General features: G+C 53.1%; 41 protein-coding genes and 2 pseudogenes (1 of these 43 only partly in view). 21 read left to right on the forward strand and 22 right to left on the reverse strand.

From position 1 onward, the window contains the following. Window positions 1-412 precede the first annotated feature (412 nt). Complete coding sequence (locus AC3Z8Y_RS18230) at window positions 413-835, reverse strand: hypothetical protein (protein WP_490087003.1); 423 nt, start codon at window positions 833-835, stop codon at window positions 413-415. Between the two features lie 2608 nt (window positions 836-3443). On the opposite strand from AC3Z8Y_RS18230, the gene AC3Z8Y_RS18235 reads away from it, so the two are divergent. Beyond that, window positions 3444-4157 carry a hypothetical protein gene (locus AC3Z8Y_RS18235; RefSeq protein ID WP_490087004.1) on the forward strand — a complete coding sequence of 238 codons (714 nt, stop codon included), beginning with the start codon at window positions 3444-3446 and terminating at the stop codon, window positions 4155-4157. Window positions 4158-5785: 1628 nt separating this feature from the next. Here the strand turns inward: AC3Z8Y_RS18235 and AC3Z8Y_RS18240 are convergent. The 5 genes from AC3Z8Y_RS18240 to AC3Z8Y_RS18260 form a co-directional block, all read right to left on the reverse strand. After that, window positions 5786-6292 (reverse strand): YciE/YciF ferroxidase family protein, encoded by a 507-nt coding sequence (locus tag AC3Z8Y_RS18240; RefSeq protein WP_490087005.1) that lies wholly within the window; start codon window positions 6290-6292, stop codon window positions 5786-5788. A 623-nt stretch (window positions 6293-6915) separates the two neighbouring features. Further along, entirely contained in the window at window positions 6916-7755 is an 840-nt protein-coding gene (locus AC3Z8Y_RS18245) for a sensor histidine kinase (RefSeq protein ID WP_490087006.1), read from the reverse strand. A 406-nt stretch (window positions 7756-8161) separates the two neighbouring features. Then, window positions 8162-8419, reverse strand: coding sequence for a hypothetical protein (locus tag AC3Z8Y_RS18250; RefSeq protein ID WP_490087007.1), 258 nt, complete (start codon window positions 8417-8419; stop codon window positions 8162-8164). A gap of 19 nt (window positions 8420-8438) precedes the next feature. Further along, a complete protein-coding gene (locus AC3Z8Y_RS18255) occupies window positions 8439-10487 on the reverse strand; it encodes a hybrid sensor histidine kinase/response regulator (RefSeq protein WP_490087008.1) in 2049 nt (682 codons plus the stop codon). Between the two features lie 581 nt (window positions 10488-11068). Beyond that, window positions 11069-11596, reverse strand: coding sequence for a response regulator (locus AC3Z8Y_RS18260; RefSeq protein ID WP_490090035.1), 528 nt, complete (start codon window positions 11594-11596; stop codon window positions 11069-11071). Window positions 11597-11769: 173 nt separating this feature from the next. On the opposite strand from AC3Z8Y_RS18260, the gene AC3Z8Y_RS18265 reads away from it, so the two are divergent. Beyond that, entirely contained in the window at window positions 11770-13710 is a 1941-nt protein-coding gene (locus tag AC3Z8Y_RS18265; protein WP_490087009.1) for a hybrid sensor histidine kinase/response regulator, read from the forward strand. A gap of 107 nt (window positions 13711-13817) precedes the next feature. Here AC3Z8Y_RS18265 and AC3Z8Y_RS18270 read toward each other — a convergent pair whose 3' ends face one another. Then, window positions 13818-14093 carry a hypothetical protein gene (locus AC3Z8Y_RS18270; RefSeq protein ID WP_490087010.1) on the reverse strand — a complete coding sequence of 92 codons (276 nt, stop codon included), beginning with the start codon at window positions 14091-14093 and terminating at the stop codon, window positions 13818-13820. A gap of 155 nt (window positions 14094-14248) precedes the next feature. On the opposite strand from AC3Z8Y_RS18270, the gene AC3Z8Y_RS18275 reads away from it, so the two are divergent. The 5 genes and pseudogenes from AC3Z8Y_RS18275 to AC3Z8Y_RS18295 all read left to right on the forward strand — a co-directional run bounded on the left by AC3Z8Y_RS18275 (window position 14249) and on the right by AC3Z8Y_RS18295 (window position 21272). Then, a complete protein-coding gene (locus AC3Z8Y_RS18275) occupies window positions 14249-14821 on the forward strand; it encodes a PAS domain-containing protein (RefSeq protein ID WP_490087011.1) in 573 nt (190 codons plus the stop codon). A 289-nt stretch (window positions 14822-15110) separates the two neighbouring features. Further along, a pseudogene (locus tag AC3Z8Y_RS18280) lies at window positions 15111-15486 on the forward strand (methyl-accepting chemotaxis protein); the annotation flags it as partial. A 135-nt stretch (window positions 15487-15621) separates the two neighbouring features. Beyond that, complete coding sequence (locus AC3Z8Y_RS18285; protein WP_490087012.1) at window positions 15622-15813, forward strand: hypothetical protein; 192 nt, start codon at window positions 15622-15624, stop codon at window positions 15811-15813. 4470 nt (window positions 15814-20283) lie between these two features. Next, window positions 20284-20571: a hypothetical protein gene (locus AC3Z8Y_RS18290; RefSeq protein WP_490087013.1), complete on the forward strand. Its 288-nt coding sequence runs from the start codon at window positions 20284-20286 to the stop codon at window positions 20569-20571. A gap of 254 nt (window positions 20572-20825) precedes the next feature. Beyond that, window positions 20826-21272, forward strand: coding sequence for a hypothetical protein (locus AC3Z8Y_RS18295; RefSeq protein WP_490087014.1), 447 nt, complete (start codon window positions 20826-20828; stop codon window positions 21270-21272). A 126-nt stretch (window positions 21273-21398) separates the two neighbouring features. Here AC3Z8Y_RS18295 and AC3Z8Y_RS18300 read toward each other — a convergent pair whose 3' ends face one another. Beyond that, window positions 21399-22115: a hypothetical protein gene (locus tag AC3Z8Y_RS18300; protein WP_490087015.1), complete on the reverse strand. Its 717-nt coding sequence runs from the start codon at window positions 22113-22115 to the stop codon at window positions 21399-21401. 452 nt (window positions 22116-22567) lie between these two features. Here AC3Z8Y_RS18300 and AC3Z8Y_RS18305 point away from each other — a divergent pair, with 452 nt between their 5' ends. The 7 genes from AC3Z8Y_RS18305 (at window position 22568) to AC3Z8Y_RS18335 (ending at window position 30470) form a co-directional block, all read left to right on the forward strand. After that, complete coding sequence (locus AC3Z8Y_RS18305) at window positions 22568-22948, forward strand: hypothetical protein (protein WP_490087016.1); 381 nt, start codon at window positions 22568-22570, stop codon at window positions 22946-22948. A 155-nt stretch (window positions 22949-23103) separates the two neighbouring features. Continuing rightward, the gene (locus AC3Z8Y_RS18310) at window positions 23104-24567 is read left to right on the forward strand and encodes a relaxase/mobilization nuclease domain-containing protein (protein WP_490087017.1); all 1464 of its coding nucleotides are present in this window, start codon (window positions 23104-23106) and stop codon (window positions 24565-24567) included. Window positions 24568-25497: 930 nt separating this feature from the next. Next, window positions 25498-26460 carry a hypothetical protein gene (locus tag AC3Z8Y_RS18315; protein WP_490087018.1) on the forward strand — a complete coding sequence of 321 codons (963 nt, stop codon included), beginning with the start codon at window positions 25498-25500 and terminating at the stop codon, window positions 26458-26460. A 10-nt stretch (window positions 26461-26470) separates the two neighbouring features. Beyond that, window positions 26471-26815: an STAS-like domain-containing protein gene (locus tag AC3Z8Y_RS18320; RefSeq protein ID WP_490087019.1), complete on the forward strand. Its 345-nt coding sequence runs from the start codon at window positions 26471-26473 to the stop codon at window positions 26813-26815. Window position 26816: 1 nt separating this feature from the next. Continuing rightward, window positions 26817-27377 (forward strand): type II toxin-antitoxin system VapC family toxin, encoded by a 561-nt coding sequence (locus AC3Z8Y_RS18325; RefSeq protein WP_490087020.1) that lies wholly within the window; start codon window positions 26817-26819, stop codon window positions 27375-27377. Window positions 27378-28011: 634 nt separating this feature from the next. Then, a complete protein-coding gene (locus AC3Z8Y_RS18330) occupies window positions 28012-28293 on the forward strand; it encodes a hypothetical protein (RefSeq protein ID WP_490087021.1) in 282 nt (93 codons plus the stop codon). A gap of 341 nt (window positions 28294-28634) precedes the next feature. Then, entirely contained in the window at window positions 28635-30470 is a 1836-nt protein-coding gene (locus AC3Z8Y_RS18335) for a sensor domain-containing diguanylate cyclase (protein ID WP_490087022.1), read from the forward strand. A 55-nt stretch (window positions 30471-30525) separates the two neighbouring features. Here the strand turns inward: AC3Z8Y_RS18335 and AC3Z8Y_RS18340 are convergent, their stop codons facing one another. Beyond that, window positions 30526-30969: a globin domain-containing protein gene (locus tag AC3Z8Y_RS18340; RefSeq protein ID WP_490087023.1), complete on the reverse strand. Its 444-nt coding sequence runs from the start codon at window positions 30967-30969 to the stop codon at window positions 30526-30528. A 198-nt stretch (window positions 30970-31167) separates the two neighbouring features. On the opposite strand from AC3Z8Y_RS18340, the gene AC3Z8Y_RS18345 reads away from it, so the two are divergent. Then, a complete protein-coding gene (locus AC3Z8Y_RS18345; RefSeq protein WP_490087024.1) occupies window positions 31168-31638 on the forward strand; it encodes a hypothetical protein in 471 nt (156 codons plus the stop codon). A gap of 803 nt (window positions 31639-32441) precedes the next feature. Here AC3Z8Y_RS18345 and AC3Z8Y_RS18350 read toward each other — a convergent pair. The 4 genes and pseudogenes from AC3Z8Y_RS18350 to AC3Z8Y_RS18365 form a co-directional block, all read right to left on the reverse strand. Beyond that, on the reverse strand, window positions 32442-34655 hold the full coding sequence (locus AC3Z8Y_RS18350) for a putative bifunctional diguanylate cyclase/phosphodiesterase (RefSeq protein ID WP_490087025.1): 2214 nt from the start codon (window positions 34653-34655) through the stop codon (window positions 32442-32444). A gap of 178 nt (window positions 34656-34833) precedes the next feature. Next, window positions 34834-35054, reverse strand: a pseudogene (locus AC3Z8Y_RS18355) (DUF4113 domain-containing protein); the annotation flags it as partial. 599 nt (window positions 35055-35653) lie between these two features. Beyond that, window positions 35654-36058 carry a nuclear transport factor 2 family protein gene (locus AC3Z8Y_RS18360; protein ID WP_490087026.1) on the reverse strand — a complete coding sequence of 135 codons (405 nt, stop codon included), beginning with the start codon at window positions 36056-36058 and terminating at the stop codon, window positions 35654-35656. 134 nt (window positions 36059-36192) lie between these two features. Beyond that, a complete protein-coding gene (locus tag AC3Z8Y_RS18365; RefSeq protein WP_490087027.1) occupies window positions 36193-37107 on the reverse strand; it encodes a LysR family transcriptional regulator in 915 nt (304 codons plus the stop codon). A 119-nt stretch (window positions 37108-37226) separates the two neighbouring features. On the opposite strand from AC3Z8Y_RS18365, the gene AC3Z8Y_RS18370 reads away from it, so the two are divergent. Together AC3Z8Y_RS18370 and AC3Z8Y_RS18375 are read left to right on the forward strand one after the other, a co-directional pair. Continuing rightward, window positions 37227-37979 (forward strand): SDR family NAD(P)-dependent oxidoreductase, encoded by a 753-nt coding sequence (locus AC3Z8Y_RS18370; RefSeq protein ID WP_490087028.1) that lies wholly within the window; start codon window positions 37227-37229, stop codon window positions 37977-37979. An 82-nt stretch (window positions 37980-38061) separates the two neighbouring features. Beyond that, window positions 38062-39267, forward strand: a complete 1206-nt coding sequence (locus tag AC3Z8Y_RS18375) for an MFS transporter (protein ID WP_490087029.1) — start codon at window positions 38062-38064, stop codon at window positions 39265-39267. Window positions 39268-39663: 396 nt separating this feature from the next. On the opposite strand, the gene AC3Z8Y_RS18380 is transcribed toward AC3Z8Y_RS18375, so the two are convergent. The 5 genes from AC3Z8Y_RS18380 to AC3Z8Y_RS18400 all read right to left on the reverse strand — a co-directional run bounded on the left by AC3Z8Y_RS18380 (window position 39664) and on the right by AC3Z8Y_RS18400 (window position 44979). Beyond that, window positions 39664-40494 carry an alpha/beta fold hydrolase gene (locus AC3Z8Y_RS18380; protein WP_490090036.1) on the reverse strand — a complete coding sequence of 277 codons (831 nt, stop codon included), beginning with the start codon at window positions 40492-40494 and terminating at the stop codon, window positions 39664-39666. Window positions 40495-40732: 238 nt separating this feature from the next. Further along, window positions 40733-42193 (reverse strand): YncE family protein, encoded by a 1461-nt coding sequence (locus AC3Z8Y_RS18385; RefSeq protein WP_490087030.1) that lies wholly within the window; start codon window positions 42191-42193, stop codon window positions 40733-40735. Between the two features lie 19 nt (window positions 42194-42212). Then, complete coding sequence (locus AC3Z8Y_RS18390) at window positions 42213-42647, reverse strand: DUF305 domain-containing protein (protein WP_490087031.1); 435 nt, start codon at window positions 42645-42647, stop codon at window positions 42213-42215. Window positions 42648-42790: 143 nt separating this feature from the next. Continuing rightward, complete coding sequence (locus AC3Z8Y_RS18395; RefSeq protein WP_490087032.1) at window positions 42791-44113, reverse strand: epoxide hydrolase family protein; 1323 nt, start codon at window positions 44111-44113, stop codon at window positions 42791-42793. Between the two features lie 113 nt (window positions 44114-44226). Beyond that, the gene (locus AC3Z8Y_RS18400; RefSeq protein ID WP_490087033.1) at window positions 44227-44979 is read right to left on the reverse strand and encodes an SDR family NAD(P)-dependent oxidoreductase; all 753 of its coding nucleotides are present in this window, start codon (window positions 44977-44979) and stop codon (window positions 44227-44229) included. Window positions 44980-45733: 754 nt separating this feature from the next. Here AC3Z8Y_RS18400 and AC3Z8Y_RS18405 point away from each other — a divergent pair. Continuing rightward, window positions 45734-47305: a winged helix-turn-helix domain-containing protein gene (locus AC3Z8Y_RS18405; RefSeq protein WP_490087034.1), complete on the forward strand. Its 1572-nt coding sequence runs from the start codon at window positions 45734-45736 to the stop codon at window positions 47303-47305. Window positions 47306-47725: 420 nt separating this feature from the next. Here the strand turns inward: AC3Z8Y_RS18405 and AC3Z8Y_RS18410 are convergent, their stop codons facing one another. The 4 genes from AC3Z8Y_RS18410 to AC3Z8Y_RS18425 all read right to left on the reverse strand — a co-directional run bounded on the left by AC3Z8Y_RS18410 (window position 47726) and on the right by AC3Z8Y_RS18425 (window position 50905). Continuing rightward, the gene (locus AC3Z8Y_RS18410; RefSeq protein WP_490087035.1) at window positions 47726-48400 is read right to left on the reverse strand and encodes a DUF421 domain-containing protein; all 675 of its coding nucleotides are present in this window, start codon (window positions 48398-48400) and stop codon (window positions 47726-47728) included. Beyond that, the gene (locus AC3Z8Y_RS18415; RefSeq protein WP_490087036.1) at window positions 48397-48591 is read right to left on the reverse strand and encodes a hypothetical protein; all 195 of its coding nucleotides are present in this window, start codon (window positions 48589-48591) and stop codon (window positions 48397-48399) included. The genes AC3Z8Y_RS18410 and AC3Z8Y_RS18415 overlap by 4 nt, the downstream gene beginning before the upstream one ends. A 27-nt stretch (window positions 48592-48618) precedes the next feature. Then, window positions 48619-49065: a DUF421 domain-containing protein gene (locus AC3Z8Y_RS18420; protein WP_490087037.1), complete on the reverse strand. Its 447-nt coding sequence runs from the start codon at window positions 49063-49065 to the stop codon at window positions 48619-48621. Between the two features lie 859 nt (window positions 49066-49924). Next, window positions 49925-50905 (reverse strand): aldo/keto reductase, encoded by a 981-nt coding sequence (locus AC3Z8Y_RS18425; protein WP_490087038.1) that lies wholly within the window; start codon window positions 50903-50905, stop codon window positions 49925-49927. A gap of 132 nt (window positions 50906-51037) precedes the next feature. Between AC3Z8Y_RS18425 and AC3Z8Y_RS18430 the strand changes: the two genes are divergently transcribed. From AC3Z8Y_RS18430 to eruA, 3 genes are all read left to right on the forward strand, one after another. Continuing rightward, a complete protein-coding gene (locus AC3Z8Y_RS18430; protein ID WP_490087039.1) occupies window positions 51038-51931 on the forward strand; it encodes a LysR family transcriptional regulator in 894 nt (297 codons plus the stop codon). 369 nt (window positions 51932-52300) lie between these two features. Further along, window positions 52301-53821: a calcium-binding protein gene (locus AC3Z8Y_RS18435; protein ID WP_490087040.1), complete on the forward strand. Its 1521-nt coding sequence runs from the start codon at window positions 52301-52303 to the stop codon at window positions 53819-53821. A 420-nt stretch (window positions 53822-54241) separates the two neighbouring features. Then, window positions 54242-57671, forward strand: partial view of an NACHT domain-containing antiphage protein EruA gene (eruA, locus tag AC3Z8Y_RS18440; protein ID WP_490087041.1) — the 5' portion only. It continues 584 nt past the right edge of the window; only the first 3430 of its 4014 coding nucleotides appear in the window; its start codon is at window positions 54242-54244; the stop codon falls past the right edge of the window.

A 57671-nucleotide genomic window follows, 5' to 3' on the forward strand; every position in this document is an offset into this window, starting at 1 on the left:
GTTTCCAGTATCGCCCCCCAACCTGGCCCGCATTCGGCGACAAGCCGGTTTCGATCCCCGCTTTCAAAGACAGACGGGTATTTATCGATGAGATGTTGAGACAGACGTGAGTCAATACGGTGCACTAGTTTACCTCCTAATAGCGTTGATCGCGCCCCAGCAGCAACGGGTCTACCGCTCAGCTTCACCCACTCTCGCAAGTGATACATCTAGATCTTCCGGAGCGCCTGCCAAGTGTTCCATCCCTGCTGCAACGCCCGAAGAGACGCCTGTTAGCATCCCGTGCTTCTTCATTAACGCCATAGATCGATTGGAATGCTCATGAATTTGGCGGGGATAGTCCCGATGAGCTGGAGGGCGGAAAGGATGGCGGCTACTATCGCCTCGTTTAAGTCTGCCTTCCGGTCACGGTTCAAGTCGCTTCAACATTTTCTGCACTGCGCCCTGCCCTAGGCTCTTTTCGTAAGGGCGGCGTATACGAAGGATCTGCATGATCGACAACGAGCGGCGCAAGCGGGGTGTCAGAAGTCTCGTGCATCTGTTCGCTGAACCACCGCCACCCCATGGGCGCAAAGGAAAGAATCCCATAGTAGCTTCCAGTCTCGGTGACGACCCAGAGACTGTCCCCGGCAATATGAATCTCAGCAACATATGAGGTATGGATACGGTGACCGTCTGCAAACCGACCTGAAGGCTCCGCTCTGGCGTGTTGCCAGATCTGCCCCTCAACCACAGGGGGCCGATTCATGCGTGCATTGGTGATGAACCCGGTGAAAGCAAGGCCGCCCGAGTCTTCGATCAGCTTTGCCTTTGCTCTCTCAAAATCCTGTGTCATGGTTAACTCCGGGGCACCTGTGTAGATAGTGGGTCTTTCACGCCGGCGTGGTTTGGCTCTCGCCAGGGCTTAAGCGCCTACGGCTCTAGCCCTTCGATCGACGAAAGTGAGAAGCTCACCGCTGTACAAACGCCGAAACCCGATCCTGTCCCGCTCGGTCCAGCCAAGCGCATCAGCAGCCTGCGGTTCCAACTCAAGAAACAGCCGTCCCTCGAAAGATTGGCAAACGTGTCCGACCCATGTCGGAGAGGTACTGTCGTCCAGCGATCTGCGCATCACCGCGACGTCGTCAGCAGCAGCATTTGGGCGGTGCTCTGGGCTAAGCACGAAATACGCTGCGCGCCGAGCGACTTTCGCGGACTCTGATGAAGAGATGTCCTCGATGTCGATGTGCAGCCCCCCGGCCCCGGAAACACGTAGCTTGCCGGGCTGGAGGCATTTCGTCCGGAAGTAGCGGTCGATGCGTTCTCTTATCCGTAGCCATTTAGTGAGTAGTATCAATGCGCACTCTTCCCGTTTGGGCTATTGCCAATTCCCTTGGTGCAGCAGCGCTTTGCGCTAGAGGTTCCCATGGGGTAAGTATGTTGTCTCGTAGCTAAACCAAGCTGCAAGGACTGAGAAAAGCATAAACGGAAGTCTGCAAGCGGCCGTCAGGTTTTGGCGAAGACCAAGCTATCCCAAGAACAAAGTAGATGGCCGTGGCGACTACGTTCAAAACAGCAATCATTCCACGAGAATTTCAGACTTCTCTCTTGAACGGCCAAAAAGGTTAAGGATGCTTGGAAACATCAAAGAAGATGTCGTCATCACGAGTGTAATTCACCTTCGTAGTGTGGTCCACTCTAATGCGCTAAGCATTAGGCTCAATGAACATTCTGACCTGACCAAACGAATACCCAAGCATACAGTTTCTCCGAGATCCCAAACAACTATAAAGATGACGAATTCAATAGTACGCCACAAGAAATGCAAGTCAAGTCCCTGGAGTGATATTTTTTCAAACGATATAATATCAACTAAATGATAACAACCCCGCTACAACCTCCTAAGATTGTCAGCTCAACTGACGCTTAAAGCGTCAACCATATTGACACCATCCCACACAGGAACTATCTAAGTATGTCGGAGAGCCGTTTACCTACCAAACGTTTTTTTCATATCGCCCGTAATACCAATCGTGCCCATGAAATCTCTCATATCTTCGCAAGGTTCAGACTTGCAGCACTCAGCACGTCTATCATCCAGAATGGCTTGAAGACTAGGATGCTAAACAACACATAAATTTATAGGCCGCGCTTCCAATGATAGGCATGAAAAAAGTCAATAATGCAAACAACTCAACCGACTACACTACACAAACCGCAAAATTTCGTACCAAAAAGCGCCATCCACAGCGTAATCTGTAATTTTAGTGGCTCTACTTTTGCCGCCAAGACCAACAATCATGACCTGCTCGCACCTACGCTCAAAACACCTTTTGTCTACCCCATGAGCCTAAGCGAGAGGCCATCATTGATGGCAATGAAGGCCAGGTTAATCGGGTCGATACGATCGTGTAAAATGCCGAAATCTTAGATGCGATCGCAGCTGGCGTGGGTCGCAGTTCGTAGCTGTCGTTGGACCGCGAGTTGTTTTTCCGTACTGCTTGACCGGGAAACCCTCGGCCTGCGGATTTAACCTGCCTTAACGGGTCAGAGTGTTGCAGCCGAGAAAGGCATAGGTTATTGGAACAAGCGTTTATACAGCTAACAGTTTTCCTTGTTATGTGTCGGTTCTGTCGTGCATACAAAACACTATGGACTACACAGAAAGCACGACCTTTGAGTGAAATCGTTTATTTAGAAAATATTTCCAACCGCCACGGCAAAAAGATTCCCTACAGAAGTAAATCTATAGATCTAAAAAAATGAGAACTGCGTTGCAAAGCATATAACTCCAGCATAATTTGCTTGACAATAATTTTTTTCAAAAATAAAATACTTATTGTTGTTTCCAAACAACCCTGCTGCGCAGGAAGCTGGCCAGTAGGCCGGCGACTGACACACCGCATACTCCCTGATAACACGGATATAAACTATTAATATGTATAATATTATGTATACGCGCACGTGCGCGCGAAATATCATGATGAATTACAACATTATCTTAAGAATTACAAACCAGAAAACCAGAAAATTGGACTAGCATCCAATCCTCTCCCTGGCGAATTACAGCCTAACCCCTACCCAAGCCTCAAAGATTCCACTAAAGCCTCTTAGAGAGCATTATAGAGGCTTATAGACCCATCCATGGGTCTTCTCATAACCGCCAAAGCCCCTGAATCCGGGTCTATCAACACAAGGCATCATTGGAACAACCTATGTTCTATGGACGCGGCCCTAGCTGTACCCTGAATTGTCGATAGCAGGCAGAGTTTTGCAAAGCCTATAACAAATCGATCAATGCTGCTTTATGGGTTTAGACAATTGCTAGTCGCCAGCCAAACAAAAACAGTGCTGAATCACCAATCCAAGCTAGCAACAAAATCTTAGAAAATACTTGCGCCATTATAAGTCTGCATAGTAGATTATAAACAGACCTCAATTAGGGGGTCGTATAAGAATAAATTATGTCAGCAATTAAATACCATATCGCCGGAAGCGAAATCGAAGTATCTGTTCCCTTCTCATTGAAAAACGTATTCAAGGGAGTTTTTAAAACAGCAACCTGGAACGGTTTCAAAAAAGTTTGGATAGTCAAGCATTCTACAATATCCCTCAATAAACTGGAAAAGTTTTCCCTAGCCTCCGACAGCCTTAACGTTGATGAGTTGATCGAAAGAGGCGATAGCGAAAAGGAGCTAGCGGCTATTGAAAAAGAAGTTACAGAGGCAGTAGAAGAGATTCAAAAGGAAATCAGTAAACTCTCCTCAATCATGGTAATTCGTGAAAATCTATCAAAAGCAAAAATCGAATTTTGTGAAAAAAGACAGGAAGCCTCTTGCTTACGGTCGAAACGACTCAAAGTTGAAAAAGAAATAAAAACCGAGCTTGACGGTATCATGGACAACTATGATACGAAAGATAAAATATTCAAGCTAATTACGCTTAGAAAAGCCAAGCCAACTTCGTCAAATGGGTCAATGGCGCGCGGTATTCAGTCGGAGTTACGAGAAATCTATTATGACATCGAAAAAAATTACGGAATCAAAATCTATACCTTGATGGGATTAAGCCATGTGAACTGGAACAGGCCTGATCGCGATAGCGTCGTCGATACCGCACAAGGTCTCTATTCAAACATTGGCAGAGTGAATCTTGATCTAGCAGAGCAGGATTCATAGGGCTTTTGGCTCTGTTCCCCAAGCTCACTTGGCGCTGGCGTCCAACGTCAGTACGCATTTGGCGCCGCTCCAGATTCGAGGGGCGTCGCTCATAGGTTTTACTTGGTCTACCGTTGGTGAAGATTCTAACCCACGCATCGAACCATGCAATTTTCCTTGTTCGAAGACGAACCCGCACCGTTCAGCGGCGCCCTCCCCACCCAATCAAGGATGCCTCTTAAGGTTGGCGGCAGGCACGTTAGACCAATTCTGTTCCACGACCTGTGCAACGAATAATGCACAGATAGGAACTGGCTACAGTAGCCTAGAACAGTTCATTCGCCTGATTACGACCCTTGGCAGTGCAAGCATGCCCTTGCGCTTATTGCTTGGCTTCGATCCTTCTCAGGCCCAAAATCCTAAACGCAGCCATAATGCCGTATGGATTCCCAGTTGATGCAGGAAACTATCGGCTGCAACGAGGCGTCTCGATCACTCTCAGTGGACAGGAACCGCATTGCCTCGTTGATACGTAACGGCCATTTGGAGATCCACTATCCGGCAGGTAGCCACAGGATGCACGCTAAGATCTACCGCACGCGGGCGCAACGATTATTGGTTTTAGCAACTTAACAAGACTCCTTTGAAGACAATTACGCCGAAGAATTTCGCTGTGTTTAGCGATGCAGTCTAATAGGAAAACGCTATAGACGCTTATACAGCGAACAACGTCCTCCGATCTCGGTGAACGCAGTCGGGCACACAAAAATATTTGCCGTGCAGAAGAATCGATCTTCGTGAAATCGTTTATATAGCAAACATTTCAAACAGCGCAGCGGAAAGATTTTTTATGCAGGTTAATTTCCAGATCTTAAAGCGCCTCAAAAATGAGACCTAAAAATGAGACCTATGTCGCAAAACACATAGCTCAAGCATATTTCGCTTGACAGGATTTTTTTTCAAAATAAAATGCTTATTGTTGCTTCCAAATAACCCTGCTACGCAGGAAGCTGGCCAGCAGGCCGGCGACTGACACACCGCTTTCTTCCTATGAGTAATATATAAACCTATAAATATGTATAACATTGTGTATACGCGCACGCGCACGCGCTACACGTAGAGATGGATTGCAACATCGTCTTAAGAATTAAAAACTGGAAAACTAGATTTAGAAACTGGAAAACGTAAAACCAACCAAGCATCTAATGCTCTCCAAGGCGAATTACCGCCTTCCCCCTACCTGAGCCTCCAAGATCCAGTTAAAACCTCTCAGGGGGCGTTATAGAGGCTTAGAGACCCGTCTATGGAACTTTCCACAGCCACCAAAGTTCCTGACGCCGGCTCTATCAACACCAGGTATCTAAAAACAGCCGCTCAAACGATCCATTATCTATGGACGCGACGCTAACCACACTGTGAATTGTCGATCGCAAAGTGGCGACCAACAAAAGCTTTGCAGAAGTATGCCATTAGGGAAAAGGACAGGAATTTCTTCCAAGGGCGCAATCGGCCAGTAACCCCACTGGCGCCTTCCGCGTAGCGGCTATCAAATTTATTAGCCCCGCTGCACTTGAGTAGCCGTTGCCGCGTCAAAAATGTTTGCTTCGAAAAAAGCTAAGGTAGGGCGGTCAGAGACCGCCCTGTTCGTCTTATTTTTTCTTTTTCTCTAGAGTTGCCGCCTGGTTACCGCCTTGTTCTGCGATTGCTGACAGCTTTTCGTCGGCGCCCTTTTCTTCGGCGAGGGTCTCGCTCAGAAGTGATGCGGCTTCGGTAAGCCCCAGATGCTTGGCTAAGGCAACCAAGGTGCCATACGCGGCGATTTCGTAGTGCTCGATCTTCTGGCAGGCGCCGATCAAGGCTGCGTCAAGTACTGGCCCTTTCTCGATCTCTTCAAGCAGCTCTTTACCTTCCTCGATTAGACCCTCAGTCGCCACACACTTCATGCGTTTGAGCTTGAATCCAGTGACTTCTACGACTTGGTCGATCCGCTCGATTTGCCCTTGGGTTTCCTCAAGGTGCGTGGTAAATGCTTCAGCGAGTAAAGGATTGGTCGAAGCGCGAGCCATCCGCGGCAGCGCCTTGGTGATCTGCTTTTCGGCGCTGTAAACATCAGAAAGCTCGTGGATGAACAGATCTTCTACGGTTGTACGGGCCATGGTGATACCTCATCGTCGTTGATCGGAGCTGGGCATACCGCTTCTGCTGGGTAACCGGAGCGCGTGCTGTCGCAGCAAAAGCGCTTCGCTACCGCCCTGGGAGCTTATAGGGTCGAGCAGTACCTGTTCATCAGAGAATCTTGCGTACGATTTGTGCTGCGCGCTTCGCTTTTCTCAGATAAGCGGTACCGCAATATAGAGCCCTCCCACCAATTCGTGCCCTGCCTACAAACGTGGGCACGACAGGAATGCTTTGCAGTTCGGGAAGCGCGACAGCTACGAGCTAGAAAGCGATGGATTCGCAGGGACGAGGGGTGAGGAAGAACTAAATGCAGCGCTCATTCACGATGACGCATGCAGCCCTCTGTTCGCTGTCAAAGTCTTTCGTTGTTAGCCTAAGCCAGCGTTCGCGTTGGAAGCAGCGCGGTTATCACCCTGTTTCCTCGCGTGCGCCGCTACGCTAGGGTCCGCTGCCAACTGCGCACACAGCGCCATGTAAGGGAGGCTACGGATTTAGTTTGATGGGTGTCTCGGATGTCCGGGTACCACCTCAATATCGCTTTATGGCGCGCGCTACGTACCGTCATTCCCAATCAGTGTCCTTGAAGCCCAGCTTTTCGACGCTAGGACTTCGACTGGCTAGGGAAGGCCAACCGGACATGCGCACCGCCTCCGTTGTACCGCTCGATGGTAGCCTTCAGACGTCTTGCCAACGCATCGATGATACCCGTCCCTTGGGTGGCCTCGGATCGCGCGGACAGGACATTTTCGGGAAAGCCGTGGCCGCTGTCCGAAACAGTCAGTACCACATTTTGGTCAAGATCGGCCCGAAGGACTAATTTGGTGGGAAATGCAGATGGCCCACCGGGCTTGATCGAGTTCGTGATGAGTTCGTTGAGTACCAGGCCAAGATTAGTGGCCAATTGAAACGAAACCCAGACGCTGTCCATCTCCACGTCCAGCCTGGGGGCATCGCCGCCGCTTTCCGCAGACACTACAGCTTCCGCCAGGCTGGGCAGGTATTCTGCGAGGTCCACCTGTCCCGTTTTGCTTCGGTGAAGGTACTCCTGAACCAGGCCGACTCCCAGAATACGAGTGATCGTTGCTTCGACGAGATCACGGGCTTCTTGAGCTGCGACACGCCCGCCAGCCAGCTGCAAGAAGGCGATGACAAGCTGTAAGTTATTCTTGACGCGATGGTTTAATTCCGCCAGCAGCACCTGCTGGTGCTCCTGTAGATCCCGCTGTTCGGTAATGTCGATACAGCTCCCGAAATAACCGGCGAAGCGGCCATTACGGTAATAAGGGGCACCATTGTCGAGGAACCAGCGGTACACGCCGTCTTTCCTGCGCAGCCGATAGGGCATGGTAAACGACTCTCGTGCATCAAAGGCTGTAACGTAGATATTAACGCAGCGGTCATAGTCGTCCGGGTGGACATCCTCCGCCCAGCCAAAGCCCAACAATGCTCCATGGTACGGCCAGCAAAGTCAATCCACGGCTTGTTAAACCAATCGCATTGCCGGTCGGTGTCTGATCGCCAGATCATGACCGGTGCGTTATCAGCAAGCTCGCGGAATTCCTGCTCGCCCATGTCCGGTACAGACAGATTATGTGGGTTCGAATGGCTCATGGATCATTCTACCGGGGAGTGAGCGAGGAGGGTCAAAGCGGGAGGTAGGCTTTGAGTTGGTAGTGAGGCCGTATTCGCAGACGTGATCGCTATCATGGCTCTGAGCAAATCCGCAGGAGGAAACGGTTTCTTCATCCAGCCCAGTGCAAGGCTCGAATGACGTTGCACTGCCGCTACTTGGCCGCTTACGAACAGTGAAGGGATATCGAAGCGGGTGCGTAACTGGCGGGCAACCTCTATACCTTCATCGCCGCCTTCCAGATTGACATCGACCAGGGCAAGCTCATGCTCGGCTCGGCCAATACAACCTGATAAGCCTCTTCAGCGGTATAGGCTGTCCCCACAACGCTGTGCCCACCTTGGGTTAGCGTTGCAGCAAAGGTAAGGGCCAGGATAGGGTCGTCTTCGATTAAAAGGATGCGCATGGGACTCAGCAAAAAGGAGGAAATTTGCAGCTTCAGGGCGGCATGGTGGCAGAAGGTCATCTGCTGCACAAATACGCCGCAGTGCCAGTCAGCCGGTAACCAGTTCTGACAACCGCTGGGTGAGTACCTCCAGCGCAAACGGTTTGGTCAAAATGAGCATGTTTCTTTCAAGCCGGCCCGATAGGGCAGCAGGGTCGTCCGCGTAGCCGGTAACGAACAGGACCTTCAAATCAGGCCGCCGGGGCTGGCATTGATTGACCATTTCAAAACCATTTTGGCCGCCTGGAAGGCCCACGTCGGTAATCAGCAGATCAATCGTTACGTCCGACTCAAGGATGCGTTTACCTGCGACGCTATCGGTGGCTTCTATAACGGTGTAACCCATATCCTGGACCACGTCAGCAAGCAGCATACGTACCGCGGCGTCGTCTTCGACAATCAACACCGTCAGGTTCTCGGCACTTGGATTGATAGCCGCATGGATAGAGGAAGCTTTCTCCTCGGGCGCAATGTCTGCTTTGGATCGTGGCAGATACAGGGTTACGGTGGTGCCGCAGCCCGGCCTGGAGGTTAGGTAGACCTGTCCCCCGGATTGCCGGGCGAATCCATATACCATTGAAAGGCCCAGACCCGTTCCCTCCCCGACGGGCTTCGTTGTGAAGAAAGGCTCAAAAGCCTTGCTGATAACCGAGGCGGGCATTCCAACCCCGGTGTCTGTAATACTCATGCGCAGGTATTGTCCCGCCGGTAGGTCCAGCTGGCTTGCCCTAAATCGACTGACCAACTTGTTGGCGGTCTGGATTGCGATTTTCCCACCTCCAGGCATGGCATCGCGGGCATTGATGCACAAGTTCAGCAAGGAATTTTCGAGTTGCCCAGGGTCGATAAGCGCAGGCCATGGGTCCTGAGCCTGTTGGATAGCGAGCTGGATCGAGGGCCCTACCGCACGCTCGATCAGCTCTTTCATGCCTGTAATCAGCGTATTGACATTTGTGGGCTTGGGCGCCAACACCTGCTGTCGGGAGAATGCCAGCAGCCGGTGGGTCAATGCCGCCCCCCGTTGTACTGCGGCATGGGCTACTGTCACATAACGGCCCAGATCATTGAACCGCCCTTGGTTCATCCTGGCCTGTATCATTTCAAGGCAGCCCGATATGCCGCCAAGCAGGTTGTTGAAGTCGTGAGCAATTCCACCGGTAAGCTGCCCGACCGCTTCCATTTTTTGCGATTGGCGCAGCTGTTCCTGAGCCATCTCGCGCTCCTGAACCGCATGGCGGACCCTGTCCTCCAGAGTGGTATTGAGCTGGAGAATAGCTGCTTCGGCGTTCTTACGATCTGTGACGTCCACCGATGAACCGATGAGGCCGATGACGTCTCCGGAATCATTGAACAATGGCTCTTTGGTAGACAGCCAGACGCTGACCTGCCCGTTGGGCAGGCTTACTTCTTCCTCAATGGTTTCGCCTATACCGGACGACATAATTCGCTGATCGGTCTCGGTGATGATGCGCGATTGCTCGGCATCCTCAAGAAACTCGGCGTCGGTCTTGCCCAAATATTCTTCAGGTGGCTTGCCGATCAATTCGGTGGTACCTCGGTTCGCCACCAGCATGCGGCCCTGACGGTCCTTGGCGTACACCACACCGGGGACGGCTTCGGTGAACATACGCAGCAGTGCAGTTGCACGGTCACGCTCGGCTTCGGCCGCGCGCCTGGCATCGATGTCCAGCAGGATGCCGGGAAAACGGATAGGTGTGCCGTCGGTATCGGTATCTACACGGCCCGAGGCCTCAATCCAGCGGTACTTGCCGTCCAGCCCCTTGATCCGATACTCGCACCGGTACAAGCCTCGCTGTCCCAAGGCACCCTCAATGGCTTTCTCGACCCGAGGAAGATCGTCGGGGTGGATTGATCCAAACGCATCGGACAGCGAAATGCCTGCTTGGCAGTCCTCGGCTGAGATGCCAAACGATCGGGCAAATCGCTCATCAGCGGTGACCCGATCCCGCTCGATTTCCCAAATCCAAGTACCAATGATGGCACCGGCATCGAGTGCAAGCCGTAGCCTTTCGAAGGCCTGACTCGTAGAGGCTTCGTGAAGTTCGTCCGAAGTCACGGCTGGGGGGAAGGTGTGCATTCTACCTACTGCCGAAGCTGGCTACAGATGTGTTGATTATGGCCACAGATAACAGGTCCAACAAAAAAAGCAATGGCAATGAGCCACTTATCGGGACAAGACGCAACCCTATGGTTTCCGCCCCTCGGTTGTAGCAACCTAGTGGCAGGACGGATCAACAGCTACGCAGGAGCGCTCTCAATCCCGACCCGAACCGCCCCGGTTCAGATCGTTAGTCATAGTGAGGAAGAGCATGAACAGCCTCCAGTTGACCTACGTAACGCTCATAAGCACCGTCGGCGTCGGGCTGGACATTTCAGTGTCCGTTTTTTTTGGCCTGCTTTAAAGGTGCAAGGCGCCAGTGTGGCCCGGCGCAAACGGACCAGAAAAGCCAGCAATCGGCTCCAGATTCTGTCCGAATCGGGCGAGGGCGAGTTTGGCGGACTTCTCGCTCATAGCCCCGGAACCCTGTCAGCGCAAACGGCGGAAAATTTACATCGGGCCAGGGCACTTGTATAGGCTTTGCATCGACCTTTTATCTAACTTATGCGAGGCTGGGCTACCGTTTTTCGGTGCTTTGCATCAGAGCCGCTTCGATTGAGTCACTTCACCGAACGGAGCCGGTCTTGTGCCAATTGGCAAATAGCTGCTAAGGACCATGGTTTAGCAACAAAACATACAGTGGGCGGAAAAGAAGACGGTATTTCGGGGGAAAATCCGCTTGTAATGATGATCGGCAGTTCCGGAGACCGATGATACACGGCGGCAGCAAGGTCAAAGCCGTTAAGGTGCCCAGGTGTCCGGACGTCAGTGATTAGGAGGTCTACGGAGTCACGACCTTCCACAGCGGCTAGCCCTGCATCGGCTGTCTCCACCGCATGCACACCCACCCCCATGTCTAATAAAGCGTCCACCAACAGCTCACGCAGAAGTTCCTCGTCTTCAACGACGAGTACCAAGGGACGTGGGCGATGTGATTTCGGACAAAGGTTCATACCTCTGAGACAGAACGTATCAATTTTCGCTCTGAAAGGAAGACCAACGGACCGTTTTGTATAGGATTTTACAGGAAACTCTACAAAACGGAAAAAGCCGCTTGAAAGCTCGGATGCCGTAAAAATCCGCCGCATACCGGGGTGACGTAGGACCGCGGCCGTCTTATTACCACCGGTTGGCAGGAACGTGCAGAGCCACACTGCGAAACTTTCGTGATTGGTACCAAAGTCCTGGCTTGTCTGCGCTGTCAAAGTGCTTTCACCCCGTATTAAAATCACGCTTAACCGATATCTCCCCAGAGTTTCAGATGAAGCACAGCCCTTCCCTCCCCGTCCCCGCCGCTCAAGACCGCTACCGTCTTCTAGTGGACGCCGTCACGGACTACGCCATTTACATGCTCGGGCCTACGGGGCATGTCGCGAGTTGGAACCCCGGCGCCAAACGCTTCAAGGGCTATGCCGAGGATGAAATTCTCGGTGAGCACTTCTCCCGCTTTTACACCGAGGAAGACCGTGCTACCGGGCTACCGGAGCGGGCGCTGGCCACCGCGGCCAGTGAGGGACGGTTTGAAAGCGAAGGCTGGCGGGTCCGCAAGGACGGTTCACGGTTCTGGTGTCATGTGGTTATCGATCCCATCGTTTCACCTCAGGGTGAGATTCTTGGCTTTGCCAAGGTGACCCGCGACCTCACTGAACAGCGGGCCGCGCGTGAGTCACTGCGCCAATCGGAAGAGCAGTTCCGCCTGCTGGTCCAGGGGGTCACTGATTACGCCATCTACATGATCAGCCCTAAAGGGCTCATCACTAACTGGAACTCGGGGGCAGAACGGATCAAGGGCTACTTCCCCGAAGAGGTAATCGGCAAGCATTTCTCCCTATTCTTCGAGGAAGCGGAGCGCGTCAAGGGATCGCCGGAGCACAGCCTGCGCATGGCCCTGGCCGAGGGGCGTTTCGAGAGCAAAGGCTGGCGGGTACGCAAGGACGGCACGCGGTTTTTTGCCAATATTGTGCTTGATCCGATATATGCCAACGATGGTCAGCATTTGGGCTTTGCCAAGATCACCCGCGATATTACCGAACAGGTGGAAACGCAGCGCGCCCTGGATGAGGCCAAAGAAGCATTGTTTCAATCGCAGAAAGTGGAATCTCTGGGCCAGCTCACCGGCGGCATCGCCCATGACTTCAATAACCTACTCATGGTGGTCCTCGGCAGTCTGGAGGTCGTGCGCAAGCGTTTGCCAGACGATCCGCGCATCACCCCCTTGCTGAACAATGCCATCCAGGGAGCCCAGCGGGGTGCCTCACTGACCCGGCGAATGTTGGCCTACGCCCGCCGGCAGCAGCTCGTGCTTGAGCCCCTGGAGCTGAGTTCGATGCTTCGAGGCATGTTCGAACTGCTGCAAAGCTCGCTCGGGCCCCGTATCCAGATCGAGACACGCTTCCCGCTGTTTTTGCGACCGGTGCGGGCCGATAACAATCAGCTGGAGCTGGCCGTGCTCAACTTGGCGGTAAATGCCCGGGATGCCATGTCTGAGGGCGGAACACTGACGATCGAGGCGAAAGAGCATAGGGTTACTCACTCCCCGACGGGCCTTAAACCGGGTGCTTATGTGTGCCTTTCACTAACCGACTCGGGTACGGGCATGGATGCTGCCACTTTGGCTAGGGCCACCGAGCCCTTCTTCACAACCAAAGGTGTAGGCAAAGGCACCGGGCTGGGCCTTTCCATGGTTCACGGCCTGGCTGAGCAGATTGGCGGCAAACTCGTCCTGCAAAGCACCCAGCCGGGCGGGACCACGGCCAGTCTATGGATTCCAGTGGCGGTCAGTGACAGTGAGACCTCGACCGAAGACGCTGCTGAGAACTCGATTTCACCCAGCAAGACACAGACCGTGCTGACCGTAGACGACGACCCGCTGATCTTGGTCAGTACCGCCGCCATGCTTGAGGACCTGGGGTATGGGGTACTGACGGCAGCCTCCGGTGAGCAGGCCCTGACATTGCTCGCGCAGTTCGGGGACACGGTGGATATTCTCATCAGTGACCATTTGATGCCGGGGATGAGCGGGCCGGAGCTGCTTGAGGCGGTGTCAGTCCAGCACCCACACATCGCCTCGCTATTGGTCAGCGGCTATGGCGAGTTGGACGGTGCGTGCACCCTTGCACGGCTCGGCAAACCGTTCGATCAGCCTGCCCTGGCAATGGCAATCACCCAATTGATGACGGGCGTCGGCTACCAAGCCCGATGAGCCCACGTCACTTCGTACCTTCACCCGGTATCGGTCAGAGGAAGTCAGCGCAACCTCCCTATATGGGTAGTACCCACTAACCTACGGTAAGGCTTACGACAAACCATTCAGAGGGGCGTATCGGTCGACCGTCGCCGATGAAGACAAGGCCCGTTCTGCGCCTGCATGGATTGCTCGCGCAGGTCTGACAGGTACTGCATGCCGCGCGGGGTGAGGATAAGGTGCGTCTTGCCCTTGTTTGACGCAGGAACTAACCCAGCCGTAACGTAGCCGGCATGCACCAGCGACTTGAGCAGAACAAGGTCTTCAGCGGCACGACTTGTCCCTCCCTCGTCGCGGATCAGCAATAAGATACGCTCATGGTTATCATAGGCTCTGGGCATATTGGATCCTCGGATACCCTTCACGCTAGCGAAACGGCTTTGCCAAGGCAATAGCTACCCGACGGATAGTGGCCCTGGGCTATAGAATAAGCGGCGATCAAGCGTGGATCGTGGTGGCCGATAGGTGCTAAGGCACAGCACTGAGCGAGACGTTCATGCGTAAAAACCTATCTGTTACCAACCGGGAACGTACGTTTTCTCCCGAACAACGGCTTATTTCCGCAACGGATCTCGACAGCCGGATCACCTATTGCAATGACGCCTTTGCGAAACTTAGTGGCTTCACCCGCGAAGAGCTGATTGGCCAACTTCATAATGTCGTCCGCCATCCCGAGATGCCCGCGAGTGTGTTTGTCCATATGTGGGAAACCCTCAAACAGGGCCAGCCTTGGATGGGAGTCGTGAAAAACCGGGCTAAGAACGGTGATTTCTACTGGGTCAGTGCCTATGTCACGCCGATCTACGAAGGCAGACGAATTTCGGGACACGAGTCGGTGCGTACGACCCCTGGCCGCGAGGACATTCGCCGTGCCGAAACGCTCTATTCCAGACTGTCGGCAGGTAAAGCGGCGCTGCCGTTGAGCCGCACGCTTAGCAGAGTATTGCAGCGGGCTTGGCCCTTCATGTTGGCATGCGCGGCTGAGATCATTGGGTGGTACTGGTTACCCAAACCGGCGGAGCCTGCCCTGACGGTGGTGATGTTCGCCGGGGGCTTACCTATTAAGTGAATACCAGCAAGCCAGGGCGATTCAGAAAACCTTGGCGCAGCACCCTAAAGCCTTCACCAGCCCTTTGGTGGCGATGACCTACAGCGCGCACTATGGCATTCAGTCCCAACTTGATCTGGCCATGATCAGCCAGGAAGCACGGTTGCAGACGGCCCTTACGCGACTGGTGGATACCGGGTTCCAGGTACGCCGCAAGGCGGGTCAAGCGTCTGGCGTGTCCGATAGCCAGGCGCATGCGCTCGATCAGCAGCGAAGCGAGACCGAGCAAGCGGCCACGGCTGTGGCGGAGATGTCCGCCGCCATCGGGGAAGTTGCATCCAATGCCCAAGTCAGCGCCTTGGCTGCCGTGCAGGCGAACACCTTGGCCAGTGAAGGCGAAGCATTGGCCGAACAGAGCCTAAGGGCCATGGATGAAATGGCTCATGCAGTTGCAGAAATTGGTAGCGCTGTGGACGTCCTGGCCAGGGAAACGCAGTCCATTGGCAGCGTAGCGGACGTGATTACAGCGATTGCTGACCAAACGAATTTGCTGGCCTTGAATGCGGCCATTGAGGCGGCTCGCGCAGGCGAACAGGGCAGAGGATTTGCGGTCGTGGCCGATGAAGTTCGCTCAATGGCCACACGCACCCGCCACTCGACGGAGCAGATCCACGGCATCATTGCTGCCCTGCAAGCCAGTGCCCAACACGCGTGGCCAAAGCCGCTCGCGGCGGCGAAATTTCCCAGAGCAGCATCGACAGTGTGAAGGCGGTAAAAGAAGCCTTGCTGGTATCACGGTGGCGGTCGATAAGATCTCCAGCATGAGCAGTCAGATGGCTTCGGCATCGGAAGAACAGAGCCAAGTGGTGGAGGATATCAATCGTCAAGTAACGCGAATTGCCTCGTTGTGCGATGAGAGCGCAGAGCAGGCCCGTCAAGGAGCAGGCATCGGGCGTGAACTCCAAGGGCTTGCTGATTACCTCTACGGCCTAGCTGAACGGTTCAGCCGCTGACCTCGAAGGGGTTGCACTTCCTGCGAAGTGGGGTACGCGTAGTATGGTCGACTGTACGCAATGAGCCATCCGTCTCCAGCAGGACCTGAGATTCTCTGGAGGTAGCACGGCCCCCTATCGTAAGGATCATGAGCGCTTATTAGCGTCGGTCCACCAGGCTCGCTGGGCTGATCTCAGCGATGCGATGCTTTTGCGATCCTTCGGATACGCCGGGCGTATGGCGGCGCGCCCGGCAGCAGAGTTTCTAGAAAAACATTGCTTGCGCTTACAGAGCGAGAGGATGCATATCTCTGGGAGCTTCAATCCACCGAGTCGTGGGAAGAGCTGTAAGTCTATCTAGAGGTCTATAACATTCAGACGCCGTATTCCCATCTGCTTCCGCGGTTGCAGCAGAGCTAAGCAGCTGGATAGCGCGACGAGCCAATGTTTACGCGTTCAATAGCGAACACATCCCTATCGCCAAATCGCCCTTTTCCATCCACGCCGCATTACCAAAGTCGTTTCGCCAACGCCGACAAGCTTCAAATAGATAGCCCCTGATTCCCAACATTCCTTACAGCAGCGCAGGAGGTGCGCGGCTTCAGCCAATCCAGCTAGCATTTTTTGTGAAGAAAGAAGGGGATTCGTATGCTTGAAAAGGCGTCGACAAGGTTAAGCCCGGCGTGCGAGACATGAGTTGATAACGGTAGCTCTCGGGCCGAGGATTGACATGAATTTCGACATGCCACCATCAAGAATCGCTGCCGCCGCCGATATGACTCCTACATAAGGAGAATTTACATGCAATCCCATTCCGCACCCAGTCCAGTCAAAACCATAGCAACCAATCCTGCGGACACGTGTTTAATCACTGCGGCTGGGGTGGCCATCTGCGGCTGGGGCCTGTCGCTAGCCTGGCTCTGGATGGCCTAAGCTATGGGCCCCTCAGTCTCGCAATGGGTTCTGCTATGTAGCTGCATATGCGGATGCTTAGTGCTTGATATCCTGCTGTGGCACAACGCCGGAAGCTAGCTGTTACTGCATCCTCAACCACGGTGTATACCTTAAGAACGAGGATGAGAATGAACATCCAAAAATTTCCTGCCTTGGGCAGTGATTTGGACCTCGGTCACCTCCGGCCCTGTTGATAGCGTTATTTCATGACCAGCCAAAAGCCCATAAAACGCAGCGTATCGGAATGCCACAGCATCCCTGCCTTCTAGAACGGTCTCCCCGCCCACTACGCGACGCAGGAGCTGTACGATTTCCGGAACACGGTACATCAGCTGCTCCCTTCCTTATCTGGCCTCGAACGAAATCCTTGGTTTGCGTCTGAGGGCATAGCGGCGGCCACGCTTTCGGTCCGAAGTACGAAACTACCTACCAAAGGACTACAGAAGCAATGTCGACCTCCTTGCTGCGCTAGTCAAGTCGGTTCGCTATGACAGGCACAAAACTTCATCGGTGCTTCCATCACGCCTGCTGATGAAGACATAAGCGCCGCCCCAGCTGATTCATGAACAGCGACGGGCCATGATAGCGATGTGCCTTTTCGATCGTTTCTGTATGCTGGTTATGTAGCTTACCAATTGGCTCCTGCGGCCGAATCCTTGATGCGATTTGTGCGGACACGCAAAGCACAGAGTATGTCTCAGAACTGCAAGGCGATATCGTTTAGTTCGCAGCTCGCCATCGACACAGATTTACAGAAACTTCAGGATGACTTATTAGCGGCCGGATCGCCGGCTAGCGGCTCGCAGGGAGAGCATCCCCACGCCTCGTCATTGCACCTCGCTAATGCGAACGTGTGTCCGATGGGGCGTCATGGCTAACGCCTTGGATTACTCCTTAACGCCAGGTAGCTTGACGTCCTATCTAGAGGACGGTGCCGTGTGTCCATCGACAATAAACAGATTGAGAACTTGATCCGGCCATGGGCGCTCAGCCAGTCTAAACGGCTATTTGCCGGTCGCTGCCTAGCGGCAAATCAAATTGCGAAACCGGCGAGTGGCCTGGCCATAATGGCACCCAACTAAAGACATAGCAGCGCTTTGCGCTGAAAATAGCCAGGGGGTTAGGTATGTAATCTTGCTGGCAACCAAGTAAGTTTCGAGAAACGCGAAAAGCGCCAACGGAGTCCGCAAGCGCTTATCATGAATGGGCTAACACCAGGTCAGCCCGAGAACAGCCTAAACGGCCGAAAATACAGCAGTTTCGACCGCGTATCGTCACCACAAGGATCACGATTGACTCTCTTTGAACGGCCTAGATGGCCGAAGGTGCAACGGTTCGACAGCGTATCGTCACCACAAGGATCACGATTGACTCTCTTTGAACAGCCTAGATGGCCGAAGGTGCAACGGTTCGACAGCGTATCGTCACCACAAGGATCACGATTGACTCTCTTTGAACAGCCTAGATGGCCGAAGGTGCAACGGTTCGACAGCGTATCGTCACCACAAGGATCACGATTGACTCTCTTTGAACAGCCTAGATGGCCGAAGGTGCAACGGTTCGACAGCGTATCGTCACCACAAGGATCACGATTGACTCTCTTTGAACAGCCTAGATGGCCGAAGGTGCAACGGTTCGACAGCGTATCGTCACCACAAGGATCACGATTGACTCTCTTTGAACAGCCTAGATGGCCGAAGGTGCAACGGTTCGACAGCGTATCGTCACCACAAGGATCACGATTGACTCTCTTTGAACAGCCTAGATGGCCGAAGGTGCAACGGTTCGACAGCGTATCGTCACCACAAGGATCACGATTGACTCTCTTTGAACGGCCTAAATGGCCGAGGAAGTCTCATCTTTTAAAGAGCATGTCGTCGTCACGACTGGTTTCACCATATTACAGCAGCCTACATGGCTGAAATATCATAAGTTTTAAGCATTAGATTCTTTGAACAGCCTATGGGCAAATGAAAAAGAATCTAAACCCTGATTGCTTTGCGGGCACAAGACGCTAATTACTTATGGAATACATACTATCATTAAAAACAGGTTCGTCAACAGGCATACCGACTTTTTTAAAAATTTTTCGATGCTGTTTTGAGAACACTAAACCAGTACACATAAAAAGGTAAACCTGATTGACATAAATTTTGTCAATCAGGTTCACATATTAAAAAATCTCGAAGAATAGAGTAACGTCGATAGCTCTGCTCAAACGTAGAGAGCCCTAGATCAGCACGCAGAAGAACGCCCGTTGGACAGCCAGACTCGGCTAAACACCAGCTGCACTGGTTGGGAGCAAGGCCATCACCGTCCACCAGAAAAATCATTGTGAGGTTGTCGAAATTACTGAAACGCCTGCCCTTGCCAATCACACAAACATTTCAGGATCGCTTGCCTTCAGATTTCGCAAAATCTCGTACCAAAAACTGAGATGGTAATTTTTTTACCTAACCTACTTCTGGCGCAAAACAAAATTTCAAGGTAGCTAAAATCGTGTTCTAGTTCGTCTTTTTGCAATACAACCCTTGACAAGGTATATTTTGGTTTTTAAAATGCAGTAGCTCTGTTGTTGCTCTCAAAAAACTACGGTGTTGAGTAGATAGTATTCCTTCTGATATATACTCTATCTATACCACTGGCAATTTCCCTGCGAAGCAGGGTTATTATTATATATATTAAATATTATATATGCGCGCGCGCGAGCATGCGCCAATAATGTTTGGATAATTCTTAAACCTGGGGTTCTTTATTAGAAATGGAAAACCTCAAAGGCTCTATGACCCCGCCCAGGGCGTGAAAGCATACACCCCTAGCATCGGCCATAGCTTGCCCGATAAAACCTCTCAGAACGAAGCACAGAGCGCTCTTAGGTCCTTATGTCCGATCATTGAGGAATCGAGGGGTAGTATCAGAAAACACCTGTACTTGGACAAGCTACATGCACCTTCAGCATGTGCACCACCATCAAGACTGGCTTTGCAAAACCCTAAAGGGCCTATAACGCTGCTCACGGCATAAGATGAATACACCCTAGCGTTAAGCGGTTCAAGCACGATAAAGCTAAGCCCCGGGGAAATCCCTTGCAATCCCGAAGCCCTGCCCCGCTAGCCGGGACAAAGACAAATACGCCCTACCCAGCCAGCCCTTCCCATCGCGATAACTCGCTCCGAAGCAAAGCACAGAGTGCGACAGAAGCGACTAATCCGTGCCCACGTAATCATGAGAAGAGATGGGTCTTACTGAGCAATCATTTCAGGGCAGCCCTCGAACGGGGCAGGAATCACCGACCTGCCAGTCCTAAAATGAGTTTTTTGACGCCAAGGTATTGACAAAATCAAAAACGCTTGTCAGCATGGGAAACCTCATAAATTTTTGAGGTACCTTGGAATGCAGCAAAATCACCTGATTCACTCTCCTACTTTTCCGCTAGCTACCATCCAACCCTTTGCGTTTCTAGGCCAATCTGCGGCCGTATCAATAATCCACTCCGAACCTTTTGAATTGCCCTATCAGAATTCTAGGGCAGTTGGCATGGCCGTTCAGGCCGCTGTGTTCGTGGATTCAGGGGTTTTCAAATGCAGCTTCATAGCCCTGCGCGCAGCCGTTGATGGAAAGGTTTTTACGGAATGCTCGTCACTCACCGAAGATGACCATTTCTTGATGCGAAGTGGCTCTACGCTTTGTGCTAGCCAAGTCCTCGAAGGCTATTTCACTGACGACAACCCCAATGCAGCTCGAACGGCCATCTATCAGGCGATCCTGGGCGAAGTAGAAAATCTTGCGGGCAAAGAGACAACTCATTTTTTTCGCGAGCTGTAGCAACGCGAATACGACGGATCGACTATCGATCACCTTGAGCTGTAGCAGAGCCGTGTTAATTATGCACACCTGCTAAGCTCAATTCATCGCAAGCAAACCTCACAATCAGAGATAATTCTGAGGAGTATTTATGCCTGTCACAAAGTAATTAGTAAAAACTAATAATTCAACGAAGCAGATTTAATTGAACCAGGCATTGACAAAGCTTAGTTTGAAACGAATACTTAAGACTCAATTAGAAAAGGCCGTAAAGAATGAACCAAATTGTTATCACCTCAAAACCTGAAAAGCTCAAAAAGAAGCTTCGCACACTAGCTGGAACCCCGACCAGCATTGAGTTCACGATTGTCGAGGGTCGAGACTCTTTTGATCGAGGGCTAGGCACTTACACTAATGTTTTTGTTAAAGCCCCTACTAAAAACGGTGAAATAACAGCCGTATACAATATCAAGAGCATCAGTCATGATGGGGTATGCCGTGCGGGGTACTACAAAGCAAAGACCACCATAACCAAAGATGGCGTAGAGTATAGCGATTGGGGTTTGCTAGGCAAAAACTTCGCGATGACCGAGGACGATCCAGTGGGGGAGTTGGAATGCTGGATATCATACGAAGTCGTTAAATGTCTACTTGAATCAGGCTACTTGCAAAAGCTTCACCAACTCCCCCAAGACGCAAGATTGTCGATGGGTCCGTACTAACTGACAATTAAACTAGAGAGCAGGTTTTATGCCACCTCTCGTCAAATAGCCGCTTTAACAGAAGCGGCTGACTTACCACGAACTATCGACCAGAGCCTTACAGGCATTAATTTCTGAGGCTTGTACTCATTTATTCAGTTTAGTTTTGCGACCAAGCGCCTCACTTTCTTGAACGGACCACGCACTTCTACTTGAAATTATAGGGCGTATGACATTCCAAAATTTCCACATGTACTTGGCTAGCTCTTTATTGTGCTGGTCAATTCCCTTCAAGTCATACTGGTGGAGATTGCGGATTGAGTCCTTGACCTTGTCGCATAGATCAACGATTTGAGATGCAGTCAGAAATCTAGCACCAGGGTCCTCATCAACTATACCCTGTAAGGCCTCAAGCTTAGCTTTTAGCTGCCACATAAATCGGTCCGGGTATTCAGAATCATGAATGCTAGGGTCTTTTTTTATGATCCTTGCTGTAGTGATAAGCCTGTCGATTGACTCGGACATTTCAGACGATGAAACGAGACGTTTTCTTCGTTGAGCAATGATAATTTTGGGTAGTTCTACTTCTAGGAAACCAGCCCATTTTTTTAGCGCGCGATCCAAACTTTTTACATTGACGTCGGCAATCCTTTCATGAAGGGCAGTATTCAGATCCTCAAGAGAAGGAGAGTCTTCGTAAAGATAGCTTGCTAACCTTTTCTGTAAGCCGTGACTGTTTGAAAGGATCAGCGCTACAACATTTTCACGCTGATTGATGTGAAGCGAGAACCTACCCCAGTCCAATTTTTCACTTTTTTCGATTGAAAAATTATCAGAATTTGAAATATTTTTATTATTAGTCATTATAACCACCATTTATGCATAAAAATATTTTAACAGAAAAAACATACCAAAACGGCGGCTAACATAAAAAATAGGTCGATAAGCAAAAAAATATTTCTCACATCAATTTAGCCAAAGCTCAAGTAACGACGTCGAACTCGGACCAAATACAAAAAATATTTTCCCAATGCTTAAAACACTTGAAAGAAAACATGCGTAAAAACTTGTTTACCCGGCAAAGGTAGAAATTAATAATGTATAATGTAATCAGTGTTTCGAGCGAGCCAGCAATGTCTTCCCTTATTACGGCTTAGCCCATACTGGACTAAACCTACTCGGAAAGACGCTGGCTGCTCACAACCTCTGCGAGGTGTTGCGCAACATCAAGAGCAAATCGCTTGCGACTGGATGCCCGGCGTATGCAGTAAACTGTAAGAAGCAATCCAAAAATAATAATAAAAAGGGATATAAAAATGCCTAGATCACTGAAAGACCCGAGCGACCTACGTCGCAAGAACGTGATGGTTTCCTTCTCCGCCCGGGAGTGGGCGGAGCTTCAAAAACTCATGGATGCTACGGGGATAACGACCGCCGCAGTCTTCCTGAGAGCTTCCGGCTTACGAACAAAACTGCCGAGAAAAATAGTCCTGCCTGAGCTTCATGAAAGACTATACAAAAAACTGGTAGGAGCAGTTGGCGACCTGCGCCAGCAAAACGCTAACCTTTTTATTAGCGATTCAGCGCTCGATAGAGCAATGCAGTCTATGAAGGAGATAGCTGAAATACTTACAGACACGGACTACTATTCCAAGCTCGTAGACGAGAAAATCAAGGAGGCGCTTAGCCATGACTAATCGTTGTCGTTGGGAACCGACTTCAAAGCATACCGTCCAGAATGTACTGAATCCAAAACTACTCAATCCGAGAGCGGAGTGTACCCGCCTCCGCTCTGTGCACATTTCTGGCGTAAAACGGAAAGAAAAAACGACTAGATCCGTGGCGGTGCATCATGGCAATAGCTAGAAAATTTAAAAACGACTTCCGCTGCGACAAACGTGTGAAATACACCTTCGGTAAAAACCACGACCATAAATGTGATCAGGTTTTGTTCGTCGGCGGAAATGTATTTTCGTCAACTGCCGAGGACTTAGAAAAGGAAATGGAGATGCCTACCCAGATGCGCGCTGCGGCTACAGGCAAGGGCTCCGGCCGTTGCGGCGCGCACTATATGCTCTCCTTAGCCCCAGGCGAGACGTTGCCTTCAGCCCATTGGTTAGACGTCTTACATGACACAATGCGGCGACTGGGCTACACCGAGGAGCATAAATATTATGGAATCATTCACAACGATACTGATAAGCAACACATGCATATCGTCGCTAACCGAACTAGCTATAAGACGTTTAACCTGGTGCCAGATGGAAACGATTATGACGTGCTGATGCAAGCAGCACGAGCCATGGAGCAGAAATACGGCCTAACCGCGGTCCCGAATCCGGGAGAGGCTTGGGGTGCAGATCTTACTAAGCGAGATATGGCCTCGTGGGCTAAAGAGAACCAGGAAACAATTGACCAGAACGGAAATATCAGTGAAGGGACCGAATTGTGGCGCAATCGTCTGATCGCGCTCGTCGCAACGTCAATCGAGCAAACAAGGCGACTAAATGACCCCAATCTTCCTCAGCTTGTAAAACTCCTAAACAAAAAGAACGTAGGAGTAGAGTTCACATACAAGAAGGCGACAAATGATATTGTTGGAATTAACTATATTTTTGAAGGGAGGAAAATTTCTGGCAGAAAATTAAAAAGGTCAAGATTGACATTTCAAAAACTCACCGATTTATCTATGGGCGGGATTAAGTATGACAAGAAAAAGCATTTACAAGCGCTACAGGGAGTTGTGCAAGAAAAATTTGGACGATCTTATGCAGAGCGACATGACGAAAGACTTCAGAAAAGGCGCAGCGGTGGCAACCTCCCTGCTGGAGTCACCTTCAGCGAATCGACCCTTGGTCTCGACGGAGGACCTGAATTCCCTAGATCTAGTAGTGGCAAAATCAAGGACAAGAAAAAGGACTGTGAATCTTTTTTTGCAATCAGAGTAGAAATGCCGAGGTACAACTGGTCCTTGGCTCAACGAATCATGCCGCCCACGCGGATCAAAGGTAACTACCTATTCTACATTTTTAAGAAGCCTGGTTATGACGTGCGGGTCGATAAAGAGGTGAACTTCATTATCGGGTTGATGAACGTCATGCTTGATACTGTCCGAACCGCTCTGACCTTCCTTCAGGCTAAATGCGTTCTCGAAGAGCATTCACTGCGCAGCGAGCTTGATCGCGGACCAAAGTACGAATGCCAGGACCTGACGTTCGCGATGACCCCGTCGAATGATAGCCGTGACAAAGTGCTTGGCCGTGCTGAGCTAGGTCTGTCGAGCCCGCATTCATCTGTAATCAGAACTCAGCGGTGACGACTGCTGACCTATCACACGAATCAGGCGGCCTTGCAAGAGCCGCGCAACGGGATAGCATTTTCGGACTCAGCAGAGCGCATCAGCAGGCAAGCGTGCATAACGTCACGCCATTGATAGGGTTCTTCGGGCCGTGTTCGGAATGGCGGGGCACGTTTGATACCCCATTGCCACTGTGAAAATGCTGTGATGGGTACAGGACTCGAACGATGGGTTTCTAACGTCGAGTCGGGTTGACTGAAAAACCAGCAAATTGAGTACGTACGCATAAGCAGCTGGCGGCCATCAAATCGCTGGCCAGCTTCCGCGTAGCGGCTTTCGTGCTCCAGAAACCGCTCGGCGGCAGGAAGTCAGTATCGGCCCAACTGCTTCGTCGTAAGGTAGCTATCGGCCATCCCTGTCTTCCCCAGTCACCGCCGGTTGGGCTTACATTCTCATACTGTGGCCCAAGGCCTAAGCGCTCGGCTTGTCATTCGACTATTCAACCGGGTAGTGAGTGACCGCTTCTAGCTGGTAGCGGTCCTTGGCAACGGGTCGCTATAGGCAGAAGGGCGTTCGACCTCGCGAGCTATCCATGCTAGGTCATAGCGGATCAAAGGTAGCCCACCCTGATCATTTTCCTAACGCTTGAGCGCTCCTATCCAACGACAGAACGCCGCATAAAAGAACGCTTAGGAATGGGAGTCCATGCTCAAGACCAAAACCACCAACCGGTAGGACGTAGGCTAGGCAGTTATCTCCTGTAACATTTTTTGACGAGCAACGGATCCTAGGAATGTAGCTGTAGTTACAGTATCGTACCGCGGCATGGATCAGTCGAACCTTGAGGCTGTCCGATGATGAGGATCGTGTCGTCGGCCTTGATGGTTTAGCTAAGGTCTAGCTTCAGCGCAAAAATGAAAGCCTTGTCGCACAGGAAAAGAGGGGACGATGAAGAGAGAGCGCTTGGATGTGGTGATGCCACCGATTCGCGACGACGAATCTGGTTACAAGTATCTCAGCAAGCTTTCGCATGAGATTCTATCAAACCCTCAGCATTCCTACTATTTCGATTTCTCTAAGTGTTCGACTATCAGCCACAACGGCCTAGTGGTGATAGGTGGAATTTGCGACTACCTAAAACAATATGAAGCAAAAACCAATATGTTCAAAGGGTTTGGGCTACGCAGCTTATTTTCTGCACAAAAAGTTGGCTTCAAAATTGATGGAGTCAACCAAGTACTAATGGATAGGTTGCGAGAGCTAGGTTTCTGGCATTATGTAAGCCCCGATCACGGCGTAGTCACCACTTCGGATTACATCGGTTACCGTCAGCATGAGACAGTTCTCGAAGACGTTCAGATAATAAACCATCTTCGGGATAATTGGCTCGAAAAACTTTCAGTATCGGAAGTTCTGAAAGCGGAAATTGTGAGCAGCATCTACGAAATATTTGTTAACGCTTATGGACACGGACTGAAAGAAAATCTGAATAATCAGAGCGTAATATCCTGCGGGTATTATGAAGCAAAGGATAAGAAGCTATCCCTTTCGGTTCTTGACTTCGGTGGCGGAATTGTAGAGTCGGTACAGCGTCATATTCCCGGGATGGAAAGATCTGCCGCTTTCAAATGGGCGCTAGAAGTTGGTAATTCAACCAGAACTGATAGTGCCCCAGATCTTCCAAGAGGTTTGGGGTTTGGGATTTTGCGAGATTTTGTCCAAGTTAATGGTGGGGTATTGCGCGTGTGCAGCGATACATACATGGCCACTGTCGGCATCGACGGCACCTATGTGACAAAGTCGATACCTGGCCGGTTCAATGGAACGTTGATTAGCATTACCGTGAATTGCGATAAAAAACATTATCGATTGAAGTCAGAAATCAGCGAGCAGACACCAGCTTATTTTTGAGGAGATACAGATGAAAATCATCACAGTAAAAGACATTGTTGGGACGAATGCGATCTCAATGAATTCAGGTGGCAAGCTAAAAGCCGCAATAATCGAGGCATGGGAAGCTGAAAATAAGATCGAGCTTGATTTTAAAGGTATCGATATCTTTGCTTCGCCTTTTTTTAATGCCAGCATTGGCGCGTTACTCAAAGATAACGATATAAAGACGCTGCAACAAAAACTAGTGTTCGAAGGAATTTCTGATCACGGTAGACGGTTACTGAATTTGGTGATTGGAAATGCGCTCAAATTCTATTCCGACACCAGTGGAAAGACAGGCTTGGGTTTGGATGCTGCAAGGAAGGACGACTGATATGTTTCTAGATATAAGGAATAATGAGCCTAACAAGGATGCTGTGTTTTTTGTAGATACTAATGTGTGGTACTGGACAACATATGCTGCGTCTAAAAAGTTTTTCGGCAATGCCCCCAGAGACTATCAAGTAGAGTTTTATCCTGGATTCATAGAAAAAGCTTTAACCAACAATGCGACGCTTCACTACACACCGCTAACTCTGGTTGAACTGACCAGCCTAATTGAACGCTCTGAATTTGAAATATTTAAAGCTTTCAATGCAGACACCAGACTTTCACTAAAGCAGTTCAGAAAAGACAACGCTCAGCGCAAGGCTGTGCTTGCAGAAATAGAATCTGCTTGGGAGCAAATTCAATCGATGGCCTCCGAGCTTCCCACTTCTTTACCTGAAGGCGTTTCTGCGGAGCTAATGAGCATAGTTACTGACCATACCGTAGATGGTTATGATGCGCTTTATGTGAAATTGATGAGGGATAACAATATTTCCAACATCATAACTGATGACAAAGACTTTCGCGCAGTGACTGGCTTAAATTTGTATGGCTGCTATCCTATGTAGCCGCCATTTAGCCTGATGATTACTTATCACTGCCAACCTTTTATTTACGTTGTAAAGTTTCCATTTCAGAATAAATTTCATCATTTTTTTTTTGATTATCACTCGTCAGCCCCTCTTATCAACGGGCCACGTTAGCCGCTTGCCCGGCTTCGGCAACCACGCCTTCTCGGTTATCCCCAGAGGGCGTTCGCTACCTTGACTGACTTGCCGTAATGCCACAGGTTGCGCCTAGCCACACCACGCCCGTTAACATTGAAGCACTTAGAACGTGAAATGCCTCCCTCGCCCCGTACCCCTTCGAGTGCACCCTTTGTCTACTATTCGGTGAAAACCACCCGCATGTACCTCTGGTCACGGTGGAAAAGCTGCTTACGCCTGAACCGCGGCGCTGATCGCCAAGCGAACATCGTTGATTGGGTAGTGGCTACTTGGATATTCGCAGCTAAGCGCAAGTAGTGGCAAAACAATCGAAAGCGGCCCCACGCGAATACGTCAGGCTCAGTGCTCTTACATCCATGAGCATGAAGGATACGGTCGCGACAAGCAATGAGGAGATTTGAGGCCTCGGACGTACGCTAATCTATGTGAACATCGCCCTCTTCTTACTCGCCATTAAGCGCCCAGGAGCGTAAACGTGAAAGCAGCCAACGAAACATCTTCAGACCCCACTGCACCGATGCAAGCCTTCTGGGTAGGCCGTTTTGAAGTGTACGCTGCCTATGACCGCGAAGACGCATTGGAATTGGCTAACGCTGAATACGGCGACACATGCTTCACGCTGAGCGATGTCAGGCCCTGCGCGGCTGCCACCTTGAACGGCCCGGCGTATTCCCCCGCCGGCGACCGGCTAGGCACGCTTTGGCAGCAAGTGGCATTGCTGAGGGCGCCGGGTTACCTGTGTGCGTCCTCACCATGAGCACACCGCCGACGAATGTGACGTCCTTGAAGCTCCCGGAGCACCTTGAACCCAAATGTCAGGCCTTGCTAGAGGACATTCTACGGGCTCATACCGTAAGCAAGGCGTTGTTTGCTGAGCTGCGTGCCGGTGCTTTTGCGGAATCGCTGGGGATGACCAAGGCGATCACTTCGGATGAGGTTGAGCAGTTGCTGGTGCTTTATCAGCGGGCGCTGACTCAGCGAGTGGCCGAGTGGGACCTGTAATTGACCTGGCACCGACATACCTTGGAACGACCCGACTGTTGGGCATTAGCGGTTTGCTGAACCATACTAAGCATTGGTGTTTTTGCGAGGTTGGTAATGCTGATAGCTCCGTTTCCTTCCAATGAAGAAGCTCGGCTTCGTTTTTTGCGCAGCTTGGACATCCTGGATACTCCGCCGGAGGAAAGCTTCGACCGGATCACTCGGGTGGCGGCCGAACTGCTCCAGGTGCCGATAGCGTTGGTCTCGCTGGTGGATGCGGAAAGACAGTGGTTCAAATCACGCGTGGGTTTGGACGTCAGCGAAACCACCCGCGACGTGGCGTTCTGTGCGCACGCGTTGCATGTCGAGCACTTCCTCGTCGTCCCGGACACGCATGAAGACATTCGCTTCCATGACAACCCCGTGGTCACCGGGCCGCCGTTCATTCGCTTTTATACCGGCATCCCGCTGCGTAGCCCCGAAGGGTTCGTCTTGGGGACCTTGTGTGTCATTGACTCCAAACCGCGCGCAGTCACCGAAAAGGCCCTCGCGGCGCTGAGCGATCTTGCACGCATCCTCGAACGTGAGCTGCTGCAACGAACCCTGGTAGAGGGTGCGAGAACCATACATGACGAAGAGCGCCAAGGACGCGCGCTAAGCGAGGCGCGGTTTGCCACCGTTTTTGAAAATACACCCACAGGCAAAGCGATCGTCGACCTGCAAGGAAAGTTTGTGGTGGTGAATCGTCGATTCTGCCAGCTCACCGGTTATACCAATGAGGAGCTGGTGTGCAAAACCTTCCCGGAAATCACCCACCCGGACGATACCCAGAACGACATGATCCAGGTCGCAGAGCTGATGTTTGGCAAGCGGACGAGCTATGAGTTGGAGAAGCGCTACATCCGCAAGGATGGATCAATCGTCTGGGTGGACTTGAACGTGGCGATCGTACGTGACGAAGCCGATGTACCGCTGCACTTCATCGCGGTGGCCCTTGATATCTCGCAGCGCAAACACAGCGAAGCGCTGATGAGTGACTACCAACACGAGCTGGAACGTCGCGTCACGGAGCGGACTCAAGAGCTGACCCGCAGCCAGGAAACGCTTCAGGCCATCGCCGACAACTTTCCCCTGCTGATCGCCCAGGTGGATGCCGAGCTGCATTATGTCTTCAACAACGCACGGTACCGCGACGTGTTTGGTGTAGAGCCGGCGACGCTGCGCGGCCAGGCGGTGAAAGCCTTCCTGAGCCCTGCACTCTATGAGGAGTTGTGGCCACTCTTTCAGCGGGCGTTGGGGGGTGAACGCGTCACACGTGAGGGGATCTGTTTCGACCCTCAGGACGGTCGACTATGGAGCGCCACCTATATCCCCGACATCCGGCATGGAAAAGTGGAGGGCTTTTTCGTGATGGCCCAGGATGTCACGGAGCAGAAACGGACCGAGAAGGCACTCTTGGACCGGGCGTTGCTCGATTCACTTACCGGTCTGCCTAACCGTGCTGCCTTGAACGAAACGTTGAGCCATGCGATCACCCTGGCCGGAGGGTTTGCACTGTTCTTTATGGATCTGGACGGCTTCAAAGCGATCAATGATCAACATGGCCATGATGCCGGCGACGAGCTTTTGCAGCAGGTCGCAAGTCGGTTGACCGCAGTGGTGCGTCAGGATGACTTTGTCTGTCGCCTGGCTGGTGACGAATTTGTGGTCATTGCCACAGGGGTCACCAGTACGGGCATCGGCGAACGCATCGGCGGCAACCTTTGCATGGCCTTGCACAGGCCATTCGACCTCGCCAAGGGCCGCGTTGTCATCGGCACCAGCGTGGGGATCGCCATCTGCCCACCCTCCTCGGCCACAACCCCAGAATCGGTTCTTGCATGCGCCGACGCGGCCATGTACGAGGCCAAGCGCAAAGGGCGCAATCGCTTTCATTTCGGCGCGCCGTTGTAAGGCAGGCCGCTCGATTCAGCCACGATCGAGCGGGCACCGTGCTGAGGGTGAAGCCTCAGCCGGCCTGGCCGTAAAGACGCTTTTCGCGTTCGATCATCACGTCGGCCAGGTACCAGTAGGCCTGGCCCCAGGCGTCGAGAATCTCGTCAGTGGCGGCCTCGCCCAGCACGTCCTTGATGGCCGGCAGCAAGGCCTCGGCCACCGCAGGGTAGTGTTCGGCTTTCACATGGGTGGCTATATGCCGAGCGCAGATGTTGTCGATGGCGGTCTGGATAACCTCCAGCCGGTCCACATTGTTGGCAAAGGCCAGAATGGCCGCAGCGAGGCGCTTGGGTTGTTCGCCGGACTTGTGGGCCGCCTCATCGAAGAGGGCCTTGATCTCGGGATCGACAAACAGACGCTCATACATTCGGGTGCTGATCTCAACACCGTGCTTCTGTAGCGCAGGGGCGGTGGATTTGATGATCGTGATGGTTTCGGGTGCTAATGGTTTGCTCATCAGGTACTTCCTTATAGGCATACGGCTCCATCAGTGTAGCCAGCCTTGGAAAAGGCTGGATTGCAGCCTAGAAAAAACCAAATGTGGATCTGGTTTAACCTTTGGCTACTGGTAAAGGGTGCCGCCTTGCTACGCTGGTCGGGAGGCTGTTTTTCGAAGCTATACAGCACGTCCGACTGCACGCTGCTGTAGGGCATAATGATGGCTTCGCCGCGCTGGGCATCGGAGTACACCTTGGAACAATGGCATCGGCTACCGCTCGGATTTAGCTGCGCTGCATACCAGGTGCTGCGCGACGTGCGTCGGTTGCGGCTAAAATACGACGAAGGCGTTGGGCCACAAGCGGTTTTCCCCGTACTGCTTGACATGGAAACCGTCAGCCTGTGGCTTTACCTGCCCCCCGGAAACGACGATCTGGCCGAGCGGCTGATGGCGTTGCCCTGCCCTTCCCCCGAGCAGGATCCGGGTCGGCTGGTCAGGCTGAGTGAGGAATATCACCCGGCACGCCCTCCGCTACGCGTTACCGCCTCCGACAGCAGCGAACGGGAAATCTCTGTTGATGATTTCCAGTTTCCCTCGGTTGGCCCGGACCTCTCGCGATGCGACGGCTTTGCCGCCAGGGCGCCTCGCCCACTTAACGGCCGACTCGATGACGATGAGCAAGCTTAGCCTTTGCCGCTGGGCCGTCCGGCTTTACCTCACCGCTCCAACCAATCCAGTAATTCTTGGCCGAGACGAGTAAGCGTTGCCTTGACGGTCGCGGCATCTGCATCCAGTGCGTCGGTCAGGGTAATATGGCCTGACTGCGCAAGCTCCTCTATCCAGCGGCGGGTCTCTGAATCTAAGTGGATAGGTACACCGCGTGCGGCCGCGACAAGGATCCGTGAGGTCGTCGTGTTGGGAAGGGGCATTTGGGCTCACATCGATTGATCGGAACAGTGATGGGGCATAAAGGGCCAAGCCGTCTAGCTGATGATGTACTACCGCGGCGCCGGTTATGTACTTGCTTGGCGGTTGATCACAGAAACGTGTGTCTGGGCCAGTACGTTCCGCCCTTAAGGCGTAAGCCGTATTTCGCGGGACCGAATTGGTGCCACGGAATTGAGAATTCGTTACGCCGGCAGAATTCCGTCATCGCAGCTGTTAGTGGCCATTCCCCGCTGGCTACTTCCGCGCAGCGGCTTATGACCATGAGATCCGCTGCGCGGAAGCTCCCAGTCGGCGCTGGCTTGGACTATCCGCTTAAAACAGGCAGAAAATGTTGCGATCTATATTCGGATTACGCAAATAGCGGGGTAGCCTGTTTGATCCCAACCGGATGGTGCGTCGCGCGGGGTATGGGTGATTTTTTGGGCAACGCGCTTAGGCTGTGTCAGCAGCTATAGGGCCTCGGCCGCCGCGATGGCGCCCAACAACTCGCGCAAACATGAAGGCGTCAGGGCACGAGGGTTGGCCCATCTTCCTTTGACAGTTCACTGGACAAGGGCAGGAACACTCTTCTCAATCGTTTGCTGCGTTCTGTCTTGTCTGTGCAAAAGCTCAGCGAACAGCTCCGGCTCCATAGGCCGTCCCAGATGGAAACCTTGGATCTGGTCACATCCGAGAGACTGAAGCACCTGAAGTTGTTCGGCCGTCTCTACGCCTTCGGCAGTTACCGTCATGCCCATGCTTTTGCCCATGGCTACTACAGCTTTGACAATCGCTTGGTTGTTCGTACCGGGATCGCTAAGATTCATTACGAAACTACGATCCACTTTGATACCATCAAATGGATAGACACTTAGGTAGCTAAGAGACGAATAGCCGGTACCGAAATCGTCCATCGAAAGTTTTATACCTAGGGCCTTCAAGTCATTCATCAAACTTAGTGCCCTTTTGGCATTATCAATCATTACGCTTTCAGTGATTTCGATCTCCAGCCTGGAAGGAAGCAAAGCAGACAGGCGAAGCGCTCGCTCTATTCGAGGCAGCAAGTCTCCTCGCATAAACTCGACGCAGGACAGATTGACGGAAACGAAAATTGCTTCATTCAGGTTCTCTATTAAAGTGCATGCACGATGCAGCACGATGTCACTGATACCGACGATGAGCCCGGTTTCCTCCGCAAGGGGTATGAACGCTCCAGGTTGTAGCAGCCCTTTCTCAGGATGCAGCCAGCGGACCAGGGCTTCTGCTCCCACCACGCGTTTCCCAGTGATGTCGAAACGAGGTTGCAGCACAACCTTGAATTGGTCTTCCTGAATAGCTCGCTTGAGGTCCTGCTCCAGCGTTCGCCGCTCCTCGATGCGGTTCTTCATCTCCGAATTGTATAGTTGCCAGCCATGACTGCTACAGCTTTTGGCCTCATAAAGTGCGATATCGGCGAGGCGAAGCAACTCTTGTGCATCGTGGCTATCTACAGGACATTGAGCTATTCCGATACGCAAGCCAACGCGCAGCTTATGCTCCGCACAGGCAATAGGCCTGTCAAAGCTGGCAACGAGCGATTGGCACAGCGCGGTAAGCCCCGGGGTGGACACTTCAGGAGTGATCACTAAGAATTGATCCCCGCCCAACCGAGCTAGGAAATCGCGCTCCTCAAGCTCCAAGCTGAAGCGACGGGCGACGTCGATGAGCAATTGGTCAGCAGCAAAGTGCCCGAGACATTCGTTGATGTGCTTGAAACCGCTTAGATCGATAAAAATGACCGCGAAAGCCGAATCAGTACGCCTGCTCGATAGCTTCTCCGTTAGCATCTCAAAGGCATAGCTACGACTGGGTAAGCCTGTGAGTGGATCATGTTTGGACAAATAAGCGATCTGCGCTTCAGCCTCTCGGCCTCGGTCAATTTCTTCAGCAGCACGAATGGATCGGCGGAGTAGGACCCAGGCACCGGTACTGAAGATAACTGAAGCGAGCAATAGTATAGGCATAAGAGCCTTCAGAAAGTCCGCGCCTGGCTTGGCAATGTCCCAAGTCAGATAAATCGGTGGTTGCGCTGGAAGTTCCAAGCTGACCGCGGACTGTGCCGAGCCCAACCGCAGCCCCGGTAGGTCAAACGCGTCAGCCATGCGGCTTAGTGACTTTGGGCAGATCGCATCAACGAATATTAGGTACGCTAATTCGTCCCGCGGGGCATTAAGCTCATAGGAAGTCGGAACAATCGCGGCGGCAATTATCAAAGCCGGGCGCCCCTTGACCGTAAGGGCGCCTTTTGCCACTACGCGCTGGCCGGCCGCAGCCTTTGCCTCAGCTAGCAGCCCCTTGAGATCACCGTCGATCCATTCTGTAGCGTGATGGCCATTGAATTCTCCTTCAACAAGGGCGTAGCGGGTGACCATGCTGGAGTCGAGGATGAACACACTGTTCAATCCGTACTCAGACAGCAATGACCGTCCTACATCAACCTTGCGTTCTGCCCAGGAAATATCCACCTGTCCATGCGTATGTTCGTATGCTTCGTCCCAATATGCATAATCCATCAGGGTCGAACTAAGACCTTTGAGTCGGGCTTCCGTAGCTTTTTTAGCGAGCCGCTTCGTCCGGTCGATTTCATCGGAATTTAACTTGGATGCTACCTCGGTAAGCGTGGCCATGGCGCCTACGAACAGGCACAGCATCAAGCACACGATCAGCCAGGATGATCGCCTCGCCAGCTGGGTATGGTCGTCAATACGTGCGGGGTTGGGGGGCTGGGGTTTCGACATGTTGAGGCCAGGCCTGGAAAGATAGCGACTTATCCTTGGGTTATCGGCCGCCTAGCTTCGGCGCGTTAACCCGTCCCCCGTCGTCGCGACGAAAGGTTGTCTCTCTAACCCCGCCGCCTAATAATTCAACGCTTGGATGAGCAGCGCTGCAATATCCCTCCGTTGTCCCGCATACCCTTCACGACAAGCCAGCACACCACTCTTCTAGCCGTCCAACAATCCACAGCTGGTCGACTCTGGTGGTGAGGCTTTGGCTCATCAGCTCTGTCCGCATGGCCCATTCAGGCTCAGCCGGCACGCTCGCACGCGAAGCGTTCCCCTCCCCCGTCTTCCATTGATTGCATCCAGAACGTCCATACCTTTGTTTGTGGCTACAGGCTGAGCTTGGCCGAACAGGTCAATAAGGCCCATTTTACGTCCAGCTACAAGCTTGAGGGCCTGGATATCTTCGTTGATGTCTACATACCTGCGGCCTACGTTTCCAACAGGTTGTACCTAGCCATCGCCGTTGCTCACCCCGATTGCGGTGGTGAAAGCTGAGACTGCGAGTATCCAAGCATCTGGTGGTGCGTGGCTTTATCATGATTACCGTGGATGCTGTCTACCAAACCGGAAGCGGCGGCTCGCTGTGTACTGTCGATAAGCCGATCCTCTATATCGAGGATATCCATGGTGCACCGACTTCATTTCTCACGACCCGGGCGTCGCTGTGGTCCGTATCGAATTCTCTGGGATTGTGAAGCTGGGGTTAGGCAAACCGCGCACAACACTATCTTCTGGATCAGGTGGCTCACTTCCGCGAAGTAGCATTCGTGCCTCTGAATCCACTCTGCGGAAGCGGTCCCCGGGCTTGCACTTGATCGATCTGGTCTCAACCAAATTTGCTATCTGCGCAATCGACCGTACTCATCCGCTGGCTGGTTTCCGCGCAGCGGATTTTACGCCTATAAAAACGGTTAGGCGCAGTGTCCACGGATGATATTAAGTCTGAGGTGCGCTTAGGATTGGTCGTCAGGAGCAAAAGCTTTAGCCGCTGCCACGGTATCCAATGACTCACGGAGCAGCTGGATTTTGCCGTCGTTCGCCACCAGGCGACCCGCATACATTTGCCGATAGATACGGCCAGTCGCAGGCACCAACGCCTCGACGCTGTATTCCGCGAACGCTTGGTCGGGGGTATCGATCAGGAACCGTACGCTACGAAATTTGAAGCCCGGCACTTTAGCCAACAGGGAGCCAATGAAGGATTCGATGGCATCGTTACCTTGAACCCGGTGGGTGATGCCCAAGGATTCAAGATAAGGAAGCTCCAGCACACCATCCTCGGCAAAGAGCGAAGCGGCAGTGCTTGGGGACTGGATGGCGTCCAGGTACATTTGAAAGAGTTCTACGGCATTTTTCATGAGGATTGCTCCGAAGCTGATGAGGGTTGGCACGGTCTCCCGTGACTGCCAACCCAAAGTAGGAGATTCGGTAACAAATCAAAACAGCAATTATGGAAATGCATCCTTTCATTTGTGTAGCGCCTTTTATGTCGTCATGGCCAGCGCCATCTGGGGTCCGATAGGTGTTTGGCAAAGAAGTCCGATAGCGCCTTGATCTTCACGGGCCGCGTGCGTGCTGATGGGGTCACGAAATACAGGCCGCCACGCATCATGTGCCATTCAGGTAATAAGGCCACCAGTCGACCATCCGTCAGGTATTCGCTGGCAATGAACTCGGGGAGTTCGGCAATGGCCAAGCCGTCCAGCAGGGCCGGCAACAGGGCGTCAGAGTTGGTCACTCGAAGCGGGCCGTTGGGCACTATATCTTCCTCGGTGCCGTCGTCATGGGTAAAGCGCCACACCTGGCTGCGCGACCGATACGCATAGCTGAGGCAACTGCGGGCCGCCAACTCACGGGGATGGGTGAGATGCCCGTGCTCCTCCAGGTAACCAGGCGACGCAACCAGGTACTGAGTTACTGCACATATGCGCCGAGCGACCAGGGATGAGTCAGGCAATACCGCGATCCGCAAGGCTGCGTCAAAGCCTTCTGCAATAAGGTCGACCGAGGCATCGGACAAGTGCAGGTCAATCGACAACTCGGGGTATTGGCGCATCAGTTGCGGCATCAGCGGCGCGACCCAGCGCAAACCGAAGGACATCGGTACCGCCAGGCGTACCTGTCCGCGGGGCTGCACCGACAACTCCTGGGCTTCACTCTCCACTTCTTCGGCCTGCCGGTAAATCTCCCCTGCCTTGGCGGCCATGCTCGCGCCGAACTCTGTCAGCGCCAATTGCCTGGAGGTGCGATTGAACAGCCGACCGCCCAAGCGTTCTTCGAGCCGCGCAACAGCCCGAGACACCGTAGGCACTGAAACCCCCATGACCCTGGAAGCCGCCGCGAATGATCCCTCTTCTGCCACTTTGGCGAACATCGCCAACCCTTCGAAATCTGGAAGTCTGCTCATTTCATTTCTGCAATGATGGTTTTCAGGCAATTCTATTTTGAAAAACACTCACGGTCGATAAGCTTCTCTCACACCGCAACTCAATCATTCGCAACACCTCAAAACCTGGGAGAAACATCATGGCTAACAAACTCGAAGGCAAAGTAGCACTGGTCACCGGCGGCACCACTGGCATCGGCCTGGCTACCGCCAAACGCTTCGCCGCAGAAGGCGCCCACGTGTACATCACCGGCCGCCGCCAGGCCGAACTCGACGCAGCCGTAGACGCCGTCGGCAATGCCACCGGGGTTCGGGTTGACTCGACCAAGCTTGATCAGCTGGACGCCCTGTATAGCCAGATCGGCGCTGCTCATGGGCGCATCGACGTGCTCTTCGCCAACGCCGGTGGCGGTTCGATGGTGCCGCTGGGCGAAATCAGCGAACAGCACTACGACGACACCTTCGACCGTAACGTCAAAGGCGTGCTGTTCACCGTTCAGAAAGCCCTGCCGTTGTTGGCGCAAAAGGCTTCGGTAATCCTCACCGGTTCCACCGCTGGCAGTGCCGGTACCGCGGCCTTCAGCGTGTACGCCGCTTCGAAAGCCGCCGTGCGCTCCTTCGCTCGCAACTGGATTCTGGACTTGAAGGACCGTCAGGTGCGCATCAACACCATCAGCCCCGGCGCCACTCGCACCCCCGGCCTGGTCGACCTGGCTGGCCCTGATGCCGCCCAGCAACAAGGTTTGCTGGACTACCTGGCTTCGCTCATCCCCATGGGCCGCGTCGGCGAAGCCGAAGAAATCGCCAGCGCCGCACTGTTCCTGGCCTCGGACGACGCCAGCTTCGTCAACGGCATCGAGCTGTTTGTCGACGGCGGGCAGCAGCAGATCTGATTGGCCACAGTGGGCTGTTTTGGTCACGCACTGCCTTACAGCCCTATGGAGCCGATTCATTCCGTCCCAGGAGCACCTTGTCATGGTAACTACCTCTGAATTCGCAGATAACGGCCAGGAAGGCGGCCTAACTCAAGCGGCAAGGTCATCATCCCCGGCCTGGCTTGCTGTAGCTGCCCTCGCCCTCAGTACCTTCTCATCCGTAACAACGGAGTTTCTTCCAGTAGGCTTGCTAACCAACATTGCCGGTAGTCTCAACGTAAGTGAAGGCGAAGCTGGGCTGATGGTCACAATGCCTGGACTGATTGCAGCCGCTACTGGTCCATTGTTGATAATTGGTGCGGGGCGACTGAATCGACGAATCGTGTTGCTGTTGCTATCGGTGCTCCTGGTGATTTCCAACGCTGTAGCTGCAACGGCAACGAACCTAGCTACCATGCTGGTTGCACGGATACTTTTAGGGTTCTGCGTGGGGGGCTTTTGGACCTTCGCACCGAGTGCAACATCCCACCTTGTGCCTGAGTCTCTTCAACCCCGCGCCATGTCTTATATTTTGGCTGGCATTTCGGTGGCGACCATAGCGGGCGTACCTGCTGGTGCATTGCTCGGTAACCTGGCGGGTTGGCGCGTGGCATTTGCCACCTCCGCTGGAGTATCCCTGTTCGTACTTGCCTTGCAGTTCTTTACGCTGCCTTCCATGCCTGCCGCTCGTGCGATAAGGCTCAAAGAATTAACGCAAACCATCGCGAAACCCATGGCAAGGATCGGGTTAGTCGTGACCTTTCTTTTAGTCGCAGGACATTTCGCGACTTATACGTACATAAGGCCTATCCTCCAAAAAGTGTTCAACATTTCATCTGATGGTGTTACCGGTCTACTGTTGGTCTATGGAATCGCAGGCTTCGTCGGGACCTTCTTCGGTGGCCGCTTGGTGGCACGCACCGTTCGCGGAACAACATTCATTGCAGCATTGATGATCGGTGCAGTACTGCTGCTGTCCGCGTTAGGCGCAGCCGGTGAGCCCGAGGGAGCAGCAACCGCGCTGATCTGGGGCCTTGCTTTCGGATTGGTTCCGGTATCACTGACCGCCTGGATGCTGAAGGCCTTACCCGATGCGGCGGAGGCCGGTCAGGCAATGCTGGTGAGTGTGTTCCAGATCGCTATTTCGCTAGGCGCGTTTGTCGGCGGCGTTGTTCTCGACAGCTATAGCATCGTCGCCCTGCTGCTGCTGGGAAGCGTCCTCTTGGCGCTCGCCGCGCTAGTCGTAGCGATAACTCGCTCCAGGTAAGCGACTTCGCCGTCGCCTGTCGGTAAAGCTAGGAGGGTCAAGAAACCGATTACAAATGGCGTCCTTCCGCGCAGCGGCTTCGCAAAAACCCGCTACGCGGAAGTGAGCCAGGTAATGGCGTCACGATTGCTGAAGAGGTACGAACCCCTGGACACAGGCTATACGTACCAGACGTATAGCCCCAATTGCGCTCCAATCCAAGCGACAGGCGAAACCCCTCCCCCATCGGGGGCGCCGTTATGCACACGTGCTACGGCCTTCGCCAACACCACCGCACCTTTATACTATCTGGAGACTGACCCGCGTTGATGCTCCGCAATGTCCAATTGGAAACGTGCCGCAGTAATTACCTTCCCGAATTTATCGGAGACTTGCGACAGCGTGCCACCACGCACCTCAGCTGCGGATGAATGCGAGGAGGTCGGCATTGATTTGATCGGCGTTCGTGGTCGGCATGCCGTGAGGGAACCCCGGGTACGTCTTGAGTGTTCCATGTTTCAGCAGCTTTGCAGACAAAGGCGCCGAGTCAGCAATAGGCACGATCTGGTCGTCCTCGCCGTGGAGTACCAGCGTGGGTACCGTTATTGCCTTCAGGTCTTCTGTAAAGTCCGTTTCAGAAAACGCCTTGATACAGTCGTAGTGGGCTTTAGCCCCGCCCATCATCCCTTGGCGCCACCAATTCTCGATCACACCTTGGGAAACTTTGGCGCCTGGTCGATTGAAGCCATAAAACGGTCCTGTTGGAACATCCATATAAAACTGTGCGCGGTTCGCAATAAGTGCAGCACGGAACCCATCGAAGACCTCAAGCGGCAACCCTCCAGGATTTTTTTCAGATTTGACCATGATAGGAGGCACCGCGCTGACCAGCACGGCTTTTGCCACCCGCCCAGGCTTTGCCCGTGCGGTATACCGTGCAACCTCCCCCCCACCAGTGGAATGCCCGATGTGAATCGCTCCCTTGAGATCCAGCGCATCGGTCAGCTCGATAACGTCGGCGGTATAGGTGTCCATCTCGTTGCCCGCCCAGGTCTGGGTCGAACGACCATGCCCACGGCGGTCATGAGCGATAACCCGGTAACCCTTGAGCAGGAAAAACATCATCTGGTTATCCCAGTCATCCGAACTCAGCGGCCAGCCGTGGTGAAACACAACAGGCGTTGCGTCTTTTGGGCCCCAGTCCTTGTAGAAAATAACGGTGCCATCTTTGGTAGTGATCGAGTTCATGGCAGATGCTCCTTGGGTATGAGACGCGGTTTTCTGAGTCGAGGCTTCGATTGATTGCGAAAAACTGGACAGCGGTATCAACATCCCTGCCGCCATCAAGGCCGATGCGGTCAGCACGGCTCGGCGCTGCAAATCTATGTCTTGGTCGGGTGTTTTCATTGGCGGGCCTCTGCTGCTTTAGTGAATACCGAAATGCGACAGCGTGATCTGCAAGAACCCAGCGTGGGCGCAGCCACGCTTACTGCTCAGCCTGCACCTGTATAAGCCCGCCCAATTGCTCTGGCTTACCCGCGAGGACCACTAGATACCGGCGCTGCTCTGGCACATCGCTCTGGACGATCTGCCGGATTGGGCCAACGGTGTTGACGATGGCTGACCCCGCCGGGTTCGTCATAAACATCGCCAAGGGATCCAGCTTGCCACTGCCATCTGCCTTATCAGCCAGCGCCAAGGTGTAGGGCTGTTTCGGCTCCAGGCCGGTTACTGCCGCTTGCAATACCTGTGTCAGGCCTTGGTTGAATAGCGTCACGCTGGTGGGCGCCTGCTCGGCCGGTTTGCCAACAGCATTCATTTTCAGGTGTACTGCTTGAGCGGCAAGGCCCAGCGGCTTGAGATTGTCGAGTCCCGACCCCTGAGTGACGGCCTTGGGCACATACGCAATCGCCTGAGGGGCCTGCCCAATCGGGATGTTGGCAACCACCTTGTTGCTTAAGGTATCAATCACGGCGAAAGCATCGGCGTTTTCCAGGCCTACATAAACTCGTGTACCGTCACCCGAAGGCCATACCCCATGCGGCAGATTGCCGACAGGAATTGTTGCAACCTTTTCGAAGGTATCAGTGCGATACACCTGTACCTGGTTCAACCCGCCGACCGTGATGTATGCGAAAGATCCATTAGCATTGGTCACCAAATTCACGTGGTTGGCGATGGGTCCGATGTCGAGTGTCTTGATCAGCTTGAACGGTGGGGTAGCTTCAAATACCTGAGCCTTCCCGGTGTCTTTGAGGGTGAACCAGACCTGCTTGCCATCTGGCGAGGCTGCAATGTTGGGACAGAATGGACTGGCTTGTTCGACATGCCCAACAACCTTGTGGGTTGCTACCGACACCACGACCGTTTCGGGATTAAATGAGGAACATATGTAGCCATACGTGCCATCTGGCGAAAAAATCTGCATACCCGGTCCAGCCGGCGTCTTTATCCGGGTCTTCTCTTCATAGGTATGCGCATCAAGAACGGCAACGTAATCTTCTCCGCGAACGGTCACCCACACCTCCTTTCCATCCGGCGTGAAAAACGCCTCATGAGGTGCACGCCCAACATACGTTTTGTGTTTTACGGTATTGGTCTGGGTATCAATAAACGACACCGAATTGGTGCCTATGGACACTACGGCCAATGTCTTATGGTCGGGAGAAAAACCCAGGCCGTGTACCAGTACCTCTCCGCGATAGAGCGGGCTAAGGTTGCCTGGCTGCGGATCTCCCAGGCTGATCACGCCGAGGAGTTTGTTATCTACAGGATCGGTGACCGACAATGTATTCGAGAATTGCTCGGCAGCATAAACTCGGTCTTGATGGCTAACAGGAATATCGTTAGCTGATGCTTTACCCGGAATTTGGCCAGCTAAAGCTGAAGTGGAGCCGGTAATCAGTATGCAAGCAAGAACGGCCAAGGAACATTCTGGCAACCTCATTGGGTATCCTCGTTGTTGATCAGGGGTTGATGCTTTCAATTTGAGTGGGCGAGGGAGCAGACGCGGGCAACGGATCCCCCATTGCCTGGTGCAACGCGGCAATCTCCTGCTGCTGATCCACGATAATTTCCTGCGCAATGCGTCTGAGCTGCTCGTTATGCCCGTACCGAAGCATGGTTATTGCCATGTCGATGGCGCCTTGGTGATGTGCGCTCATGCTGGTAACGAAGTCGCGGTCGATGTCACCAGAAGGTTTAGCGTCCATGCCCGCCATCATTTTTCTCATGGCAGCATCGTTTTCCGCGATGAAGGAAGCCTCAGCGGAAACGATCCCGGATTGCCGATCATGGTCTTGGGATTCATGTGCCAGCAGCCCCAACGCCCAGCAACATGCGGTTAGAGAAACGCTATAGAGAACGGCCCGCTGCGTCCTCCTACCTCTATGATTACGCATATGGTTTACCTGATTGCCAACTATTCACCCGATAGACGAAGCGTGGATGCTTTTATTCCTCACACCTTCAGCATTTAGCCAGGATCGCTAAAGCCGGCTCAATCCAAGCCAACGCGGCATAGAATGCGGTCTGGGGATGACACCTACCCTTTCAGGTTCTGTTTGAACACGCCAAAAGCTTTACGAAGTTCCTGGGTGAAAATTTCTGGTTGTTCGAAAGCCGCAAAATGACCACCTTTTGCAACTTCGTTCCAGTAGAAAAGGTTCGGCCACACTGCTTCTGCCCATCTTTTTGGCGGCACATATATTTCGCGAGGAAATACGGAAGCGGCCATCGGGAGATCGATTGTTCCGCCGGAAAACCCAGGTGGCTTACCCTGGGAGTTTTGCCAGTAAAACTGAGCCGAGGATGCAGAGGTGTCCGTCAGCCAATAGAGTGTGATGTCGTCCAGCATTTCATCTACCGTAAGCGCCTCTTCTGGGGCGCCCGAGTTATCGGTCCACGCTTGAAATTTTTCGTAGATCCACGTCGCCTGCCCAACCGGGGAGTCAGCCAAGGCATAACCGATAGTTTGCGGTCGAGTCGCTTGTTCTCTGAAGTAACCGGTTAGCTCTGTAGCAAAGCGCGTGGCACCATCTATGGCACGTTGTTCATCAGGCGCAGGGTGCTCGGGTAGGGTTTCTGGAAACACAAAAGGCCAGTTCACATGCGCCGCCATCAGGCCGGTCGGCTTAAGGTGTGCCATGGCATGGGTGACTCCGGATCCCCAATCCCCACCTTGGGCGACCCACTTCGCATACCCCAGCCGCTCCATCAACGCCGCCCAGGCTTTAGCTGTGCGCACGACATCCCAACCGTTATCGGTAGGCTGGTCAGAAAATCCGAATCCAGGCAGCGACGGAATCACCACGTGGAAAGCATCAGCGGCCGTACCACCATATGCTGTTGGTTCAGTCAGCGGTCCGATAACCTTCAGAAACTCTATGACAGATCCAGGCCAGCCATGGGTAAGAATGATGGGTAACGCATCCGCATGGGACGAGCGCACATTGATAAAATGGATGCCGAGGCCGTCAATGGACGTACGGAACTGGGGATACTGATTGATCTTCTTTTCGAACCGTCTCCAGCTATAGGACGACCGCCAATACTCGATAAGCGCCTTGGCCTTTGCCAACGGGACGCCTTGGGACCAATCGGTGACGGTCTCAGCTTTCGGCCATCGTGTCGCCGATAACCTCCGCCTCAGATCCGCGAGTGCTGCTTCTGGGATGTTTACCTGAAACGGAGCGACGGTAGATGTGGCCGGTGGCAGCAGAGCGACCGGGACCGTTTTTGACCCCTCTGCTGCTGAAACATCTTCGCCGCCTAAAAGTAACGGAATAAGTGGGGCGGCCAGCGCGGCGCGAAGTATCTTTCGGCGTGAGGTCGCTGCATCCAGGTACAATTGCTGATCCGTCTCCATCTGGGTTCTCCAGCTATGCTCTACTTCATCCGCCGCTGATGACGGCCGCGTGAACACGGGATTGCCAAATTTGACAACCGCCAATCAGCCGCCACAGCGCCAATCCAGTCAATTCAGACCTGTGCTTGTCCACCATCGACAAACAATTCAGTGCCATTGATGTAGCTCGCGTCGTCGGAAGCTAGGAATACCACCGCGCGCGCAATTTCACGCGCTTCGGCAACGCGGGCCATCGGGATAAGAGAGGCCAAATAGTCGACAAGCCCCTGCTGAGCCTGAGCGTCTGGACCTGCTAGTTCAACGAGGCCTGGGGTTCGGGTGGCGCCGGGGCTGATAGTGTTTACGCGAATGCGCCGATCCTTGAGGTCCAGAATCCAGTTTCGAGCGAAGGCACGTACTGCGGCCTTTGATGCGGCATATACGCTAAATGCCGCCATTCCGGTACTGGCGGCCGTGGAACCGGCAAGAATAATCGAAGCGCCATCTGACAGGAGAGGTAGGGCTTTCTGTACTGTGAACAGGACGCCTTTGACATTGCGGTCGAAGGTAGAATCGTAGTGCTCCTCAGTGATCTCGCCTAACGGAACCATGGAGCCGCCTCCCGCGTTTGTGAACAGGACGTCCACACGGCCCTTCTGCTCCTTAATGGTGGAAAACAAAACGTCGAGATCGCCAAGATTGGTCGAGTCCACTCGTACGCCTGTGGCGTTGCCGATTTGCGCTACCGCAGCCTCTAGCTCGGGTTGGCGGCGCCCGGTGATGAACACATGCGCCCCCTCTGCGGCAAATTCGATGGCGGTGGCCAGCCCAATGCCGCTGGTGCCTCCTGTGACAACCGCGATTTTCCCTTCCAGCTTGCCAGTCATGATCTGTCCGTCCATCAAATGTGTGGCATTTGATACTCCGCAGAAAAGCCTTAAAAAACCTTTCGTCCAATTAAAAGATCTTAAATTAGGTCGTTCCGTGGCCTGAAAGCTGCCCAAGTCGCGCTCAGGGATGCCATAAGGTCGCCTTCCTCGTCATAGCCTTCCGCGATGCGCAAAGTCGGGACCACGCCTTGAAAGAGGTCCGTGAGCTAATGAAAGTCCGTCACTCACCTTAAGCTGCTGGGACAGGGGGCTGCGGAGCAAGCTTTCAGCACAGGCAGAGCGACCGGAGGCGATTTTTGCAACCGCACATTCGAGGACGCAAAGGTTCCTGACCTGTCAAATTTTTCATGTCGGCTTTTCCGGTACCGTCTATCATCAAAATCGGGGTACCGGAGGTGGCACTTTGCTTTGCTAAGCAAACAAACGGCAGGTTCACGGGCTTAATACTAGAGATCATTCATGTTCACTGCAAAGTTCAGCGATCACGACACCGTAGTGCCCCGGGGCCATGAGCTACCTGCCACTTAGATTCATCAGCACAGCGGGCTAGTAAAATACTGGAGGTGAAGCAGTAGCAAACATAATGCAGTAGTGAATCAATCACCTCAGATGAGCAACTGTGACCAGAATCGTATCCGCTAGCCTCTACAAGGCACGGGAGCGCTCGCAGAATACTATAAATGCTCGCATAAAATTAGACGGCACCTACCGACTGCCCTTCAGGATCAAATAAGCTTTTAGGAGAGCGTGGATGGAAATGATTGGGGATGTGTGCGTCATCCGTGGTGCCCGTCAGGTATCGGTCGGCGGTCGGGCCGTAAGACTAAGTAGCCGAGCTTTTGACATTTTGCAGGTATTACTGGATGCGAAGGGTACTCTCGTATCGATCAATACATTAATAAAAAAGGTTTGGCCCACCACCGTCGTCGAAGATAATAATGTTCAAGTTCATATATGCGCACTGCGTAGAATTCTTGGTAAAAATCGACACCTAATACAGACTGTACCCGGACGAGGCTATCAATTGATAGCTAATGCAAAGCCTTCTTATGAAATAGATGACGCAAAAGCTCACGATAGCCAGCTCCCGCAGACCACAATACCCTCCCCTATTACCCCTCTAAATTTCCCTAAAAAGTTGATTGGACGCGATCGTGAGCTGGAATCATTATTAAGCCTACTGGACGATAGGCCTCAACTGATAACAGTGGTAGGCCCGCCGGGGGTGGGAAAATCTCATCTCGCTCATGAAGCCATGAATACCGTCCACGATCGATATCAAGACACTCTCTATAGCGATCTAAATGAAAACCCCATATCAGACGAACTATTTTATCGGTTGAAGGCAACCATATCGAAAAATTCGAACGATCAGAATAATAAATCTGACAGCCATCACGCAAATAAAGTGTTAGTGCTTCTGGATAACCTAAATGCCGATTCTCAAACCGCCTTGGAGAATCTGTACACGCTAGTGATGAAAAACGCTGACTGTGTTTTCCTAGCTACGTGCCGGAAACCACTGCATTTACCTTTAGAAAGCAGCCTCCGTATTTCCCCCTTAGATATCACGCCAACCTCTGACCCCGCTAACAGGAAGCCTAATTCGGCTGTCCAAATGTTTATATCAAAAGTCAGCGCGCAGGACCCGACACTCAACCTGAATGAAGCCTTTATTTATCAAGCAACGGCGCTCATACAAGAATTGGACGGGCTTCCTCTCGCTATCGAAATTGCCGCAGACTATACAGCCACACTGGGTATAGAAGCAACTATGAAGCTTATTTTTGAAGGCATAGATCTTGGAGGCCGGAGCTGCTTCACCTCCCTAACCAGGAAAAAATCAATACATGGCTCCTTTCAGTCCAGTTGGCTCTCCTTGACCCATGACCAGCGCCAGCTATTGCTTATGCTAGCGGCCGATGTTGAGGGTTACGACCTTCAGAAAGTCATAGCGACAGGAGCATCTATAGGTCTTACACCCCAAGCGACATCAGATGCCTTGTGCGGCCTTATTGAGCTAGCGCTTATTACCCGCCAACAAGCGCAGACATTGACTAGTTATCGCTTATTAAGATCGCTACGCAGGTTTATAAAATTCGCCGCTCTTGATGGCACACTCAATACGAACCTGGATACCCTTGAGAGGCGGAAAAGCGTTGGGACTTTGGAGACGGCACGACATAAAGCACGCCAGACTGAACGTCTCTCCGTGCTCGCATCAATAGCTATCGAAAAGTTTTCTCCCGTCGGCGCAGCCACAAACAAGAAAGCCTTCGACATTTCGATGGCGCAACGTTTAGCGCTTATTTGTGACAGTTAGTACAAACCCTGGATTTCGGAGACACGGTGCCCAGCAAAATCTGCCGTAGCTGCTTTTTTTCCGCAGGAGGGTGGGCTCCCCAGGTAGGTTGCGGGGCCCAGACCGCTTCGCGAAGATTGCCAGTGGTGGATAGAGTCGTCTGTACCAAATGGCAGCAAATGTGCTGGTGGGACGGCTGGTCAAACGCTGGGGCGCTCGCTGGCTAATGACGATCGGCTTGGTTGTCGCGGCTTTGGGTTACCTACTGTTACCGTAGCCAGCCCCTTACCACGTCTAGCTTGTTCGTTTCAGTGGCTTTAGATGAGTGATAGGCACTTGCGATCACTACGGGCCAGGGTGTCGTGAGCTAAGGCCCAAAAAATCTGTGGGCTTAGTCCGAATAGCCGCGCTTCAGGTCACTGCCGTTGGCAGGCCGGCGGCTCAGGTCACCGCCGGCTCCCAGTGCTCGTTCCCACACGCGCTGCACACCGGCCAGCCTTCGGCGTCCGCCGTGGCGGTGTGCCCACAGCGGTTGCACGCCAGCTGTTCGGTTCGCGCCGGGGATTCAGCGTCCGCTAGCGGCGGCAGTATGGACAAGCCAGGCCGCGGCTGCCGGTACCACAGCAGGGTAAAGCGGCCTGTAGATTCCAGATAAACACGGCGAAGCTGCCCCAGCTGCATGATCCCCTGAGCGCGCAATTCCGAGTGGACGCGGTCCAGGCTAAGACCTGCCTTGTTCAACTCATCAGTTAACAAACGCCCTTCGGCCAGTAGCAGAGTCACGTCGCCTTGCACGCCCACCTCGACCTTGCGCCAGCGGAAGGACGCCGCCGACAACCCACGCTGGAACGCCAGTGCACAGGCCAGCAATACCACGGCGGGCAGCACGCCTTGGGCCGGGGTTTGCAGGGGGGCGCCAATGGCCGCGCCGAGGGTAAGCATCACCGCCAGCTCCGAAATGCTCAGCTGCGCCGCCATTCGCTTGCCTAGCAGGCGCATCACGATGAACAAGGCCAGATACACCACCATGGCCCGGCCCACTACCTCCAGCAAGAACATCCAGGGCGCGTTGCCTACCAGCAGGCGATGCAACGTTGCCGCGGTATCGGCGCTCATTGGGTGAGTACCTGCGCGGCGGGCTCCCATTGCCGGGCGTTGCAACGCGGGCAGGCAGTGGGCCCGTTACGGTCCTGGCGATAGCCGCACGATGAGCAGCACTGGGTATTTTCCAGTGCCGCCTCGCGACGCAGCACCTCGTCGATACGCGGCAGGATGCACAAACCCGGCTCGGGCTGCTCGGCGCGCACCAGTGTCAGTTTGCCGGACGGCTCTAACTACGCGCGGCTAACCTGCCCCAGATGTTGGATCTGCAAGTCGCGCAGCAGGGCGTAAAGTTTTTCCCGGGACAAGCCCGCCTGTTTGAGTGCGGGGAGCACCAGTGAGCCCTGGCTCACGATCAGGTCGGGTTGCCCTGATACCGCCGCCGCGACCCTGGCGTTCTTGATGCTGAGCGCAACTACCACCCGCTGGATAGAGACCAGTACGGCGATGATGATCAAGGGCGGCAGAAGCCCTCGCTCCTGCGCCTGCAACGGCACCCCAACGGCGCCGGCGAGCGTGACCACGATGGACAGCTCGAACAAGGTGTATTGGGACACCACGCGCCGTCCCAGCAAACGCATGCAGTACATCAGCATCCAGTACAGCACGGCCGCGCGGCCGCATATTTCCAGCAACATCCAGGGGCTGGCTTCGCCGAACAGAAATCGATTCCACTCCACGGTTCATTGCCTCCATCGCCTTCTGGAGGTTATGAACCGGCGTTTGCCGCGCGGGTTCGTTTTATCTGCCGACGGCCAACCGTTGCAGAGAATCCCGGCACATCGCTGGATGACCTTGGGCGCTGGGCTGATGTGGCGGCGCTACTCACATGCCTGCGAGCCGAGTTGTCGTGAACCGAGCCTGGGACAGCGCCGGTCTTGGTATGGCGTGGCCAGGCTTCCCTCCCTATCGTTGCCACCTGCCTCTATTGGCAGCTACCGATCCACACAGGTCGGCAGCAATGAGGCCACGGGCTACACCTGCCTGAATAGTTACGAGACTGATGCCGATGGCCACACTTCGAGGTTGCGCTGCCGGGCAACCCTGTGGGCCGGATAGACAGCGCAGCTTCGTTTTCGCCGATACCGTGTCGGTGGTGACCTCCACAGAGGCTGGAACCGTGTCGGGGCAAGTGCCGGAATTGCCATGGTGGGCACCCCGACCGTAGGCTGGGAGCAGTTGGCCTCCTGAGTAGCTTACCGGCCCCGTACCGGGGCGTTCACGGAAAATGGCGAAAACCGAAGCTAGCAGTGGCAGCTATCAACCGATTCTGTTGAAAAAGTCGGTTCTCTCGAATCGCCATGACCCTGATTAGTGAAGAAGCCTGTTTTGAGCGCTGCTACGTAAAATCTGTATCCCAATGCCGGTGCGGACATTCAAGATTTCAATCTCAAGCGCTTACTTTTCTGCCGTGAAAGCAGCGTCCGACTTTTTCAACAGAATCAACCCAAAGCGGCCGTTCGGCCCGTGCTGGTGAATCGTGGGAAACGAGTGCGTGACGGTGCCCCTGAAGAAACACCGTCAGGCGCTGAAGAACGCTTAACGGTTGATGGTTTTCATCATCTGCGCGGTGTAACGCTCACCTTGTACAGGCACCTTGGCCAGAACCTCACCGAGTTCACGAAGGTCTTCTACGGTCAATTCCACGGTTGCTCCGCCTACGTTCTCCTCCAGACGATGCAGCTTGGTTGTACCTGGGATAGGCGCAATCCACGGCTTTTGTGCCAGCAGCCAGGCCAGTGCAATCTGGGCGGGGGTGGCTTGCTTGCGTTGGGCGATTTCATCGATCAGGGTGACGAGATGGTGGTTGGCCTCGCGGGCACCGTCAGCAAAACGAGGCAAATTGTTCCGGACATCACCGTTGGAGAAGGTCGTGCCGGCATCAATTTTCCCGGTCAAAAACCCCTTGCCCAATGGACTGAAGGGAATGAAGCCAATCCCGAGCGCTTCGAGGGTTGGAATAATTACCTGTTCAGGCTCACGGGTGAACATCGAATACTCACTTTGAAGTGCCGACAGCGGCTGCACCGCATGGGCGCCACGGATAGCGTCTACGCCGGCTTCACACATGCCAAAGTATTTGACCTTGCCTTCGGTGATGAGGTCGCGCACGGCCCCGGCAACATCTTCCATAGGAACATTGGGATCGACCCGATGTTGGTAAAACAGGTCAATGCAGTCGGTCTTCAGGCGCTTGAGTGATTCTTCCGCAACCTGGCGGATGCGCTCAGGTCGACTGTCCAGCCCTGCGGCGGGACTGCCGTCCTTAAAACCGAATTTTGTCGCGATGACGATCTGCTCGCGAAATGGTTGAACGGCTTCGCCAACCATTTCTTCGTTGACTTGCCCATAGGCTTCTGCCGAATCGAAGTGGGTGACGCCACGCTCAAAGGCCGCCCGGATGAGTTTGATTGCGTCCGCTTTGTCAGTGGCGGTGCCATAGCCGAATGTCAGGCCCATGCAGCCCAGGCCAATGGCTGAAACTTCGAGGCCGTTGCTGCCGATTTTGCGCTTATGCATCATCCATCTCCTTTGTGGGTGTTGGAAACCAATCCACAAATTGTTTGGTTATTGGGGATGCAGCGACTTTATAAACATCTCACCCATTCAAGAAGTGGCATACTGCGATAACCGGTATGAGGTGAATTCATAATGCCACAGAACGATTTCAACAGCCTTGCGGTGTTCATCACCGTTGCGCGCGAGCGCAGTTTCACCAGAGCCGCGGCCCATTTGGGTGTATCCCAATCCGCTATTAGCCATAGCATCCGCAGTCTTGAGGAACGCCTTGGTATCCGCTTGCTGGCCCGCACCACACGCGGCGCGGCGCCGACCGAAGCCGGCGAGCGATTGCTTGTGAGCCTTGTGCCTTACTACGAGGGGATAGAAGCTGAAATTGCCGCGTTAGGAGAGCTGCGTGACAAGCCGGCCGGAACTATCCGGATCACCTCGCCCGACCATGCGGCATCTACCATTCTCTGGCCGAAACTCTCTAGGTTGCTGCCGGAGTATCCCGATCTGACTCTAGAGATCAACATCGGCTACAGGTTAATCGATATCGTGGCTGAACGCTTCGACGCCGGAGTGCGTATAGGCGATCAAGTGGCAAAGGACATGATCGCAGTCAGGATTTCCCCTGACTTTCGAATGGCTGTGGTGGGAGCGCCGAGTTACTTTGCTCATCGTGCAAAACCACAGATCCCCCAAGATCTGACCACTCATAACTGTGCGAACCTGCGTTTGCCCACTCATGGTGGTCTGTATGCCTGGGAGTTTTCCAAGGCCGGTAAGGCGCTACATGTTCAGGTGTCTGGCCAGATGATCTTTAGCAACTCACCCCAAATAATGGCCGCCGCTTTGCAAGGATACGGTTTGGCATATGCACCGGAGGATCTTGTCCAGGCATATGTCGAGGATGGTCGGTTGATCCGTGTTCTTGAAGACTGGTCGCCAACTTTCCCCGGGTATCACCTTTACTACCCGAGCCGGAGGCAGTCTTTGCCAGCCTTTGCACTGATGGTCAATGCTCTCCGCTACAAGGTTTAGGGGACTCTGCGGTCAAATCCAGTATTGGATGCGATTTTCTGATTGGTGACCGACAACCTCCAACAGTTGACCCACATCATTATCGATGTCTGCTTTTGGCTGGTTCCTGCCCTTCATAAAGGGCCGCTTTGGGTCGCTTGCTGTCGGTGGAGGTAGACAGCTACCGACCCGAAGCGGCCATTGACCGTCCAAGGTGTCAGACCTAGAGCAACCGCGCTGGTGAGCTGCCTGATGGAGAAGGATCGCGTTGACGAGCCCATGCAATTCATCTACTACATGACAGTCACAGTCGTGCAGGTCTAGCCCGGTGGGCTACTGCCTGAATTGCCGACCCAAACCCAGCAATTCAACCCACTCAGGATCAATAGCATGCCCACAGGCGCTAGAACCGCTCCGCTGGTACCGATTGATGAGCAAGTCACAGTTAATTATCAAGGCTCTTTCTATACCTATACCGGTACGTCGGGCGATGACGTAATTAACGGCACCTTTTGGACTGATCATTTGATCGGCGGCGCCGGGAACGACACTCTGGATGGCCGCAGCGGCAGCGACACATTAGTAGGCGGTGCCGGGGTCGATACCCTCACTGGCGGCGCAACCTACGGATACCGAGTGAAATTCGTGTTCACGTCGCTCACTGACAGCTACGCTGATGCCGAAGGCTCTCACTCGGACCTGATTACCAATTTCAACGGCCCCTACGATGTATTGGACCTGACCGCTTTAGGCCTGGAGCGGATCGGTAATGGCCATAACGGCGACCTGGCCGTCAGCTATGACGTCGCCACGGACATTACCTACGTGCGATCGCTGGACAAAGACGCCAGCGGCAATTTCTTCGAGGTGCGTCTGGCGGGCGATTACCAAGGCCAGCTAAGCACGGCCAACTTTGTACTGCGTCATGACGGCACAGATGGCAACGATACCCTGGACTACAGCTTCAGCACCAAGCAATACGCGCTCAATGGCCTGGACGGCGACGACACGCTGTATGCCGGGAAAATCGCCAGCGTCTTGGATGGCGGCGCAGGTGCGGACCACATGATCGGCAGCTGGAACCATGAAACTTACCTTTATCGCCAGCTCAGCGACAGTTTCGTCAACGACGCCTCGGGTGTATCCAGCGTTGACTTTATCAGCGATTTCGACCTGTTCCGCGGGGACGTATTGGACGTTTCAGCGCTGGGCTTCACTGGCCTGGGTGATGGCTATAACGGAACGCTGAATTACGCCTATGACAAAACCCTTGGGCATATCGTGGTGCAGTCTTTTGAAGCCGATGCCCAGGACAACCGCTTCAAAGTGTATATCGACCAGACCGGCCATGGTGGCGTTGCTTATCAAGATGCTGATGGTTTTATCTTCGCAGGTGATAACTATCCTGACGATGCTGACCAGACCCTGACCGGAACGCCGACCTTTGATGAGCTTTCTACGGGAAGCGACGGCGGTATCTTGATCGGCGGCGGCGACGGCGATGAGCTAAGTGGCGGTGATACGTCATTTGGCATGGATGGGGTAGATACTTTCCGCTATCTGGATGGCAGCGACAGCTTTCATGGCTATGGCAACGTTGACTTGATTAAGGGTTTTGATGTTACCAAAGACAAGATCGACGTGGCGGCTCTCGGCTATACCGGCCTTGGCGACGGCCACGATGGTACCTTGAAGCTGATCTACGACACAGCCCTGCACCGCACCTATCTCAAGGACTACGACCTGAATGCCGAAGGCCAACGTTTCGAAATCGGCCTAGAGGGCGGCTATACCAGGACCTTCACCTCAGACAATCTGATCGTTGCGAACACCATTTCTACAGCCGAGCACGTTCCTGATGCGCCTATTGAATTAGTAGGTGTTGCGCCTAATGATATTCATGCTGCTTAGGTGAAAGGCCGCTTTAGGTAGCCGTCAGTAGTCCTTGCCTACTGCCGGCTGTCGTTCCAAGGTTGCCTTAAGCGAACGGCTGCTAAGGGTCGGTTGCTGCCGGTGTCGACGGACCGCTACCGACCCAAAGCTGCCCTTCACAAAGGTGAGCAATCGGCTAAAAGCGGTCTTCAGACGTGTCTACTAACGTGCGGGCGATTTAGAATGTAAACGCAAATCAGCACCACGAACCTATGATCAGGCAGGTAGCTCTTGCTGAGATTGGCACCGTACCGAAAACCTGAGCGCCAGAGATTTTGCAAGCCCTACTCGAGATAGAAATGGCGTACTATCATCAGCAGGAACAGTCAGTGAAGCTGACCTGGCTGAAATGACATAGCACCGTAAATAAGGTGCAATTTAAAACGCAGAATTTATCCTATGAATTCAACTTTCTACCTTCCGCGCAGCCTCTCCAATAAAGACAGAATTTACACTGAAGAAGCGTTGCTGGCAGCTTCAAATTACGTTGTTGTCTTAGCAGAACCCGGAGGCGGGAAAACTGAACTTATGGGAAGCCTAGCCCGACAGCTAAGAACTTCAGCTGTTACCGCGAATAAGTTCAAACACTTGGGGGCCGATACCGAAAACTCCCCACTCGTGATTGATGCGTTTGATGAGTTGGCCAAACTCGATCAAACGGGTATTCACAGCCTTCTTGCTAACGCCAGGAAAGCAAAGCCAACACGCGTCATTATTTCGAGCCGATCCAGCGAATGGGGTACAGCTGCCACTAATGCATTCGAAGACTATCTAGGATGCTCACCGCTGGTGGTTAGGCTTTGCGAGTTTGAAGAGGGAGAACAGCGGGAAATTTTTCATCATCATGTTCGGGGTGAGGAATTTTCAAAGTTCCAAGCAGAAGTAGCTCGGTTCGACTTAGGAGCATTACTCCCTAATCCCCAATTTCTCAAGATGTTTGCAGATGCCTATATGGAAAGCGGCAGACACTTCACAGATAAACGAAATATATTTTCACAAGCGGTCGAGCGTCTGGCGAAGGAAGCTAACGTCAATGTAGCGCAGACGCTACCCAGCAAACAAAGGGTTGCTCTGTCGTCCGAAGTGTTCGCCAAGCTTTTGCTGTCCGGAGCAGAAGGCATAGGGACGAGCGAGTTAACCGCAGATCGGGTCTATCCGCTGTTGGCATCACTTTTTGACAAGCACACAGCAGCTGAAGGCATCTTGGCAACTCGGCTTTTCAAACCTGGAGACAGTGCGGATCAGCACCGGCCTGTTCACAAAATCGTTGCTGAATACTGTGCGGCAGACTACCTTGCAAAGCGTATCGCTGATCCGGTTGATCCTCTGACATTACACAAATGCTTACCTATCATCGCTCCGAACAATGTAGTTCGAGATGAACTCCGGGGATTACTGGGTTGGCTCGCGGCGCTAGGCAACAGACCGATTCAAGAGACTGCTATTGAGCTTGATCCCTATGCGGTACTTGCGAACGGTGATCCCTCTCAACTTGAATACACCTCAAAACGGCTACTTATACAGGGCCTGAAAGACGTCGAAACGAAGGACCCCTATTTTCGCCGAGGAGATGCTTGGCGCCGGTTCAGTGCTTCAGGCTTCTTCACCCAAGAGGTTATGACAGAGATTAGACCTCTGCTAGCGAGCGGCGGCGATGGGCATTTGCGTGATCTAATTCTTGAGCTGTTGACGGGGTCACCAGCGATTGCGCATCTGACGCAAGAACTGCGTCAACTCGTGTTGAACTCAAGCGAGAGCGAACACACTCGCTTGTTGGCGAGCAGATGTCTGCTCGACCTGTCCGGCCATGACCATCGCGCCGATTTAGCAGTCCTAGTCTCAGAAGCCAGTCATACCTCTCTGAAAATTGCGGTAACCATCCTTGGGGCTATCGGCGTAAAAGCATTAGGCTTAGCTTACCTCACCAGCTTCTTTCGAGTCTGCGCAAACCTTTATCCTCGTCATCAAGAACCTTACAAATCCACAATTGGTACGCGTTATTTCCTAAAGCGCTTTGTTGGCGGACTTGATTTGATATCAATCGAGTGGCTACTTGATGACTTAACCAAAGACCTTGTGTGCACATGCAAGAAAAAACATTATGAATGTGATTGTCGAATTGGGATCAGCAAGATTGTAGGCCTAATACTGGATCGATACTTTGAACTTGCAATGCCTCCTTTTGCCGCGGAAAGGGTTTGGCAGTGGATCGAAAATCTGATTTTTCACGAGCAGAAATCAGCAGGTCAGAGCAAGGCAGTTGAAGTGCTTCAAAATAACGATGGATTGCGCCAAGGGATCATGGCGCAAGCACTTGGGAACCTTACCAATAGCGTCGATATTTTCGAGACTAAAATACAGAAGTTTGATTTTCACGCTCACTCCGGCCTTCGCTTTCAATCCGATGACTATAACTTCATAGTCGATCTGGCATTTGAATTCGATAACCCTGCTCTGTGGGCGAGTTACATCTCAATGCATAGCTTTAATCGTAGTCAAGCGCTGCGAGGCCCAAACAAATTGCGACGGCACATGCGTGAACAGGCATTGGAGAAGCCTGCTTTAATGCGAGAGTGGGTGAAGTTCAACAGAGCAGTCGCGCAATCTGCACAATCCCAACAAAAAAGCATGTTTGCCCACAGGCGGAGGATGAGACGCCGCGACCGTGAACAAAACGACATTAATAATCTGAACATCCAATATTTGCGGGACAATCGAAAGCTTGTTGAAAGCGGTCGGCATTGGAATTGTCTTGCGCGCTTTGCTGATTTGGTACTTAACGCGCCCGATCAAATCGAGCATGAATTCGGTGATGAAGTGCTCGTTCGTAAAGCTCTCAAAAATTGCTTAGATTTCATTGCTCCCGATGTGCCCAATCTGCTCAGGCTTGCGGAATTACAGTGTGCATCGCAGGGCGCGTCCACCGAACCTGTTCTTTTCGCAGCTTGCTTGGAAATCATGCGCAGCGACGGAAACCTGGAAAATGTCGATCTGCCGTTACTGACTGCACTACGAACTAATCTCGACATGGGCTACGGTGCAGTGGCGGACGAAGAACGTGATGCGCTGAAACGTGAAGTCAACCGATTGATTTTCGCAGGTGCGGGAAGTGCCGAAACCTTTCTCCGGCAATACGTCGAGCCCCAACTCGCACAAAAGGGCTGTCAACATCCCGATATTTGGTTGTTACGCGTTGATGAGGTCTTCAGCCACCTACGGTCGGCAATCCCAATAGAATGGCTTGACCGATTTTCTGATCTGGCGCTCGGACCGCTTGATACGCTCTTTGAGCTTGCGGCCGAATTCGGTGATCGCGATTTTCTTCGAAAAATCATCGCAGAACGTTGCTCAACTTTCATGTCCGTTTGGCCCAGCCCGACAGGCGATGAAGACCTCGAAAATAGGCGTGTTTTTTGGTTCGTGCGCGCTTTTTACTTTTTAGAGGGCGCGCCGGAAACATATTGGAACTGGCTCAAAGCCGACAAGGACACAATATTTTCCCTTAATGAGCGCTCTGGGCGATTTAACTATAGCGAACACTCCCATTGGCCCAAGCTCACATTAAGAAAAGTGGTGGCGGTTCTAGAGGCCTTTATTGACAAGTGGCCAAAGGTAGACCTCCCGAGCCATTGGGGTACGGGAAGCCCCAACGAAGAAAATGCGTACCGTTTTTTGAAAGAATTTGTTTGGTTAATCGATTCAGACGTCTCCGATGACGCCGTCCGTGTCATTGATAGTCTCCTTGCAGATCCTAAGTTCGCAGACATGTATAACGATCTTAGGAGCATACGTGCTCGTAAAATCAGTCAGATTGCCCGGAGGTATTTCG

The sequence above is a fragment of the Pseudomonas sp. 3MAES_34.3B genome, from assembly GCF_058145875.1.

Bases quoted from the DNA above. Each gene is read 5' to 3' on its own strand.
- AC3Z8Y_RS18405 (WP_490087034.1), top strand. From the start codon at position 45,734: ATGGAAATGATTGGGGATGTGTGCGTCATCCGTGGTGCCCGTCAGGTA.
- AC3Z8Y_RS18345 (WP_490087024.1), top strand. From the start codon at position 31,168: ATGATGGCTTCGCCGCGCTGGGCATCGGAGTACACCTTGGAACAATGG.
- AC3Z8Y_RS18255 (WP_490087008.1), bottom strand. From the start codon at position 10,487: ATGCACACCTTCCCCCCAGCCGTGACTTCGGACGAACTTCACGAAGCC.
- AC3Z8Y_RS18275 (WP_490087011.1), top strand. From the start codon at position 14,249: ATGCGTAAAAACCTATCTGTTACCAACCGGGAACGTACGTTTTCTCCC.
- AC3Z8Y_RS18285 (WP_490087012.1), top strand. From the start codon at position 15,622: ATGAGCAGTCAGATGGCTTCGGCATCGGAAGAACAGAGCCAAGTGGTG.
- AC3Z8Y_RS18340 (WP_490087023.1), bottom strand. From the start codon at position 30,969: ATGAGCAAACCATTAGCACCCGAAACCATCACGATCATCAAATCCACC.
- AC3Z8Y_RS18390 (WP_490087031.1), bottom strand. From the start codon at position 42,647: ATGCGTAATCATAGAGGTAGGAGGACGCAGCGGGCCGTTCTCTATAGC.
- AC3Z8Y_RS18290 (WP_490087013.1), top strand. From the start codon at position 20,284: ATGGCCGTTCAGGCCGCTGTGTTCGTGGATTCAGGGGTTTTCAAATGC.
- AC3Z8Y_RS18270 (WP_490087010.1), bottom strand. From the start codon at position 14,093: ATGCCCAGAGCCTATGATAACCATGAGCGTATCTTATTGCTGATCCGC.
- AC3Z8Y_RS18350 (WP_490087025.1), bottom strand. From the start codon at position 34,655: ATGTCGAAACCCCAGCCCCCCAACCCCGCACGTATTGACGACCATACC.
- AC3Z8Y_RS18310 (WP_490087017.1), top strand. From the start codon at position 23,104: ATGGCAATAGCTAGAAAATTTAAAAACGACTTCCGCTGCGACAAACGT.
- AC3Z8Y_RS18395 (WP_490087032.1), bottom strand. From the start codon at position 44,113: ATGGAGACGGATCAGCAATTGTACCTGGATGCAGCGACCTCACGCCGA.
- AC3Z8Y_RS18300 (WP_490087015.1), bottom strand. From the start codon at position 22,115: ATGACTAATAATAAAAATATTTCAAATTCTGATAATTTTTCAATCGAA.
- AC3Z8Y_RS18370 (WP_490087028.1), top strand. From the start codon at position 37,227: ATGGCTAACAAACTCGAAGGCAAAGTAGCACTGGTCACCGGCGGCACC.
- AC3Z8Y_RS18230 (WP_490087003.1), bottom strand. From the start codon at position 835: ATGACACAGGATTTTGAGAGAGCAAAGGCAAAGCTGATCGAAGACTCG.
- AC3Z8Y_RS18305 (WP_490087016.1), top strand. From the start codon at position 22,568: ATGCCTAGATCACTGAAAGACCCGAGCGACCTACGTCGCAAGAACGTG.
- AC3Z8Y_RS18425 (WP_490087038.1), bottom strand. From the start codon at position 50,905: ATGCATAAGCGCAAAATCGGCAGCAACGGCCTCGAAGTTTCAGCCATT.
- AC3Z8Y_RS18375 (WP_490087029.1), top strand. From the start codon at position 38,062: ATGGTAACTACCTCTGAATTCGCAGATAACGGCCAGGAAGGCGGCCTA.
- AC3Z8Y_RS18320 (WP_490087019.1), top strand. From the start codon at position 26,471: ATGAAAATCATCACAGTAAAAGACATTGTTGGGACGAATGCGATCTCA.
- AC3Z8Y_RS18365 (WP_490087027.1), bottom strand. From the start codon at position 37,107: ATGAGCAGACTTCCAGATTTCGAAGGGTTGGCGATGTTCGCCAAAGTG.
- AC3Z8Y_RS18430 (WP_490087039.1), top strand. From the start codon at position 51,038: ATGCCACAGAACGATTTCAACAGCCTTGCGGTGTTCATCACCGTTGCG.
- AC3Z8Y_RS18400 (WP_490087033.1), bottom strand. From the start codon at position 44,979: ATGACTGGCAAGCTGGAAGGGAAAATCGCGGTTGTCACAGGAGGCACC.
- AC3Z8Y_RS18295 (WP_490087014.1), top strand. From the start codon at position 20,826: ATGAACCAAATTGTTATCACCTCAAAACCTGAAAAGCTCAAAAAGAAG.
- AC3Z8Y_RS18260 (WP_490090035.1), bottom strand. From the start codon at position 11,596: ATGCGGCGGATTTTTACGGCATCCGAGCTTTCAAGCGGCTTTTTCCGT.
- AC3Z8Y_RS18240 (WP_490087005.1), bottom strand. From the start codon at position 6,292: ATGGCCCGTACAACCGTAGAAGATCTGTTCATCCACGAGCTTTCTGAT.
- AC3Z8Y_RS18410 (WP_490087035.1), bottom strand. From the start codon at position 48,400: ATGAGCGCCGATACCGCGGCAACGTTGCATCGCCTGCTGGTAGGCAAC.
- AC3Z8Y_RS18315 (WP_490087018.1), top strand. From the start codon at position 25,498: ATGAAGAGAGAGCGCTTGGATGTGGTGATGCCACCGATTCGCGACGAC.
- AC3Z8Y_RS18360 (WP_490087026.1), bottom strand. From the start codon at position 36,058: ATGAAAAATGCCGTAGAACTCTTTCAAATGTACCTGGACGCCATCCAG.
- AC3Z8Y_RS18435 (WP_490087040.1), top strand. From the start codon at position 52,301: ATGCCCACAGGCGCTAGAACCGCTCCGCTGGTACCGATTGATGAGCAA.
- AC3Z8Y_RS18235 (WP_490087004.1), top strand. From the start codon at position 3,444: ATGTCAGCAATTAAATACCATATCGCCGGAAGCGAAATCGAAGTATCT.
- AC3Z8Y_RS18335 (WP_490087022.1), top strand. From the start codon at position 28,635: ATGCTGATAGCTCCGTTTCCTTCCAATGAAGAAGCTCGGCTTCGTTTT.
- AC3Z8Y_RS18380 (WP_490090036.1), bottom strand. From the start codon at position 40,494: ATGAACTCGATCACTACCAAAGATGGCACCGTTATTTTCTACAAGGAC.
- AC3Z8Y_RS18265 (WP_490087009.1), top strand. From the start codon at position 11,770: ATGAAGCACAGCCCTTCCCTCCCCGTCCCCGCCGCTCAAGACCGCTAC.
- AC3Z8Y_RS18325 (WP_490087020.1), top strand. From the start codon at position 26,817: ATGTTTCTAGATATAAGGAATAATGAGCCTAACAAGGATGCTGTGTTT.
- AC3Z8Y_RS18385 (WP_490087030.1), bottom strand. From the start codon at position 42,193: ATGAGGTTGCCAGAATGTTCCTTGGCCGTTCTTGCTTGCATACTGATT.